Here is a 56,866-nt window from a genome sequence, read left to right on the forward strand (position 1 = left end):
GATGGTGCGCTGGAGGGCGAGGAGCGTCTGCGGGGACAGCGCGCCGCCGACACCGGCAGTGGGGGTGGCCGTGCCGTCGCGCGACCCGTCACGACGGGCGCTCGCCTCTGCCCTCGTCGCGGTCGACGGCTTCGGTGCGTCCTTGGCGTGCATGGAAATCCCCCTGAAGGGCGCGGTACGGGTACGTTCCTCCCTGTCTAGGCGGCGGGACCGACGGGCGCAACGCTCTCCGGGGCAGCGTCCGATGGGCGAACGGGCAACGCCGACGCGACGCCGGCCACGGACCGGTCGGCCCCTGCGGGCACGCGGGCGGCCACCGTGTCGACGGCCGGCGTCGCGTCCCGGCCGGTTAGGCGCCGACCTCGGCGAGGAAGCCCGACCAGGCGGCGGGGGAGACGGTGAAGACGGGACCGGTGCCGCCCTGCTTGGAGTCCCGGACGTGCACGGCGGCGGGGTGGGCGGCCACCTCGACGCAGTTGCCGCCCTCATCGCCGCTGTAGCTCGACTTGCGCCAGTCGTAGGCGACTTCGAGGCAGTTGCCGCCCTCGCTGCCGCTGTAGCTGGACTTGAACCACGAAAGTGCTGCTGCGCTCATGTCTCTCCTGCCAGACGATCCAGCAGACCCATCGTGTCTTCGGGCGTCAGGGCCTGTGATCGCAGCATTCCATATTTGGCCTGGAGGATGCCGACCTCGTCGGGATCGTCGATGAGGAAGCTCACCCGCTGGCCTTCGATGTAGGCGACGTGTTCGTGGGCGGGGGTTTCGATGAGCACCATAGGCCCGTCAAGTCCGGCGTGCTTCATACGCGTCTTCGGGATGATCTGAAGTCCGAGGAAAGGGAGTTCGGCCATCTCGCGCAGATGGAGGATCTGGCCGCGCAGCACCTCGCGCCCGCCGATGGCCCGCTCCAGGAGCGACTCGTCCAGCAAGAAGGACATCATCGGCGGCCACGGCTTCTGCTCGAAGACTCGCTGGCGGTCCAGCCGGTCGAGCATCCGGTCCTCCGCCTCCTGCGCGGTGATCGGCGGATACAGGCAGTCGAAGACCGCGCGGGCGTACTCAGGTGTCTGGAGCAGCCCCGGGACCACACCGTTCTCGTACGAGCTCAGGCTCAGCGCCTGCGCCTCCAGCTCGATGAACTCCTGCACGAACGCCGGATACCGCTCCTTCTTCGGTGCCTTCCCGACGGCCACCGCCAACGCGCCGCCGGTGTTCAGAATGCCGTCCAGCTCACCCGCGAGCCCCAGCCGCAGCGCCCGCCGCCCCTGCTCGATCGAGCCCAGCGTCTCCAGCCCCACGCACGCCTGCGTGGCCAACTGCGGCTGGGTCAGGCCCGCCCGCTTCCGGTAAAGCGCCACCAAGGCGCCGACCACTTCCCATGAGGGGACCTTCTTCCTGGAGTTCGTGGTGCCTGCCATGAGCCGTGCCTTCCCCACGCCGTGCGTACGCGACGCATTCCGGACCCGTACAAAGAATTTGTACGGCTTCCGCCCCTGGGGCGCGTGGGGCGCGAGGCGCCACCGTGATCGCCATGAACGACCAGATCCCCCTGTTCCGCGAGGTCTTCTACCGCCGCGAACGCCGTTCCGTCCCCCTCGCCCGTGACTTCACCCGCAAGGCCCTGGCCGACTGGGGCCTGGACGCCCGCGCGGACGACGTACTGGTGTGCGTCAGCGAGCTCGCCACCAACGCCCTCCGCCACGGCGTCCCGCCCGGCCGCGGCTACCGGCTCCACCTCTTCCTGGAGCGCCCCGGCCCGCTCCGGATCGAGGTCCACGACAGCGGCGACGGCACCCCGGCCGTCCGTACCCCCGAGGGCGAGTCCGGGCGCGGGCTGCTGCTCGTCGAGGCGCTCGCGGACCGCTGGGGGGTGGGGGAGCGGAACCCCGGCAAGATCGTCTGGTGCGAGTTCGGGTGAGCGCCGCCGGATGTGGATACGATCGACAAAAGATCTTCACAGCGAACTCACGGGGGAAGCATGTCCACTGCCCGCAGAGCCCTGGCACTCGTGGCCACGGGTTGTCTGTCACTGATAGGCCTGCAGGCCGGTCCGCTCGCGTCGGAGGCCGCCGCGGCCACCGACAGCGGCCAGTTCCAGGGGGTCAACTGGGCCGACCCGCGGGACAACTACGCGAGCGACGAGCTGGTCCTGTCGGGTCTGTCGAAGACCGACGACTTCCCGACCACCTACGCCAAGTCCGCGGCGATCGTCGGCCAGTTCCAGAGCAAGTTCGGGGTCAACACGGTCCGGCTGCCCGTCAACCCGGCCACCGTCAACGGCCCGTACTGGCAGTCGTACACGGGGGCCATCGACGCCGCCGTGCACAAGGGCGCCAAGGTCCTGCTCGGCTACTGGGAGGCCCCGGAGACGAAGGACGGGCGGATCGACAACCAGGCGTCGTACGACGCCATGTGGTCGACGATCATCGCCAAGTACGGCGACTCCCGTCAGGTCTACTTCGAGCCGATGAACGAGCCGTTCGGCTACTCGGCCGCGCAGTGGACCGACGTGGCCGCGCGCTGGCTGACCGACCACGGCCAGAACATCGCGCGCGAGCGCGTCTTCGTCGGCGGCTCCGGCTACAGCGAGGACGTGCGCCCGGTCTGCGCCGACTCCCGCCTCGCCGGCACCCACCTCTCGCTGCACCACTACGGCTTCTGGCACGGCGACTGGACCGACCGCGCCCAGTGGGCGGCCGACCTGCGCACCAAGGTCGGCGGCTGCGCCTCCCGTACGGTCCTGACCGAGTTCGGCTCCAACCTGGCGAGCGGCCTCGACTACAACGGCCCGGTCAACGGCTCGAACGAGATCGCGTACCTCCAGGGCGACACCGACACCCTGCGCGAGCTCGGCATGGGCTCGGTCTACTGGCCCGGTCTGCGCAACGGCGACTGGTACAGCCTCACCGAGCTCCAGGGCACCGGTACGGACCTCACCCTGCGCACCACCAACCAGTCCGCCGCCGACCGGCTCGCCTGGGCCTGGTTCGGCACCGGCCGCCCGTCCGTCCAGAACGGCGTGCTGCGCGGCGTCGGTTCCGGCCACTGCCTGGACGTGCCCGGCGCCTCGAAGGAGGCCGGCAGCTCGCTGATCGTCTGGTGGTGCACCGCCGGCTCGCCCAACCAGCAGTGGGCGTACACCCCCGAGAAGGAGCTGCGCGTCTACGGGAACATGTGCCTGGACGCGGACCACGGCACCCGCGCACTGATCATCTGGTACTGCAACGGCGGCGACAACCAGAAGTGGAACCTCAACGCCGACGGCACGGTGACCAACCAGATGAACGGCTTCAACCTGGACGTCTCGGGTGAGGCCACCGCCCCCGGCAGCTCGGTCGCGCTGTGGTACGGCAACGGCGCGCCGAACCAGCGGTGGCAGCGCTCCTGACACCTGCTCAGCGCACGAACGCGGGCTTCTCCGCGGGCCTCAGCCCGCGGCGGAGCCCGCGTCTCATGAGGCGGCCCGCCGGGCGCTCGATCCAGCGGTGGATGCCGTAGGAGAGCAGCAGCACGGAGCCGGTGGTGACGGCCAGGGTGCCCCAGTGGCCGAGGGCCGGGACATGGTGGGTGAGGCCCTTGGCGAAGGGGATGCCGATGCTCACGTGCAGCAGGTAGAACGGGTACGTGAGCGCGCCGGCGGTGATCAGCCGGCGGTGCCGCACGTGCCGCAGCGGGCCGAGCGTGGCCAGCATCAGCACGCCGAGGAACGCGGTGAGGAGCAGGGCGCTCAGCGTCCAGGAGACCGTGTTCTCGGTGCCGGACGTGGCGAGGTGCCAGTTCACCCGGATCTGGAGCACGCTGAGCTGGTAGGCCCAGGCGAGGCCCATCACGGTCCACAGCATCGCGTTCTGCCCGAAGCGGCACATCAGGTAGAGCACGATCCCGGCGACGAAGAGGCCCGCGTAGGTGCTCAGGACGAACTGGTCGAGCAGGGTGAGCCGCTGGGAGTGGGTGACGAAGGCGGCGACCAGCCACACGGTGCAGAAGCCCAGCATCCGCTGGTACGTGGCGCCGAACCGCAGCACGAGGACCATGAGCAGGTAGAAGCGGGCCTCCACGTCGAGGGTCCAGGCGACGCCGTTGAGCAGGTCGGAGTGGAGCGGTCCCGGGAACATCGTCAGGTTCGCCACGAGCGCCCGGGGGTGGAGCGCGGTCCCCGGGTCCTCGGTCGGCAGGGGGATCAGCGCGACCCGTACGGCGATCAGCAGCAGCACGAACCAGTACGCCGGGAACAGGCGGGAGATCCGCGAGACGGCGAACTCGCCCGGGGTGCGGCCCCAGGCGCTCATGCAGATGACGAACCCGCTGATGAGGAAGAACATCTCGACGCCGAGCCAGCCGTACATGGCGGCCCGGTGCACGAGGTACGCGAAGACCTTCGGCGACTCGCCCCAGGTGCCCAGCTTCGGCGTGCCGAGGAAGTGGAAGGCGGCGACGGTGAGCGCCGCGACCAGGCGCAGCCCGTCGACCACGGCGAGCCGCGGCCGCCCGGCCGGGGCCGGGGCGGGCGGCTCGGCGGGGTGCGCGGAGCCGGGTGCCACCGGGGCCTGTTCGTCCGGGATCGCGGGTCGTTCCGTCATTCGAGTGGCGTTCATGTGTTCCTCACCGATCGGTTGCCCCCGTACGACCCGTGACCCCGCTCGATGGTTGTCCGCGTGCCGTGAGTGGCCGAAAATCGCTTGGACTCGCGAGCTGTTCCGTTGGACGTTCACCCCCGTGTCCTCGTCGGGTCTTCTCTCCGTCATCCGGTCTCACTACCGTCCTCGCCGTACCACCCAATGGCTCGACGAGGAACCATTGGGCGTCAGGTCCTCGACTCGGAGGTCGGTCTTGTCCACGGAGATGAACCGGGAGCTGTCCCGCAGGAGGCTTCTCGCGCTGGGTGGCGGTGCTCTCGGCGTCGCCGCCGCGGGATCGCTGCTGCCGCCGTCGTTGCAGGCCGCGATGGCTGCCGAGCCTCCGGCCGGGGGGCTTTCGGCGGTGCGGCACGTGGTGATCCTGATGCAGGAGAACCGTTCCTTCGATCACTACTTCGGCACCCTGCGCGGCGTCCGCGGATTCGGCGACCGCAATGCCATTGAACTGCCCTCCGGCAGGCCCGTCTTCGAGCAGCCCGCCACGGCCGGACGGACCGTGCTGCCGTTCCCCGTCCGGGGCGCCGCCGAGACGCAGAAGAAGGACCTCCAGTACATCGGCGACCTCGACCACTCCTGGGGCGGCGGCGGGAAGGCCTGGCACGGGGGGTGGATGGACGGTTGGGTTTCGGCCAAGACCGCGGCCACCATGGCGTACTACGACCGGCGGGACATCCCGCTGCACTACGAGCTCGCCGACACCTTCACCGTCTGCGACGCCTACCACTCCTCGATCCACACCTCCACCAGCCCCAACCGCAACCACCTCTGGTCCGGCTGGACCGGCCACGAGGCCGACGGCAGCCGCGCCGTCACCAACGCGGCCTACGCGGAGGGCACCCACCCCGGCTACGGCTGGTCCACCTACGCCGAGCGGCTCGAAGCCGCCGGGCGCAGCTGGAAGACGTACACCGAGTGGGAGAACTTCACCGACAACAACATCGAGTTCTTCACCAGCTTCAAGAAGATCGCCCGCAAGGCGCTCGCGGGCACCGGCGGCCACACCTTCATGGAGTCCTTCTACGCCGCCGTCCGCGACACCGACGACCTCGCCGAGCGGGCCAGGCTGCTCGGACTCCTGGAGGAGGGCGTGGCGACCCTCACCGACGCCGAGCGCTCCCTCTTCGAGCGCGGCCTGCGCCGGGTCGAGTCCGGCACCCTCGCCGACGCCTTCCGCGCCGACGTCGCCGCCGGGACGCTCCCCGAGGTCTCCTACCTGGTGCCCTCCGCGGTCGACTCCGAGCACCCCGGCGCCTCCTCGCCGGTCGCCTCGGCCTCCCTCGTCTACAAGGTCCTCGACGCGCTCGGCGCGCACCCCGAGGTCTGGCGCCACACCGTGGTGCTGATCAACTACGACGAGAACGACGGCTTCTTCGACCACGTGCCGCCGCCCGTCCCCGCCGCCGACGACCCCGCCGGCGACGCCGAGCGCTGGAAGGGCCAGCCCACCGGCCTCGGCATCCGGGTCCCGCTGCTGGTGGTCTCCCCGTGGTCGGTCGGCGGCTTCGTCTGCTCCGAGACCTTCGACCACACCTCCGTGATCCGCTTCCTGGAACAGCTGACCGGGGTGCGGGAGCCCAACATCACCCCCTGGCGCCGGACCGTCACCGGCGACCTCACCTCCGCCTTCGACTTCAAGCGCACCCGCAGGCAGCCGCCCGTCGAGCAGCCCGGGCCCGTCCCGCCCTTCACCGGCCGCTGGCGCCCCCAGCCGCCGGCGGTGCAGGCCATGCCCGTCCAGGAGCCCGGCACCCGCCCGGCCCGCCCGCTGCCGTACCAGCCGGACGCCTCGGCCACGGTGCGCGAGGGCACCGTCACCGTCGCGCTGCGCAACACCGGCCGGGCGAGCGCGCACTTCGCGCTCTACCCGTACGCGGGCGAGTTCGCCGTCCCGCAGCACCGGGACGTCCAGGGCACCGCGCAGTGGGCGGTCCCGCTCACCGGGGAGCGGTACCGCTTCACGGTCACCGGCCCCAACGGCTTCCGCCGCGAGTTCGAGGGCCCCGCCGCCGGGCGCGCCCAGCTCGCCTCGCGCGTCGACCACCACGACCGCGACCTGCACCTCACCGTCCGCAACGACTCCGCCGCCCCGGTCTCCTTCACCGTCCGGCCGCTCGGGTACGTGGACGCCGAGGACCTCCGCGGCCACGGCCGCTGGACCCGCACCGTCACCGTCAAGCCCGGCCGGACCCGTACCGTCGTGCACTCCGCCGCCGACGCCGAGGGCTGGTACGACGTCGAGGTGACCGGCCCCGACGGCTTCCGACGGCGCCTGATGGGCCACATCGAGAACGGACGGCCCAGCGTCTCGGGGTAGCTCGTCCCACCGGGGTCGGGACCTGCGTCCCGACCCCTCGGGGGCACCTGTGAGGATCGCCACGAAACGGTCAAACGATCACTTTTGGCTGTAACAGTGGGGCCAGTACCGATCCACCCAGGGAGCGCGTCCGTTGGCAGCCATCGCACGGTGGTGCATCAAGCACCGCCTCGTCGCCGTTCTCCTCTGGCTCCTCGCCCTCGGCGGGACGGTGACCGGAGCGGCGATCGCCGGCAACGCCTACTCCAACGACTACGAGGTCCCCGGCACCGAGTCCGGCCGGGCCACCGCCCTGCTCGAACAGGGCTTCCACGGCGCCGGCGGCGACACCGACACCATCGTCTGGCACACCGACCGCGGCAGCGTCCGCGCCGCCGGCGTCGAGCAGCGGATGACCGCCATGCTCGACCGGGTCGCCGAGCTCCCCGGCATCGCCTCCGTCGCCTCCCCGTACGGCCCCGCCCAGGGACAGATCAGCGAGGACGGGCGCACCGCCTACGCCACCGTCACCTTCGACGCGCAGGCCGACGACATCCCCAAGAGCGAGGCCAAGGCCCTCGTCGACACCGCCAGGGCCGCCGCCACCGACGACGTCCGGGTCGCGCTCGGCGGCAGCGCCGTCGCCCTCACCGAGGCCCCCGGCGGACACATCGCCGAGGCCGTCGGCGTGCTCGTCGCCGCCGTCGTCCTCTTCGTCGCCTTCGGCTCGCTCGCCGCCTCCGTGCTTCCCATCGCGACCGCCCTGGTCAGCGTGGGCACCGCCTACTCCGGCATCGTGCTCCTCGGGCACGTCATGACGGTCGCCGACTTCGCCCCGATGCTCGGCATGCTCATCGGCCTCGGCGTCGGCATCGACTACGCGCTGTTCATCGTCACCCGGCACCGCAAGGGCCTCAAACGCGGCCTGCCCGTGCCCGAGGCCGCACGGATCGCCGTCGCCACCACCGGCCGCGCCGTCGTCTTCGCGGGCGCCACCGTCTGCATCGCCCTGCTCGGCATGCTCATCCTGCGGCTCAGCTTCCTCAACGGCGTCGCCATCGCCGCCTCCCTGACCGTGGTGCTCACGGTCGCCGCCTCCGTCACCCTGCTGCCCGCGCTGCTCTCCCTCATCGGGATGCGCGCCCTCAGCCGCAGGGAACGCCGCCGGCTCGCCGAACACGGCCCCCAGCCCGAGCTGCCCACCGGCTTCGCCGCCCGCTGGTCCTCCTTCGTCGAACGCCACCCCAAGCTGCTCGGCGCCGTCGCCGCCGTCGTCATGCTGGTGCTCGCGCTGCCGACCTTCTCGCTCCACCTCGGCACCTCCGACCAGGGCAACAACCCCGCCACCGCCACCACCCGGCAGGCCTACGACCTCCTCGCCGAAGGCTTCGGGCCCGGCGTCAACGGGCCGCTGACCCTCGTCGCCTCGCTCGACGGCGCCGACGCCAAGGTGGCCATGAACGAGCTGCCCGCCACGCTCGCGCACACCAAGGGCGTCGCCTCGGTCTCCCCGGTCACGTACAACGGCAGCGGCGACACCGCCGTCCTCACCGTCGTGCCCGAGTCCTCGCCCCAGTCGAAGGCCACCAGCGAACTCGTCGACCGGCTCCGCGACGACGTCCTGCCGAGCGCCTCCGACGGCACCTCGCTCCAGGTCCACGTCGGCGGCGTCACCGCCTCGTACGACGACTTCGCCGACATCATCGTCGGCAAGCTGCCGCTCTTCGTCGGCGTCGTCATCGCCCTCGGCTGCGTCCTGCTGCTGCTCGCCTTCCGGTCGATCGGCATCCCGCTCAAGGCCGCCGCGATGAACGTCGCCGCCGTCGCCTCCGCCTTCGGCATCGTCGTCGCGATCTTCCAGTGGGGCTGGGGCACCGAACTCCTCGGCCTCGGCAGCGCCGGACCGATCGAGCCCTTCCTCCCCGTGATCATGGTCTCCGTCCTCTTCGGGCTCTCCATGGACTACCAGGTCTTCCTGGTCAGCCGGATGTACGAGGAGTGGCTGGAGACCGGCGACAACCGCCGGGCGGTCCGGGTCGGCCTCGCCGAGACCAGCCGCGTGATCAACTCCGCGGCGGTCATCATGATCTCCGTCTTCCTCGCCTTCGTGCTCTCCGGCGACCGCGTGATCGCCATGTTCGGCATCGCGCTCGCCGCCGCCGTCGCCCTCGACGCCTTCGTCCTGCGCACCCTCCTCGTCCCCGCCCTCATGCACATGCTCGGCGGCGCGAACTGGTGGCTGCCCCGCTGGCTGGACCGCCGGCTGCCCCGGATCAGCATCGAGCCCCCGGAGTGCCGGGCGGCGGCGGACGCGCGGGACGGCGACGCCGGCCGTGCGAAGATCCCCTCGCAACGAGTGACCGTTCCGCAGGCCGGGGAGAAGGACGATGTTCGCGATATCGCTGGGTGACGACGGTGCGGAGCTGACCCCGCTGGAGCCGTGGCAGGCCGAGGAGTTCTTCGCCCACATGGAGCGGGGCCGGGAGTTCATCGGCGCCCACGTCGGCCTGGCCGACGCCGTGGGCGACCTCGACGCGGCCCGCACCTTCCTCCAGGCATACGCCGACAAGACCGCCCGCGACACCGGCCGGCTCTACGGCATCCGCGTCGACGGCGCGCTGGTCGGCGGCGTCATGTTCCGGATCTTCGACACCGAGAGCGGAACGGCCGAGGCCGGCTGCTGGGTCGAGCCCGGGTACGCGGGCCGGGGCCTGGTCACCCGCGCCTGCCGGGCCATCGTCGACTGGGCGATCGAGCGGCGCGGCATCCACCGCGTCGAGTGGCACGTCTCCTCCGAGAACAGCCCCAGCATCGCCGTGGCCCGCCGCCTCGGCATGAGCCGCGACGGCGTCATGCGCGAGAGCTACCCCTACCGCGGCAAGCGCGCCGACATGGAGGTGTGGTCCGTCCTGGCCCACGAATGGCGGGCGGCCAAGGCCGCCTAGGGGCCGCGGGACCCGTGCCCAGGCGGTGCCCCCGGGATCCCTAAGGACCCTGAGGCGCCGCCTAAGGACCCCCGTACACCGAACATGCGGCACTCGCCCGATGTGGCAGCACCCCCTGGCCGACGAAAGTAGAGGCATCGCAAGGAGCGATACCGAAACCGAGAAGCCAGGGAGCACGCCATGTTCACGTACGAACTCCACACCCTCCGCCACGCCGAGCTCCTCCGCGAGGCCGCCGCCGAGCGCCTGGCCCACGAGGCCGCCCGCGCCGGCAAGGGCCGCCGCTGGACCCGGAAGCAGGAACCCGAGGGGCAGGTGAGCGCCGCCGCCCAGCACCGCTTCGCCCGGGCCGCGTGACCCCCTTATGGGTGCGATCACGGATGTCTGTGCGATGCTCGGCGCCGTGGAGACCAAGTCAGTGAGCCCCGTGTTCGTCGGCCGGGCCGGCGAACTCACCGCCCTCACCGAGGCGCTCTCCCGCGCGACAGCGGGAGAGCCCCAGGCCCTGCTCGTCGGGGGTGAGGCCGGGGTCGGAAAGACCCGCCTCATCGAGGAGTTCACCGCCGTCGCCCGCACCCAGGGCGCCGTCGTCGCCGTCGGCGGCTGCGTCGAGATCGGCGCCGACGGACTGCCCTTCGCCCCCTTCTCCACCGCCCTGCGCGCGCTGCACCGGCGCCTCCCCGAGGAGCTGGCCGCCGCCGCCGACGGGCACGAGGGCGAACTCGCCCGCCTCCTCCCGGAGTTCGGCGACGTCACCCACCACGAGCCGGCCGCCGAGGACTCCACCGCCCGCCTCTTCGAGCTGACCGTACGGCTCCTGGAACGCATCGCCGCCGACCGCACCGTCGTCCTCGTCCTGGAGGACCTGCACTGGGCCGACGCCTCCACCCGGCACCTGCTCGCCTACCTCTTCCGCACCCTGCACCGCGGCCGCATCGTGGTCGTCGCCACCTACCGCGCCGACGACATCCACCGCCGCCACCCGCTGCGCCCCCTCCTCGCCGAACTGGACCGGCTGCGCTCCGTCCGCCGCATCGAACTGGCCCGCTTCACCCGCACGGAGGTGCACCGCCAGCTCACCGGCATCCTCGCCGCCGAGCCCAGCCCCGTCGTCCTCGACGAGGTCTTCGAACGCTCCGACGGCAACGCCTTCTTCGTCGAGGAGCTCATCGCCTCCCACGAGTGCGGCACCGCCCTCGGCTCCCTCAGCGAGTCCCTCCGCGACCTCCTCCTGGTCCGCGTCGAGGCCCTGCCCGACGACGCCCAGCGCGTCGTCCGCGTCGTCGCCGAGGGCGGCTCCACCGTCGAGTTCGACCTGCTCGCCGCCGTCGCCCGGCTCGCCGAGGACGAGCTCATCGAGGCCCTGCGCGCCGCCGTCGGCGCCAACATCCTGCACGCCGCGCCCGACGGCGACGGCTACCGCTTCCGGCACTCCCTCGTCCGCGAGGCAGTCAGCGACGACCTGCTCCCCGGCGAGCGCTCCCGGCTCAACCGGCGCTACGCCGAAGCCCTGGAGGAGGCCCCCGGCCTCGTCCGCGCCGACGCCCGGGCCAACCGCCTCGCCACGTACTGGTACCACGCCCACGACGCCGCCCGCGCCCTGCCGGCCGTCCTGCGCGCCTCCGTCGAGACCCGCAAGCGCTACGCCTACGCCGAGCAACTGCGGCTCCTCGAACGCGCCATGGAGCTCTGGGACGACGCCCCCGCCGACATCCGCCGCGGCCTGCGCCCCATGGACTACGCCGAGGCGTACCCCTCCTGCGGCTGCGACCCCGACACCCCGCTGAGCTACCTCGACCTGCTCGCCGAGGCCGCCGTCGCCGCCCGCCTCTGCGGCGAACGCGAACGGGCCCTGAAGATCGGCAAGATGGCCCACCGGCTGCTCGACAACGCCGAGGACGACGACCCCCTGCGCGCCGCCTGGTTCTGGGTCGAGCGCGCCCGGCTCCAGTCCAACCTGGCCCGCGGCGACGGCTGGGACGAGATCGCCCGCGCCCAGGAACTCGTCCGCGGCCTGCCGCCGTCCGCCGTCCACGCCGTGGTGCTCGCCTTCGCCGCCGGCTGGGGCATGCTCCGCAACCCGGGCGCCGACGCGCTCGCCGCCGCCGAACGGGCCGTCGAGTACGCCCGCCTGGTCAAGGCCGAGGGGACCGAGCTCGCCGCCCGGCTCACCCTCGGCACCATCATGGTCTCCGCCGGCGACATCGAGGACGGGCTCGCCGAGATGCGCGAGGTCGGCGAACGGACCCTGAAGCTCGGCCAGTTCCACGAGGCATCCCGCGCCGCCGTCAACATCTCCTCCGCCCTGGAGGGACTCGGCCGCTCCCGCGAGGCCGTCGACGTCGCCACCACCGGGATCGCCATGGCCCGCTCCCACGGCCTGGTCGACAGCGCCGGCTGGGTCCGCGCCAACCTCGCCGAGTCCCTCCTCGCGCTCGGCGAGTGGGACCGCGTCCAGGAGGAGTGCGAACTGCTGCTGCGCACCGGGGCCGCCTCCAAGCCGGGCGGCACCGCCCTGCTCCAGCTCGCCCACCTCGCCGTCGGGCGCGGCGAACCGGCCGTGGCCGCCGCCCGCCTCGCCGAGGCCGCCGCCCGCTACGGCACCCGCGACCCGATCCCGCAGTACACGCTGCCCATGAAGCACGTGGCGACCACCGTCGCCGCCGCCGAGGGCCGCCTCGCCGACGTCCGCGCGGAGCTCGCCGCGCTGGCCGGGGCCGGCTTCCCGGCCGGCACCCACCGCTACGGCTGGCCGCTGGTCCTCGCCGCCGTCACGGCCGAGGCCGACGCCCGCGGACTGCCGGCCGCCGCCGAGGGCCGGGCCGCCGCCCTGGACGCGATCCGCCGCTGCGTCCGCTCGCTGGCCGCCCAGGCTCCCGTCTGGCAGGCCTACGGGCTCCAGGTCTCCGCCGAGCTGGCCCGCGCCGAGGGCCGGGACACCGCCGAGCGCTGGGCCGAGGTCGTCGCCGCCTTCACGGAGCTGGACCGCCCGCACGAGCTGGCCCGGGCCCGGTACCGGCTCGCCGACGCGCTGCTCGCCGAGGGCGGCCGGCGCGAGGAGGCCGCCGCCCTGATGCGCGAGGCCCACGCCACCGCCGTACGCCTCGGGGCGCATCCGCTGCGCGAGGACGTCGAGCTGCTCGCCGCCCGCGCCCGCCTCCCGCTGCACGCCCCCGAGGGGGCCGGCGGCCCGGCGCAGCCGGAGGAGGAGGCCGCGGACGCCTTCGGGCTCACACCGCGCGAGCAGGACGTGCTGCGACTGGTCGCCGAGGGGCGGACCAACCGGCAGATCGCCGAGGAGCTGTTCATCTCACCGAAGACGGCGAGCGTCCACGTCTCCAACATCCTCGGCAAACTGGGCGTCGCGGGCCGCGGCGAGGCCGCCGCGCTCGCCCACCGCCTGCGCCTCCTGGAGCCGACCGGCTAGGAGACCGCGCCCCGGCCGCCGGCCTCGCGGTCGTCGGTCTCGCGGCCGCCGGTCTCCCGGTCGCCCGTCTCCCGGTCCTCCGCCGAGGGGGACGCGGGCTCCCCGGCGGCGCCGGGCAGGCGCATCACGACCTTGCCGGAGGTGAGGTCTATCGGACCCCTGTGGGGATCCCCGTCGCCCATGTCCTCCCTGGTCAGGGCGAGCCGCTGCCGTTCGTCGTCGGTGTGCTTGCGGCCCGGCGCGAACAGCTCTTCCATCAGGTTGAACATCCGCCTCGCCTTCCTACCCGACCTCCAGCCGGAGGATCTTGTCGTCACCGGGCCCGGGAGTGCCCCGGGTGTCGGTCTCACTGGTCACGAGCCAGAGCCGGGTGCCGCCCGCGGTCGCCAGGACCGTGCGCAGCCGCCCGTACTCACCCGTCAGGAACGCCTCCGGCTCCCCGGAACGTTCCGCTCCGGAGAGCGGGATGCGCCACAGTCTCTCGCCCCGCAGTCCGGCCATCCAGACCGCCCCCCGCGCGTACGCGATCCCGCTGGGCGAGGCGTCCGCGGTCCGCCACTGGGCGACCGGGTCCGTGTACCCGGCCCGGCCCGCGCGGCCCTCCACCACGGGCCAGCCGTAGTTGCGGCCCGGCTCGACCAGGTTCAGCTCGTCCCAGGTGTCCTGCCCGAACTCGGACGCCCACAGCCGCCCCGCCGGGTCCCAGGCCAGGCCCTGTACGTTCCGGTGCCCGTACGAGTAGACGACGGAGCCCGGGAAGGGGTTGCCCGGCGCCGGGCGGCCCTCCGGGGTCATCCGCAGGATCTTCCCGCCGAGCGAGCCCCGGTCCTGGGCGAGCCCGGTCCGCCCGGTCTCGCCGGTCCCGGCGTACAGCATCCCGTCCGGCCCGAACCCGATCCGCCCACCGTTGTGGATCACCCCCTTGGGGATGCCGGTGAGCACCGGCTCGGGCGCGCCGAGCCGGTCGCCCGGCCCGCCCCCGTACCGCATGCGGACGATCCGGTTGTCCGTCGCCGAGGTCAGGTACGCGTACACCCACCCGTCCCGCACGGCGAGACCGAGCAGCCCGCCCTCACCGCCCGGCACCACCCCGGGCACCACGCCCAGCGGGGTCTTCCGGCCGGTCCGGGCGTCGACCCGGGTGACGGTCCGCTCGTCGCGCGAGGAGACGAGCAGGTCACCACCGGGCAGCTCGGCGAGCCCCCACGGCGACCGCAGGCCCTCGGCGAGCACCCCCGCGACGCGCGGCGCCCCCGGGGCGGCGGGCGCCGACGAGGACGCGGCGGGCGGGGCGACGGAGGAGGGCGGCGCGGCCGTCCGCCCCGCGTCCCCGCCCGACCCCGAGCACCCGGCGGCCAGCAACAGCACGACGGCCCCCGCCGCGCCCCCCCACGACGCCCCGACCTCGATCTCGTCCCATGCTCCCGGTCCCTTCCGGCGACGGCTCCCCACTTGATACACCTCGGGGGCCCGCCGCGGACCGGGACAGCGCCGGGTGTGTCAGTCCCACGACCGCGGGCCGCCGGCGGCGCCGGGCGCGGGGCCCGATGGGCCCCGGTTTCCGGCCGCACCCCGCCCGGGTCAGCCCGCGCCCCCGCGCCGTCGGCTGTGCCGGTGGTCTCGCCGGCGCCGGACGGGTGCCCGATGGGGCCCGGTTTCCGGCCGCACCCGGCCCGGGTCAGCCCGCGACCCCCGGGCCGTCGGCCGTGCCGGTGCTCTCGCCGGCGCCGGACGGGTGCCCGATGGGCCCCGGTTTCCGGCCGCACCCCGCCCGGGTCAGCCCGCGCCCCCGCGCCGTCGGCTGTGCCGGTGGTCTCGCCGGCGCCGGACGCGGGGCCCGACGGGCCCTGGCTTCCGGCCGCAGGCCGCCCCGTGTCAGTCCCACGACCCCCGCGCCGCCGGCAGCGCGGCGATCTCCGCCAGGTCGGCCTCGTCCAGGACCAGCTCCGCCGCCCGCGCGTTCTCCACGGCCCAGCGTTCGTGCTTGGTGCCCGGGACCGGCACCACGTGCCGGCCACGGCCCAGGACCCAGGCCAGGGCCACCTGGGCCGGGGTGACGGCGGCGCCGTGCCGGGCGGCGACCCGGCGGAGTCCGGCGATCAGTGGCTGGTTGGCGGCCATCATCTCGGCGGTGAAGCGGGGGTGCCGGGCCCGCAGGTCGTCCTCCTCGAAGCCGCCGCCCGGCGTCAGCGTGCCGGTCAGGTAGCCGCTGCCCAGCGGCATCGCGGCGAGGAAGCCCATGCCCCGCGCCACGCACCAGGGCAGCAGCCGCTCCAGGGCCTCCGGGGCCCACACCGAGAGTTCGGCCTCGACCGTCGCGACGGGGAAGACCTGCTGGATCCGCTCCAGCTGCCGGATCGTTCCCTCATAGCCGCCGGACGCCCGGCCCCGCCGGGTCGCCCGCGCGCCCACCGCGCACAGGCCGAGCGCCCGCACCTTGCCCGCCCGTACCAGCTCGGCCATGGCGCCCCAGGTCTCCTCGACCGGCACCTCCGGGTCGGCCCGCTGGAGCTGGTACAGGTCGATGACATCGGTCTGGAGCCGCCGCAGCGAGGCGTCACAGGCCCTGCGCACGTACCCGGGACGCCCGTTGGCCACCACGTGCTGGTCGCCGCCGACGAGCAGCCCGACCTTCGTCGACACGAAGACGTCCGCCCGGCGCTCCTTCAACACCCGCCCCAACAGGAGCTCGTTGGTGAACGGCCCGTACATGTCGGCGGTGTCGAGCAGACTGGTCCCGGCGTCCAGCGCCGCGTGCACCGTCCGCAGCGAGTGGTCACCCCGCCGCTGCGAAGCGCTGTACGCCCAGTGCATCGGCATGCATCCGAGGCCCACCGCACCCACATCGAGCGCCGCCGCCCCGATCGTCCTGCGCTCCACCTGCCGGTACCCCTCCCTCTGCCACCCCCCAAAGTAACCAATCGCGCGCGGGATTCATCGCATAGCCTCCCGGTCATGACGTTCGATGACACCGCCGCTGACGTGTGGCTTCCGATTCCCGTGGACGAGATCGCGGGACTTCCCGCGCCGGGCGCGTCGGGCCCGAACTACCGTTTCTGGGACGGCGGGCCGGAATTCCCGGCCGATCCCGCGCACTGCGCCTTCTACGTCGTCCCGTACATGAAGGGCGAGGAGATCGCGGTGCGCCCGCTCGCCGGGATGACCTCGGTCCGCGCCGTGCAGACGCTCTCCGCCGGCATCGACCACGTGACCCCCGGCCTCGACCGGCTGCCCCCCGGCGTCCGGCTGTGCAACGCCAAGGGCGTCCACGAGGCCAGCACCGCCGAGCTCACCCTCGCCCTGATCCTGGCCTCGCTGCGCGGCATCCCCGGCTTCGTCCGCGGCCAGGACGCGGAGGAGTGGCGGGCCGGTTTCTACCCGGCGCTCGCCGACAAGTCGGTGCTGATCGTCGGATACGGTTCGATCGGCGCCGCCATCGAGGACCGCCTCGCCCCCTTCGAATGTGCGCGGGTCGTGCGCGTCGCGCGCTCCGCACGTGCCACCGAGCGCGGGCCTGTGCATCCGATGACCGAACTGCCCGCGCTGCTGCCCGAGGCCGACGTCGTCGTGCTCTCCACCCCCCTCACCCCGGCCACCCGGCACCTCGCCGACGCCGGCTTCCTCGCCCGGATGAAGGACGGAGCGCTGCTGGTCAACGTGGCCCGCGGCCCCGTGGTGGACACCGCCGCCCTCCTGAAGGAGGCCGAGAGCGGCCGGATCACCGCGGCGCTCGACGTCACCGACCCCGAGCCGCTGCCCGCCGGGCACCCGCTGTGGCACGCCCCCGGCATCCTGATCAGCCCCCATGTCGGCGGCTCCACCTCGGCGTTCATGCCGCGCGCGAAGCGCCTGCTGGCCGCGCAGCTCACCCGGTTCGCGGCCGGGGAGGAGCTCGCGAACCAGGTCCTGACCACCTGAGACGCGCGCCCCCGGAGCGCGCCGGACGCAAGCCCCCCAAGGTCGTCACGGAGAGTACTGCGACCCTGTCCCTGAGTGACATTCCTGGTGTATCGTCCCGGAGCGGGGGACTGCGTCGAGAACGGGCGGACGCTGGGGAGCGAAGTGACGGGTCATCAGATTCCGAGGGGGGTGACGGGTGGAGCACGGCCGAGCGAGCGACGATCCGACGCGGCGGGGCCGACGGTCCACCCGTGCCCCACAGCCGCCCTGCCGGACCAGCCGGGCCCCGGCCGGCCCGCCACGACCGGCCCCGGCGGGGACGCTCGCGCCGGGGACGGCCGGGCCGGCGCCGGCGCCTCCGGTACCCCCGACACCTCCGGCACCCCCGCCGTCCCCGTGCCCCGCACGGGCGGCGACCCGGCCCCGCCGCAAGGCGGCGACCGCGCGCCGGACACCGGTGAGGGACCCGGCCGGGTCCCCGCCTCCCCCTGCGCCGAGGACCCCGCGGCCTCCTGCGGCCACGCCGTGCCACGCCCCGACGAGCAGGCCGACGGCCTGTGCGCTCCCGGGGCCCACGGGCACCCCGGCGACAGCCCGGAGGACCCGGTGAGCGCCCCCGGGACGCTCGTCCGGCAGCGGCCCGTCGGCGGCGGGGCCGGCCTCCGGTCCGGAGCCGGCCGGCCCGGCCCGGGACCCGGCCGCCAGGGACCCGGCGCCGGGGGAGTGCTCACCCAGATCGGGCTCGGCCTGGTCTGCGGGGGATACGGGACCGGCGCCGCCCTCGGCTGGGGCTCCGAGGAACTCGCGCTCGTGATGGGCGACTTCGGCCTGAGCGCCGCCGCCCTCGCCGCCGCCGTCTCCTGCTTCCTCTACGCCCGCGGCCACCGCGGCAGCTTCCGCCCCGCCTGGCTCCTCTTCGCCTTCTCGTCCTTCATGGCCTCCGTCGGCAACGGCGTCTGGGGCTGGTACGAGGTCGTGCTCGACCGCGAGGTGCCCACCCCCTCGCTGGCCGACCTCAGCTTCCTGCTCTTCGCGCCGCCCGCCATCGTCGGCCTGCTCGTCCTCGCCAAGAAACCCGTGACCCGGGCCGGCTGGGTCTGCCTCGCGCTCGACGCCTGGCTCATCGGCGGATCCCTGCTCACCCTCTCCTGGAGCCTCGCCCTCGCGCACACCGCGCGCGTCGAGGCCGCCGAGGGCGAGAGCGTCGCCCGCGCCGCGCTCTCCCTCGCCTACCCGCTCCTGGACATCGTCCTCGTCAGCATGGTGCTGGCCCTCCACTTCCGCCGCTCCCACATCAACCGCTCGGCGATCAACACCGCCATCGCGGCCCTCGCGCTCACCGTGCTGTGCGACGCCCTGTTCACCTCGCCGCTGCTGCGCGAGCACTACAGCTCCGGCCAGATCCTCGACGCCGGCTGGTTCGCCGGGTCCCTGCTGCTCGCCTACGCGCCCTGGGGCGCCCGCCGCACCATGGACCCGCCCGCCGCCCGCGCCCGGCATCCGCACAGCCGCCCCCTCGCCGGGTCGCTCGCCGCCCTCACGCCGTACCTCGCGGCGGCGGTCTGCACGCTCGGCATCCTGTACAACGTCGTCGAGGGACGCAGAGTGGACCGCGTGGTCGTCCTCACCGGCTGCACGGTCGTGCTCGCCCTGGTCCTGCGGCAGGGCATCATGCTGCTCGACAACATCGCCCTCACCCACGAACTGGCCCAGAAGGAGAACCACTTCAGGTCCCTCGTGCAGGGCTCCAGCGACGTCATCATGATCGCCGCGCCCACCGGGATACTGCGCTACGTCAGCCCCGCCGCCGCCGGGGTGTACGGCCGCGAGGCGGAGGAGCTGATCGGCTCCGAGCTCGCCTCCCTCATCCACCCCGAGGACCTCGGCGGCGTCGTCCACGAAGTGCGCCGCTTCCTCGCCGCACCGCCCTCCGAGGAGCCCACCACCCGGATCGAGTGCCGCTTCCGCTCCGGCCGCGGCGACTGGCTCAACGTCGAGTCCACCGTCAACCGGCACCAGGGCGGCCTGATCTTCAACAGCCGGGACGTCACCGACCGCGTCCGCCTCCAGGCCCAGCTCCGGCACAACGCCGAGCACGACCCGCTCACCGACCTGCCCAACCGGGCGCTGTTCACCGAACGGGTCCGCGGCGCCCTCAGCGGCCGACGCGCCTCCGACCCCGGCACCGCCGTGCTCTTCATCGACCTCGACGGCTTCAAGGGCGTCAACGACCGACTCGGCCACCAGGCCGGCGACGAGCTCCTCGTCCAGGCCGCCCGCCGCCTCCAGGACTCCGTACGGGCCGGGGACACCGCCGCCCGGCTCGGCGGCGACGAGTTCGCCGCGCTCATCCTCGGCGACGGCAACCGGGACCGCGCCGCCCGCGAGTGCCAGGTGCACGAGATCGCCGACCGGCTGCGCCTCACCCTCTCCCAGCCCTACCGCGTCGACGCCGCCAACGAGGTCCGGGTCGCCGCCTCCATCGGCGTCGCCTTCGCCGAGCCCGGCATCGGCGCCGGCGACCTGCTGCGCAACGCCGACCTCGCCATGTACCGGGCCAAGGCCGCCGGCAAGAACCGCGTCGAGCTCTACGCCCCGCAGATGCAGGCCGAGGTGGTCCGCCGCACCGAGCTCGCCGCCCGGCTGCGCACCGCCCTGCACGACGGCGAGTTCGCGCTGCTGCACCAGCCCGTCGTGGACCTGGCCACCGGCCGGATCACCGCCGTCGCCGCCCAGGCCCGCTGGCGCTCCGCCCAGGGCATCCTGTTCACCCCGGCCGAGTTCCTGCGCGTCTCCGACGGCAGCGAGCGCAGCGCCGAGCTCGGCCGCTGGCTCCTCGAAGAGGCCGTCGAGCAGGCCGCCGAACGGGCCGGCATCGGGCACCGCACCCCCGTCACCATCCGGCTCTCCGCGCGCCGGCTGCTCGACCGCTCGCTGCCGCTCGGCTCCATCGAGGCCCTGCTGACCCGGCACGGCCTGCCCTCCGGCTCCCTCGTCATCGAGCTGGCCGAGAGCGACCCCCGGGACCCCCGGGTCAACTTCGACGAGCTGGAACAGCGCCTCGCCGCCCTGCGCCGCCTCGGCGTGAAGATCGCCCTGGACGGATTCGGCAGCGGACACGCCGCCATCAACGCCCTGCGCCGCCTCCCCGTCGACATACTGAAGCTGGACCGTGGCCTGGTCGAAGGCGTGGTGGAATCGGCCAGGCTGCGCAAGATCACCAGCGGGCTGCTGCGGATCGCCGGCGACCTCGGCATGCAGTCCGTCGCCGACGGGGTGGACGTGCCCGAGCAGGTGCTCGCCCTGCGCTCGATGGGCTGCACCCATGGTCAGGGCATGGCCTTCGCGGGCCCGCTGGACGAGTACCGGCTGCGCAGGGCCCTGGTGCGGGACGAGTACCCGCTGCCCGGACCCGTCCCGGTGAGTGTCGGAAACCGCCCCTCGATCCGCTCACATACTGAGACGCCCGTCCCACCTACTTGACAGTGACTGTGCGTCGGGGAGAGGGTCAGTGCCATGCGCACCCGAATTCTCGTACTTGGAAAGCGCGTCGGCTGAGGCAGGGCCAGAGAAGGCCCGCCTGTAAACGCACCCGACGCGCTCCCCTCGCTTGCCTCCCGGCACGAGGGGTTTTTTGTTGCACCGACTCCCCCCGAAGTCGTAACGAACCCTCGCAAAACGCCTCGCACACCACCTCGCACCAACCCTCTGCTTCGAGAAGAGAATGCTGATGACCGAGCAGGCCACCGGGCACCATCCGCAGCCGCGGCCCCGTAACGGCGCGCAGCCCACCACCGTCGAGCACGTCACGGGTGCGCAGTCCCTCATCCGTTCTCTCGAGGAAGTGGGCGCCGACACCGTCTTCGGCATTCCGGGCGGAGCGATCCTCCCCGCGTACGACCCGATGATGGACTCGAAGCGGGTGCGACACGTCCTGGTGCGGCACGAGCAGGGCGCGGGTCACGCCGCCACCGGCTACGCGCAGGCCACCGGCCGGGTCGGCGTCTGCATGGCGACCTCGGGCCCGGGTGCCACCAACCTGGTCACGCCGATCGCCGACGCCCACATGGACTCCGTCCCGCTGGTCGCGATCACCGGCCAGGTCGCCTCCAAGGCGATCGGCACGGACGCCTTCCAGGAGGCGGACATCTGCGGCATCACGATGCCGATCACCAAGCACAACTTCCTGGTCACCAAGGCCGAGGACATCCCGCGGACGATCGCCGAGGCCTTCCACATCGCCTCCACCGGCCGCCCGGGCCCGGTCCTGGTCGACATCGCCAAGGACGCGCTCCAGGCGAAGACCACCTTCAGCTGGCCGCCCACCACGGACCTGCCCGGCTACCGCCCGGTGACCAAGCCGCACGCCAAGCAGATCCGCGAGGCCGCCAAGCTGATCACCGGCGCCAAGCGCCCCGTCCTCTACGTCGGCGGCGGCGTCCTGAAGGCCGGCGCCACCGCCGAGCTGAAGGTCCTCGCGGAGCTCACCGGCGCCCCGGTCACCACCACCCTGATGGCGCTGGGCGCGTTCCCCGACAGCCACCCGCTGCACGTGGGCATGCCGGGCATGCACGGTGCGGTCACCGCCGTCACCGCGCTGCAGAAGGCCGACCTGATCGTCGCCCTCGGCGCCCGCTTCGACGACCGCGTCACCGGCAAGCTGGACAGCTTCGCCCCGTACGCCAAGATCGTCCACGCCGACATCGACCCGGCCGAGATCGGCAAGAACCGCATCGCCGACGTCCCGATCGTCGGGGACGCCCGCGAGGTCATCGCCGACCTGGTCCAAGCCGTCCAGGCCGAGCACAGCGAGGGCCACCGCGGCGACTACACCGCCTGGTGGAGCGACCTCAACCGCTGGCGCGAGACCTACCCGCTCGGCTACGAGCTGCCGGAGGACGGCAGCCTCTCGCCGCAGCAGGTCATCCAGCGCATCGGCGAGCTCGCCCCCGCGGACACCATCTACGCGGCCGGCGTCGGCCAGCACCAGATGTGGGCCGCCCACTTCATCAACTACGAGCGCCCGGCCACCTGGCTGAACTCCGGCGGCGCCGGGACGATGGGCTACGCGGTCCCGGCCGCGATGGGCGCCAAGGCCGGCATGCCGGACCGTCCGGTCTGGGCGATCGACGGCGACGGCTGCTTCCAGATGACCAACCAGGAACTGGTCACCTGCGCGCTGAACAACATCCCGATCAAGGTCGCCATCATCAACAACGGCGCCCTCGGCATGGTCCGTCAGTGGCAGACCCTGTTCTACAACCAGCGCTACTCCAACACGGTCCTGCACTCCGGCCCGGACGACGTCAACCCGGGGGCGCGGGGCACCCGCATCCCGGACTTCGTCAAGCTGTCCGAGGCCATGGGCTGTGTCGCGCTGCGCTGCGAGGACCCTGCCGACCTGGACAAGGTCATCGAGCAGGCCAACGCCATCAACGACCGCCCGGTCGTGGTCGACTTCATCGTCCACGAGGACGCGCAGGTCTGGCCGATGGTCGCCGCCGGAACCTCCAACGACGAGGTCATGGCCGCCCGGGGCGTCCGCCCCGACTTCGGCGACGGCGAAGACGACTGACGAGCGAAGAGCCGAAGAGCCAAGGGAAGAGACCCACACCATGTCCACCAAGCACACGCTCTCCGTCCTGGTCGAGAACACGCCCGGCATCCTCGCCCGGATCGCCGCCCTGTTCTCCCGCCGCGGCTTCAACATCGACTCGCTCGCCGTCGGTGTCACCGAGCACCCCGACATCTCCCGCATCACCATCGTGGTCAATGTCGAGGACCTGCCCCTGGAGCAGGTGACCAAGCAGCTCAACAAGCTGGTCAACGTCCTGAAGATCGTCGAACTCGAGCCCAGCGCGGCGATCCAGCGCGAGCTCGTCCTGGTGAAGGTCCGCGCCGACAACGAGACCCGCTCCCAGATCGTCGAGATCGTCCAGCTCTTCCGCGCGAAGACGGTCGACGTCTCGCCGGAGGCGGTCACCATCGAGGCCACCGGTTCGAGTGACAAGCTGGAAGCGATGCTCAAGATGCTGGAGCAGTTCGGCATCAAGGAGCTCGTGCAGTCCGGCACCATCGCCATAGGGCGTGGCGCCCGGTCCATCACGGACCGGTCCCTGCGGGCCCTCGACCGCAGCGCGTGACACTCCCGAACGTCAACGGGCGCTGACCGCCGGTCCATCCGGCGGTCCGCCTGGCGAGACCCGAAATCCTTCCTCCCGCACCCCGCCGTACGGTGGGACGCAACACCAGCACCTCAAGGAGATACCCAGTGGCCGAGCTGTTCTACGACGCCGACGCCGACCTGTCCATCATCCAGGGCCGCAAGGTCGCCGTGATCGGGTACGGCAGCCAGGGCCACGCCCACGCGCTGTCGCTCCGTGACTCGGGTGTCGACGTGCGTGTCGGTCTGCACGAGGGCTCCAAGTCCAAGGCCAAGGCCGAGGAGCAGGGCCTGCGCGTCGTCACCCCGGCCGAGGCCGCGGCCGAGGCCGACGTCATCATGATCCTCATCCCGGACCCGATCCAGGCCCAGGTCTACGAGGAGTCCATCAAGGACAACCTGAAGGACGGCGACGCGCTGTTCTTCGCCCACGGCTTCAACGTCCGCTTCGGCTTCATCAAGCCCCCGGCCAACGTGGACGTCGCCCTGGTCGCCCCGAAGGGCCCGGGCCACCTGGTCCGCCGCCAGTACGAGGAGGGCCGCGGCGTCCCCGCGATCGCCGCGGTCGAGCAGGACGCGACGGGCAACGCCTTCGCGCTGGCGCTCTCCTACGCCAAGGCCATCGGCGGCACCCGCGCCGGCGTCATCAAGACGACCTTCACCGAGGAGACCGAGACCGACCTCTTCGGCGAGCAGGCCGTCCTCTGCGGTGGCGCCTCCGCGCTCGTCAAGGCGGGCTTCGAGACCCTGGTCGAGGCCGGCTACCAGCCGGAGATCGCCTACTTCGAGTGCCTCCACGAGCTGAAGCTGATCGTCGACCTCATGTACGAGGGCGGCCTGGAGAAGATGCGCTGGTCCGTCTCCGAGACCGCCGAGTGGGGCGACTACATCACCGGCCCGCGGATCATCACCGCGGACACCAAGGCCGAGATGAAGAAGGTCCTCACGGACATCCAGGACGGCACCTTCGCCAAGAACTGGATGGACGAGTACCACGGTGGCCTGAAGAAGTACAACGAGTACAAGACCCAGGACGAGCAGCACCTCCTGGAGACCACCGGCAAGGAGCTGCGGAAGCTCATGAGCTGGGTGAACGACGAGGAGGCGTAAGCCCCTCGGTGCGGGGCCGGACAGGGTGTCCGGCCCCGTGCCACATCGTTGGACACCCCGTCCAACCACGGACGGGTGATCCTTCCAACGAGGCGTATGAGCTGCGCCGACGCACCACTACACTGCTCAACAACATACGCGTCAGGCCCACAGCGTCGTGCGCTTTCACGCGGCAAGCCCCCTCCACGCCTGCGGCCGTCGGGACGGCCGTCCGCACTGGATCTGTGAGGACTCACGTGAGCTCGAAACCTGTCGTACTCATCGCTGAAGAGCTGTCGCCCGCCACCGTCGACGCGCTGGGCCCGGACTTCGAGATCCGGCACTGCAACGGCGCCGACCGCGCCGAGCTGATCCCCGCGATCGCCGACGTCGACGCCATCCTGATCCGTTCCGCGACCAAGGTCGACGCGGAGGCCATCGCCGCCGCGAAGAAGCTCCGGGTCGTCGCCCGCGCCGGTGTGGGCCTGGACAACGTGGACGTCTCCTCGGCCACCAAGGCCGGCGTGATGGTCGTGAACGCCCCGACCTCCAACATCGTCACCGCCGCCGAGCTCGCCTGCGGCCTCCTGGTCGCCACCGCGCGCAACATCCCGCAGGCCAACACCGCGCTGAAGAACGGCGAGTGGAAGCGCTCGAAGTACACGGGCGTCGAGCTGAGCGAGAAGACCCTCGGCGTCGTCGGCCTCGGCCGCATCGGCGTCCTGGTCGCCCAGCGCATGTCCGCGTTCGGCATGAAGATCGTCGCGTACGACCCCTACGTGCAGCCGGCCCGCGCCGCCCAGATGGGGGTGAAGCTGCTGGCCCTGGACGAGCTCCTGGAGGTCGCCGACTTCATCACCGTCCACCTGCCCAAGACCCCGGAGACGGCCGGTCTCATCGGTGACGAGGCGCTGCACAAGGTCAAGCCCTCGGTCCGGATCGTCAACGCCGCGCGCGGCGGGATCGTGGACGAGGCGGCGCTGTACTCGGCGCTGAAGGAGGGCCGGGTCGCCGGCGCGGGCCTCGACGTGTACGCGAAGGAGCCCTGCGTCGACTCGCCGCTCTTCGAGCTCGACGAGGTCGTCTGCACCCCGCACCTGGGCGCCTCCACCGACGAGGCCCAGGAGAAGGCCGGCATCGCGGTGGCCCGCTCGGTGCGCCTGGCGCTCGCCGGCGAGCTCGTCCCGGACGCGGTCAACGTGCAGGGCGGCGTCATCGCCGAGGACGTGAAGCCGGGTCTGCCGCTGGCCGAGAAGCTGGGCCGGATCTTCACGGCGCTGGCCGGCGAGGTCGCGGTGCGGCTGGACGTCGAGGTGTACGGCGAGATCACCCAGCACGATGTGAAGGTGCTCGAACTCTCCGCGCTCAAGGGCGTGTTCGAGGACGTGGTCGACGAGACCGTGTCCTACGTGAACGCCCCGCTGTTCGCGCAGGAGCGCGGTGTCGAGGTGCGTCTCACCACCAGCTCCGAGTCGCCCGACCACCGCAACGTGGTGACCGTGCGCGGCACGCTCTCGGACGGCCAGGAGGTCTCGGTCTCCGGCACGCTCGCGGGCCCCAAGCACCTGCAGAAGATCGTCGCGGTCGGCGACTACGACGTGGATTTGGCGCTCGCCGACCACATGGTGGTGCTGCGCTACGAGGACCGCCCGGGCGTCGTCGGCACGGTCGGCCGGATCCTCGGCGAGGCCGGTCTGAACATCGCGGGCATGCAGGTCTCCCGTACCGAGGAGGGCGGCGAGGCGCTCGTCGTGCTCACCGTCGACGACACGGTCCCGGCGGCCGTGATCGCCGAGATCTCCGAGGAGATCGGAGCCAACTCGGCCCGCTCGGTCGACCTGGTCTGACGCACGGGTCCGCTCGGACGCGTTCTCCGTACCCGGCCGATAGACGCTCGTCTTACACGGGCGTCTATCGGCCGGGTACAGTGCTGTCCATGGGACACAAGGAAGACCTCCTCGAAGGCGCCAAGCGCTGCCTCCTGGAGAAGGGCTACGCCCGCACGACCGCCCGTGACGTGGTGGCCGCCTCGGGCACCAACCTCGCCTCCATCGGCTACCACTACGGCTCCAAGGACGCCCTGCTCCAGCAGGCCTTCCTGGCCCTCACCGAGGAGTGGGGTCAGCGGGTCGGCGCGGCGGACCCCGAGGGCGCGGAGCAGCCGCCCGCCGACCCGTACGAGCGCTTCCGCGCCGTCTGGGAGCCGCTGATCGGCGCCGCCGAGGGCAGCCGCCCGGTCTGGAAGCTGCAGACCGAGGTCGTCACCCGGCTGGACGACGACGAGAAGCTGCGCGAGGCGATCAAGGAGCCGCAGCGCGAGGGCCGGCTCGGCATGGCCGAGGGCATGCTCGGCCTCGACCCCGCGGCGGACCCCGAGAAGGCCCGCGTCGCCGGGCTGCTGCTCCAGGCGCTCGCGACCGGCGTGATGATCCAGTGGGTGGTCGACCCGGAGACCGCGCCGACCGCGGACGACCTCACGGCCGGCCTGAAGGTGCTGATGGGGGAGCGGGACTGACGTCCCGTTCGTCCTGGAATCGTCACAGACCGCCCGGAGCCGTCGCCTCCGGAGTCGCGGTGCTGCTGTCATGGCGGGGACCACGCCCACCCGCACCGCCTCCAGGAGGCCCCGTGTCCCAGCGCCGTACCACCAGGTTCCTGATCGGTCTCTTCGCCGCCGGACTGCTCATCGGCGCGGCCGGCCAGCTCGCCAAGCTCACCTCCGACGCCCCCGCGGCCCGGACCGTCGCCATGAACAAGGCGGAGCTCGTCGGGGCCTAGTCCCCGCCCGGACACCCCGCCCCTACAGCCTGGCCGCCTTCAGCGCCATGTGCAGCAGCAGCCGGTCCTCGCCCGCGTCCAGGTCGAGGCCGGTGAGCTGCTCGACGCGGGAGAGGCGGTAGTAGAGGGTCTGCCGGTGGATGCCGAGAGCGGTCGCCGTGCGGCCCGCCTGGCCCGCGTGGTCGAGGAACACCTCGGCGGTGCGGGCCAGTTCGGCGTGGGCCGGGGCCAGCAGGGGACGGACCGCCGGGTCGGGTCCGGCCGGCGGGAGCGCGGTCAGCAGCCGGTACGGGCCGATCGCGGACCACTCCGCGAGCGGGCCGAGGCGCGGCTGGGCGGTCGCCGCGCGGGCGGCCGAGCCGGCCTCGCGCCAGGACACGTCGAGGTCCGCGAGCCCCCGGCGGGGCGCGCCGACCCCGGCGACGGCCGCGAGGCCCGCCGTACTCCGCAGCCGGTCGGCCGCGGTGACGGCGGGGGACAGGTTGTCGGCCGAGCGGAGCCGGACGAGCACGGCGAGCGCGCGCGGGGCGCCACCGGGGCCGGGGGCGCCGGCCGGGGCCGCCGCGGGCTGCCACGGCACCGTGCACAGGGCCGCCGTGCCCGGCACCGTACGCGGCGAGGGGGAGTCCTCCGCGGGCCAGGGCGCCAGGCAGACCAGGGCGTGCAGACCGTCGGCGTCCGGGCCGAGGGCGGTGCGCAGGGCGGCGAGCGCCATGTCGTACTGCCAGCCGCGCTCGGCCGACAGGGCGGCCCGCAGCTCCCGGGAGAGGTCCGCCCCGGCCCGCTCCTCGTCGGCGAGCAGGTCGCCGATCCGGGCGGCGACCTCCATGGCGGCGGTGAGCTGCGCGTGCGAGGGGCCGGGCTCGGCGTCCAGCAGCCAGACGTAGCCGAGGACGACACCCCGATGGCGTACCGGCAGACAGATCCGGTCCCGGAAGACGCCCGCGTCGGGGGCGGCCGGGATGCGGACCGGGCCGGTCGCCCGGGTGATGCCGAAGCCCTCGAACCAGGCCCGGACGGCGGGGGTGGACTTCCGGGTCAGGATCGACCGGGTGCGGACCGGGTCCATCGCCTCGTCGTCGTCGCTGTCGTGCGCGCCGAAGGCGATCAGCCCGAAATCCCGGTTCTCCAGGGTCGCGGGGGCGCCGAGCAGCGCCGAGATCTCGTCCACCAGCTCCTGGTAATCGCCCTTCACGGCGCCATTCTCCCACCGCCCGCGCCGTCCTTCAGACAGATGTCTGAGAGCGTGGCCACGGATGCGTGACAGCTGTAGATGGCGGACGATCGGAGCGGTCCTTAGGTTTCACGGTGGTTCTTCGTGCTGTTTCCGATCGCTTGCGAAAGATCGGGTAGAGCACCTTTCGTCACCCTGCCCTCTGGAGGTACCCGTGCTGGGTCCCGTGATCCTCGCCGCGTCGCGCAGCGACAAGATGCGCCGTTTCGTGTCGGCCGCCCCCGGGACCAAGCAGGTCGTGGCACGCTTCATCGCCGGTGAGTCCGTCAATGACGTCGTCCCGATCGTGCAGGACCTGGCGGCCCGCGGCCTGGAGGTCACCCTCGACGTGGTCGGTGAGGACATCACCACCGTCGAGCAGTCCCACGCCGCCCGCGACGCCTACCTGGAGCTCATCGGGCGCCTCAAGGAGCTGGGCCTGGGGGCCCGCGCCGAGATGTCCGTGAAGCTGTCGATGTTCGGCCAGTCGCTGGAGAACGGGCACGAGCTCGCCCTCGCGAACGTGCGCCCCGTCGTCACCGCCGCCGCCGAGATCGGCACCACGGTCACCCTGGACGCCGAGGACCACACCACCCTCGACTCGATGTTCGCCATCCACGAGGAGCTGCGGAAGGACTTCCCGCAGACCGGCTGCGTCATCCAGGCGTACCTCTTCCGCACCGAGGAGGACGCCCGCCGCCTCGCCGCCAACGGCTCGCGCGTGCGGATCGTGAAGGGCGCCTACAAGGAGCCCGCCGAGGTCGCCATCCAGGACAAGCCGGAGATCGACAAGGCCTACGTCCGGATCATGAAGATCCTGATGGAGGGCGAGGGCTACCCGATGATCGGGTCCCACGACCCCCGCCTGATCGCCGTCGGCCAGGAGCTCGCCCGCCGCGCCGGGCGCAAGCTGGACGAGTACGAGTTCCAGATGCTGTACGGCATCCGCAGCGAGGAGCAGAACCGGCTCGCGGCCGAGGGCCACCGGATGCGCGTCTACACCGCCTACGGCACCGACTGGTACGGCTACTTCATGCGCCGCCTCGCGGAGAAGCCGGCCAACCTGCTCTTCTTCGTCCGCTCCATCCTCACCAAGGGCTGAGCCCACACCCCTCAAGAAGGAGTCCCGCGACCCATGGACGCTGTCACCCAGGTCCCCGCTCCGGTCAACGAGCCGGTGCACGGCTACGCCCCCGGTTCCCCCGAGCGCGCCCGTCTGGAGGTCAAGCTCAAGGAGCTGGCCGACAACCCGCGCGAGCTGCCGATGACCATCGGTGGCGTCAAGCGCATGGGCGGCGGCGAGCGCGTCGACGTCGTGCAGCCGCACAACCACAAGGCCGTCATCGGCACCTTCGCCGGCGCCACCCAGCAGGACGCCCAGGACGCGATCGACGCCGCCCTGGCCGCCGCTCCGGCCTGGCGCGCGATGGCCTTCGACGACCGCGCGGCGATCATCCTGCGCGCCGCCGAGCTGCTCGCCGGCCCGTGGCGCGAGACGCTGGCCGCCTCCACCATGCTGGGTCAGTCCAAGACCGCCCAGCAGGCCGAGATCGACACCCCGTGCGAGCTCGTCGACTTCTGGCGCTTCAACGTGGCCTACGCCCGCCAGATCCTGGCCGAGCAGCCGCCGGCGAACTCGCCCGGCGTGTGGAACCGCCTGGACCACCGCCCCCTCGAGGGCTTCGTCTACGCGATCACGCCGTTCAACTTCACGGCCATCGCGGGCAACCTGCCCACCGCCCCCGCGCTGATGGGCAACGTGGTGGTCTGGAAGCCGTCCCCGACCCAGACGCACTCCGCCGTGCTCCTCATGGAGCTCCTGGAGGAGGCCGGTCTGCCGAAGGGCGTCATCAACCTGGTGACCGGCGACGGCATCGCCGTCTCCGAGGTGGCCCTGAACCACCGCGACCTGGCCGGCATCCACTTCACGGGTTCGACCAAGACCTTCCAGCACCTGTGGAAGACCGTCGGTACGAACATCGAGAAGTACCGCTCCTACCCCCGGATCGTCGGCGAGACCGGCGGCAAGGACTTCGTCGTCGCGCACCCGAGCGCCGACCGCGCCATCCTGAAGACCGCGCTGACCCGTGGCTCCTTCGAGTTCCAGGGCCAGAAGTGCTCCGCGTCCTCGCGTGCGTACGTCCCGGCCTCCATCTGGAACGACGGGTTCAAGGAGGAGTTCGCGGCCGAGGTCGACGGCATCACCATGGGTGACGTCACCGACCTGTCGAACTTCATCGGCGCCGTCATCGACGACCGCTCCTTCGCCAAGAACAAGGCCGCGATCGACCGCGCGAAGGCCGACGCCTCCTGCACGATCGTCGCCGGCGGCACGTACGACGACTCGGAGGGCTACTTCGTCCGCCCGACCGTCATCGAGTGCAGCGACCCGGAGAACGAGGTCTTCACGACCGAGTACTTCGGCCCGATCCTCGCCGTGTACGTCTACGACGACGCGAAGTACGACGAGATGCTGACCCAGATGGAGTCGGTCTCCGACTACGCGCTGACCGGCTCGGTCATCTCCGGCGACCGCGCCGCCGCCGCTTACACGATGGAGAAGCTCCGCTTCGCCGCGGGCAACTTCTACATCAACGACAAGTCGACCGGCGCCGTCGTCGGCCAGCAGCCCTTCGGCGGCGGCCGCGCCTCCGGCACCAACGACAAGGCCGGCGCCCCGCAGAACCTGATGCGCTGGACGCTGACCCGCGCCATCAAGGAGACCCTGGTCCCGCCGACCGAGTACGGCTACCCCCACATGGGCTGACGCCCCCGCCTCCCCGGAGGCCCCTGATCACCGCCCCCCTCCCCGGTCCCCCAACCGAGGACGGGGGCGGTTCTCATTGCGCCTTCGGTGGGTGACGTGTCAGGAAGTCGTCGACGCGGCGCGCTCTACGCCCGGACGGTGGGGAGGTTCCACCGGGACCCGTCGGGGGCGTACGAGGCGTATGCGCGGCCGTCTGCCTCGCGGGTGTACGTGAACGTGTCGTGCGACGGGCGGCCGGCCTTGCACCACCACAGCCACGCGGCCTCGACCTGACGCCAGAGGCCGGGGTCTCCGCCGTAGGTGATCGTCCAGGCGTGATCACCGGCGAGGGCGGCCCGGGCCCACGAGCCGTCGGGGCCGTGGATCTGGAGTGACGTGTTCCCCGCGTCGTCGAGGTGATAGACGAGTTCCGCCTCGGGCAGGCTGACCGAGAGGAGGAGGCGGAAGGCGTAGTGAGCGCGGATGTCGGCTGCGGAGACCGCCGAGGGCAGCGTCCCTGTTTCCGGGGCGCGCTCGGGGCCCTGTCGCGGCGGGTACTTCTTGGCCTCGGAGCGCGCGGCCATGAAGCGGCCGGCGGTCGTGGTGAATCGGCCGGCTGCGCGGCCTCGGTCGTCGACCTTGAGGCGGACCAGTCCGCCCTCGATGCCGAGGGCGATGTCGGCCACGATGATCGTGCCGGGCTCGCTCTGCTCGATCCATGCGGCGGGCACGACGGGTACGGAACAGGTGGCGATGATCCGGTCGAACGTGCCGCCCTCGGGGTAGCCGCGGGTTCCGTCCCCCGCGACGACCTGCGGGACGAATCCGGCGGAGGCGAGGTGCTCGCGCGCGTCGCGGATGGTGTCGGGGTCGATGTCGACGGAGTGCACGAGGTGCTCGCCGAGGCGTGCGCTCAGCAGGGCGGCGTTGTAGCCGGTGCCGGTGCCGACTTCGAGGACGCGGTGGCCGTCCTTCACCGTGAGGTCTTCGAGCATGCCGGCCATGAGGCTCGGCAGGGTGCTGGACGAGGTGGGGATGCCGGTCCACGCGGTGTCGTCGACCCGCTCGGCGGTGTCCGGGTCCAGGGCGGTGACGAGGGTCTGATCGCGGTAGACGGCTTCGAGGTCGTCGTCGGTGGCTGCGCCGCGGTGCTCGCGCCAGACGGTGATGCCGCGCTCGTTCTGGTCTTGCTGGAACCAGCGGGGCACGAACAAGTGCCGCGGCACGTCGCCGAAGACGTGCGTCCACTCGCGCGAGCGGATGGCTCCCGCTCTGATCAGCTCGGTGGTCAGGCTGGTCATGTGGGGGCGGGCCCGCTCGATGGTGGAAGCACTCATGAGACTCCTCGCAGTTCGTCGGCGATGGCGGTAGAGATGGGCAGGCCGGTGGCGTGTTCGATCCAGTCCCACTGACCGCAGGGATTCGCCTCCAGGAACGTCCACTGCCCGTCGGGGGAGACGACGAAGTCGAGGGCGGCGTAGGACAGGCCGACGGTGTCCATGAACCGTCGCACGCCTTCGGCGACATCGCCGGGGGTCGTGGTGGGGCGGTAGGTGAGGGATGCGTAGTCGCTGCGCCAGTCGGTGTGTGCGGCGGTGCTGCCGGCGTGCACCTCGGCGGCGAGCAGGCGCGGGCCCACGACGGTGAGGCGCACCTCGTACGCCTTGGCCACCCATGCCTGGAACAGGTGCGCCGTGGTCTCGATGCCGTGCAGGTCGTCGAGGTCGGCCTCGGTGACACGGCGGGTGTACACGGTCTTGAGCTGGTCCCCCTCGATGAACACGGGGCTCGCCACTGGCTTGCAGATCAGCTGCCCGCCGACGTCGCCCCAGAACGCCCGCACAGCGTCGGCGCTGTTGGTGATCAGCGTCGGCGGGATGGCCAAGCCGCAGGTGCGTGCGGTGGAGAGCTGCAACGGCTTGTACTCGGCACGGGACATGTGGGACGGGTGGTTGACCCAGCGGCAGTCGAGCGCGGTGATGACGCCGCCGAGGCCGGCGCGGGCTTGGGCGGCGGCGAACCGGCGCTCGGGTCCGGAGAGGCCGGCGGGGAAGTCGAAGGGGTTCGGGGCGCGGTAGTAGACGGCGGAGACGTCGGAGAGGTCCAGGGCGCGGTGGGCGGTGGCGAGTCCGCCGGCCCACCCTCGCCGGGCGTCGATGCGCCCGGCGAGGGTGAGTTCCTGCGGAAACGCGGCGGTGTCCATGCGGAACACCTCCGCCCCACCGTCCGTGAGTGCCTTGACGACGCGGTCCGTCGGGAGGTCGTCGCGAGCTGCGATCACGAGCACGGCGGGCATCGGCGGTCAGTCCTTCGGGCCCTCGTCGAGCGGCGGCGGGTTCTTCGCGTCCCCGTCGGGAACGGTGGGGACGTGGGTCTGCATGTAGGGGAGCGGGCCGTCGTACAGGCCCACGGACATCTGCGACTCCTCGTCGTAGACGACCGACGGCATCACGATGGCCTGCGTGGCGTCGGGGACGCGGGCGCCCCGGAGGACCCAGGGGCGGGCGCCTTCCTGGCTCGGGGGTTCGCTGCTCCGTAAGGTGCGCGATCCCAGCGGGAAGGCGGCTCGCGGGTCCGCAATGGCGGTGGTCATGAGTGGGTTCCTCCAGTGTCGGGGTGTCGGTCGCCTGGTGCGGCCGACGGATGGTGGTGCGGTTGACCGCCCTGCGACGCGGAGCGGATCACGCGCGCGGGACGGGGCTCGTAGGTTCGGCATCCGGCGGGTCGGCCCGGGGTCTGGTCCACTCCGGGGCGGCCCGTCTCCTATGCCCGGCCGCGGTAGAGGCCGGTCGCCCCCAGGTGCACGCGACCGGCCCGAGCGGCGCGGTGGAGGTACTCCTCGACGGCGTCCCGTCCGGCCCCCGGCGGGATGGGGTCGAGGCCGAGGGCGATCACGACCGGCCCCCCACGGCTGACGTGCGTCATCCAGGACCGGGCCGTGTGAGACAGACGCAGCACGGTCGTGGGATGTCCGTAGTGAAGGGCGGCGGCACCGGCCCGTACGATCAGCCGCTCCCCGCAGTTGCGCAGGGTCCGGGCCGCGGGCGCCAGGCAGAGCGTTTCCGCCATGCCCATGAGGCTCGCCTCGACGCTCTGCGGGGTCTCCCCGGCACGACGGGCCCCGGCGTGCGCTACGAGCAGCCACCCCAACGGGTCGGCGTCCTCGGGCGTGGTGAGCCACGTGGAGGTGAGCAGGGTCGCGACGAATCCAGGGCCGGGAATCGGACGGAAGGTTGGTTGGTCCTTGACGCCCCCACCGAGCCGTCCGAGGGGTCGGCCACTCACAGGGCCGCGTCCGTAGGGGGCAGCGGGAGCAAGGTGCGGCTCATGAACGGGGCTCGCTGTCTACCTCCGCGGTACTCCCTGACGGCCGTCGCCATGTCGCGGGCAGCCTGTGCCAGGTGGTGTGCGGAGGACCAGTTGCCGAGAGGCTGCTCGTGCATATGCCGCTCCCTACATCGATGGAGGGGCCTATGCGCATCTGCTGTACGCCCCTTCGGCTGCACGTCGATGATGGGCGGGTACGGCATCGAGCAGATAGGCCATCGAGTGGCCACCCATGGCCACGTCACGGCCACCGCCGAAGGCGACCCCGATGACACCCCACACTGGCGGCATGAGCCGCAATGACGCCCTCCGAGCCGCAAGGCTCCGCCACGGCTGGCGCACCATCGAGCAGGCCGCCGCGGGCCTCCAGACTCACGGGCAGAGGCTGCTCGACGACCTGCACTTCACCGTCTCCGCCCGCACGTGGCGCCGGTGGGAGGGCGAGCGGCCGGGCTGGCCGGCCGAGGAGACCTCCGTCGTCCTCCACGACGCGTTGGGCCGCTGGCCCGAGGACCTCGGGTTCACCACACCGCCGGGCTGGATCCGGCCGGAGCACCACGAAGAGGTTGATGTGAGACGCGCGTTCGTCACGGTCACCGCTGCCGCGCTCCTGCCGGGGCCGACGGTGCCGCAACACGTCGACCCGGCCCTTATCACGTACTTCCAGGAGCAGTTGGAAGGCCACTACCGCGCGGACATGTTCCTCGGCCCGCACGACCTCATCGGCACAGTGGCCGCCCAATACCAGCTCATCGACAAGCTCGTCCGCTCGTCCAAGGGGGAGACACGCCGCGGGTTGCTGCGTGTCGGCGCCGCGTACGCCGCGCTCGTCGGGTGGCTGTACCAGGACGCCGGCGATCTCGGCGCCGCCACATTCTGGCGCGGGGTCACGCAGGAGATAGCGGTACGGTCCCGCGATCCGCACCTGATCGGCTACTCGCTGGTGAATCAGGCTCAGGTCCGTACCGATCTAGGAGACGGGTATGGGGTGATCGACCTGTGCGAGGCCGCCCTCGACGACGCTCACCGAGTCGTGCCCAAGGTCAGGATCATGGCCATGCAACAGCAGGCCCACGGGGCAAGCCTCACCGGCGATCGAAGCGCCGTTGATCAACTCATCGACGGGGCCGACGGCCTGCTCGCCCGCGTGGATGACGATCTTCCATGGGGCAACGCGTGCCGCCGGACACCTGGATACCTGGAGGTTCAGCGGGCGACTTGCTACGGACGTCTGGGGCTTGGCGCAGAGGCCGGCGCCCTGTGGACCCAGGTTCTCGACCTGGTCCCGTCGACGGCGAGGCGGGACCGTGGTGTCTACATGGCGCGGCACGCTACGGCGGCAGCCGTGGCTCGGGAGCCGGAGCAGGCACTTGAAATCGCGCGGTCCGCGGCACAGATCGCTGTCGAGACCGGATCGGCCAGGATGCGCAGGGAGCTTGCCGCCCTGGATCGGGCCATGCGCCCGTGGCACGATGCCCCGGTTGGGCGGGACCTCGCCGAGGTGCTGGCGCCCGTGACCGAGAGGGGCTGACGTGACCGAGCACGTCCCGCTTACCGAGGAGCAGATCGCAGCGGCCCTCGCCGAGGCGCCGGGTTGGCGCCGCGAGGGAGACGAGATCACCCGGTCGTACTCGATCCGGTATCACGGGGGTGTGGCGATGATCGTCCACGTCGCGGACGTCGAGCGGCTCATCAGCCACCACGCCGACATCGACCTGAGGTGGGGGCGCATCCGGTTCGGGATCACGACGCACGACGCTGGGTACAAGCTCACACGAGCAGATTTTGATCTTGCTGAGCGCATCGATGCCATCGCCGCGGCGCACGACGCGCAGCCCTTGAACGACTGACCGCGGGCACGACGAAGGCGCCCCCTCCGCTGGGCGGAGGGCGAGCCGGCCAACCGAGGACGGGGGCGGTTCTCATTGCGCCTTCGGCACGTGCCGCTTCAGGAAGTCGTCGATCAGTGACGCGATCTGCGGGGCGTGGGTCTCCAGGGCGAAGTGGCCGGTGGGGAGGAGGTGGATCTCGGCGTCCGGGAGGTCGTGGCGGAAGGCTTCGGCGCCGGCCGGGAGGAAGACCTCGTCGCCCTCGCCCCAGACGGCCAGGAGGGGGACCCGGGAGGTGCGGAAGTACTCCTGGAAGGCCGGGTAGAGGGCGAAGTTCGTGCCGTAGTCGGCGATCAGGCCGAGCTGGATCGCGTCCTGGCCCTCGCGGGCCATGAGGGCGGCGTCGTGGTGCCAGGCGTCCGGGCTGAGGAGCTCGCGGAACTCGGCGGGGACGCCCGTCTCGTACTGCCAGCGGATGCCGTCGAGGGAGCGGATCGCGCGGACCGGGGCCTCGGTCTCGGGGGTGCGGTCGGCGATCAGGGCGAGGACCGGGGCCCAGGCGTCGGCGCCGAGGCCCTCCTCGTAGGCGTTGCCGTTCTGGCTGATGATCGCGGTGATCCGCTCGGGGTGCGCGAGGGCGAGGCGCAGGCCGATGGGGGAGCCGTAGTCCTGGATGTAGAGGGCGAAGCGGTCGAGGCCGAGGGTCTCGGTGAACGCGGAGGTCAGTGCCGCCAGTTCGGCGAAGGTGTACGGGAAGTCGGCGGCGTCCGGGGCGGCGCTGCGGCCGAAGCCCAGGTGGTCGGGGGCGATCAGGCGGTAGCGGTGGGCGAGCCGGGGGATCAGGTCGCGGAACATGTGCGAGCTGGTCGGGAAGCCGTGCAGCAGAAGCAGGACGGGGGCGTCGGCGGGGCCCGCCTCCCGGTAGAAGATCTCGTGGCCGCGGACGGTGACGGTGCGGTGGTGGACGGGGAGGGCGGGCAGGGCGGGGGACGCGGACATTTCTTCTAACCCCTCTTTTGCGCATGACTGGTTATGGGCAGAGTCAAGCCCGTGGTGGCTAACCTGTCAATGGCTTTTTAAGGGTTAGATGGGGGTGGGGTGTCCGGGCCGGCTCTCGGTCACTCCTCGGTGTTCTTCGCCGGTGTCGCGTTCTTCGCCGCCGCCTCGCCCCGCGCCGTCTCCAGCTTGGCCGTGTACACCGCCGACAGCGCCCCGCCCAGGGCGATCAGCATCGCGAGTCCCGGCAGCCCCAGCGACAGGTACGCGGCGCCCGTGGCCACGGCCCAGGCGGCCAGCAGGCCCTTGGCGCGGCGGCTCAGGAAGAGGCGCCGGGCGGGGGTGGCGGGCACCGTGCCCAGGGCGCCCGCGGGGCCGTCCGTCGCCGCCTTGGGGCGCTTGAAGTAGCCGTACACCAGCCACTCGCCGCACAGCTCCCAGCCCTCGGGGTCCAGCGCGTCGAGCACCTTCGCGCGGCGCCGGCCGCTGATCACCTCGCGCCGGTACTCCCAGGCGAGCGGCGCCCCGGGCGCCCGGCGGCAGACGAAGCGGCCCAGCGAGTCCAGGTGCTCGACCTCCCAGCCCTGGTCGCCGTGGACGGTCAGCATCCGCCGGTCGTTGAAGAGGTCCGCGGTCCAGGTCCAGCGCTCCGCCGCCTCGTCCGGCTCCCCGGGCGTCGGCGCGAGCCCGCCCAGGGAGGCCGCGAAGCGGGCGGCCGGGCCGAACTCCTCCTCCGGCGCGGTGCCGGACTCGGCGAGGTGGCCGCGCAGCTCGTCGGCCGTCCGGGTGATCTGCTCCTCGGGTACCCCGGCGGCGCGCAGCGCGCCGGACAGTTCGGCGAAGTAGCGGTCGGTGCGGGTGTCGGTGGGCCGGGTGCTCATCGTGTGGTTCCCCCTGGGTGCAACTGGGTGCCTACGGCCCGGTGGAACTGCGTCCAGGCCTCGCTCTCGGCCGCGAGATGGGTCCGCCCGGTCTCCGTGAGCCGGTAGTAGCGGCGTCCGGGTCCCCGTTCGGCGGCCCGGAACTCGGCCTCGACGAGGCCGGCCTCCTCCAGGCGGTTCAGCACGGGATACAGCGTCCCGCCCTTGATCTCGCCGAGTCCCGCCCCGGCGAGTGCCTTGGCGATCTCGTACCCGTAACTCTCACCGTCGGTCAGGCAGGAGAGGACGAGCAGGTCGAGGACTCCCTTGAGCCAGCTGGATCTGCGGTCTGCGGCCATGGGCGCATTCCATCACTACCTAGGTAGGAATACAATCTAGGTAGTGAGTCGAGTGCCGTCTCAGATAGTAGGAAGTCCGAGTAATTGTGGAGACAGTTCGGCCGAGCTGTCCTAGCTTTGTAGGAGCCGAACGTCCCGCTCCATCGAGCGCAGGGCGGTCGAGAGCGCCACGCCCCGAGCAGGCAACCCCTGCGGCGGCGCTCCCCGCCCCTTCCGGCGCCTTCGATCACCACCGATCTCGCATCACCGTGGATCTCGGATCAACGCTGATCTCAAGGAGTCGATCTCTCATGACCACTCAGACCACCCGCCGCGTCCGCCACTCCGCCGCCCGCCCCAGTGACGACGCCCGCAAGAACGCCGCCGCCGCCCTCCAGCGCGCCCTCGACCGCCGGGACAACGGCGGCGAGACCGGTCACTGACCCGTCCGGGGGGGAGTGCCGGCGCGCCCGCCGACCTGTGGCGCGACTCCCCCCGGCCCCGGAGGATCGTCCGCATCCTGGACATGGTGTGTCAGACGATGGGACGAAGAGTAGGGTGCCGACATGTCTCACAGCATCGATCTCGCAGTCATCCCCGGCGACGGCATCGGCCAGGAGGTCGTGGCCGAGGGCCTCAAGGTCCTCGCGGCCGTCCTCCCCCAGGATGTGAAGCTGGAGACCAAGGAGTACGACTTCGGCGCCAAGCGCTACCACGCCACCGGTGAGACCCTCACCGACGCCGACCTCGACGCCCTCAAGGGCCACGACGCGATCCTGCTCGGCGCGATCGGCGACCCGTCGGTCCCCTCCGGCGTCCTGGAGCGGGGCTTCCTGCTGAAGCTGCGCTTCGCCTTCGACCACCACGTCAACCTGCGTCCCTCGAAGCTGCTCCCCGGCGTCGCGACCCCGCTCGCCGGCCAGCCCGAGATCGACTTCGTCGTCGTCCGCGAGGGCACCGAGGGCCCGTACACGGGCAACGGCGGCACCATCCGCAAGGGCACCCCGCACGAGGTCGCCACCGAGGTCTCCGTCAACACCGCCTACGGTGTCGAGCGCGTGGTCCGGGACGCCTTCGCCCGCGCCCAGGCCCGCCCCCGCAAGAAGCTCACGCTGGTCCACAAGAACAACGTGCTGACCTTCGCGGGCCACCTGTGGACGAACATCTTCGCCAAGGTCGCGGCCGAGTACCCCGAGGTCACCACCGACTACCTGCACGTCGACGCCGCGACGATCTTCCTCGTCACCGACCCGGCCCGCTTCGACGTCATCGTCACCGACAACCTCTTCGGCGACATCATCACCGACCTCGCCGCCGCCGTCTCCGGCGGGATCGGCGTCGCCGCCTCCGGGAACATCAACCCGGGCGGCGAGTTCCCGTCCATGTTCGAGCCGGTCCACGGCTCCGCCCCGGACATCGCGGGCCAGGGCAAGGCCGACCCCACGGCCACCGTGCTCTCCGTCGCGCTGCTGCTGCGCCACCTCGGCTACGAGGCCGAGGCCGCCCGCATCGAGGTGGCGGTCGCCGCCGACCTCACCGAGCGCGGCGACACCTCCCGTACGACGGCCGAGATCGGCGACGCGCTCGCGGTACGCGTAGCGAGCTGACCCGCCGCTGAACGTTCCACACCAGCCGCCGGGTCGCACTCCGCACCCGGCGGCTGTACCTATGCGGTCGCAGGGTGCCACCATCGAACCCTGGACCGCGTCACCACACCGTTTCATGCAGCGGCCACCACGAGCGATAATCGAACGTGGGGCCGCGGCATGCGGGAAAGCTCGGACGTCCTAGCAGTACTGCCTAGCGGCGTGAGCGCGGTCCGACACACACAACCGGTGAAGGACAAGCACTCATGACGACGCCCACCATCGAGCTCAAGCCCTCCTCCAGCCCGCTGTCCGACGCGGAGCGCGAGGCGATCCTGGCCAACCCGGGATTCGGCCGCCACTTCACCGACCACATGGTCACCATCCGCTGGACGGAGGGCCGGGGCTGGCACGACGGGCAGCTGGTGCCCTACGGCCCGCTCTCGCTCGACCCGGCGACGAGCGTCCTCCACTACGCCCAGGAGATCTTCGAGGGCCTGAAGGCCTACCGCCGTCCCGACGGTTCGGTCGCCACCTTCCGCCCCGACGCCAACGGCCGCCGCTTCCAGTTCTCCGCGCACCGCCTCGGCATGCCGGAGCTCCCGGTCGAGACCTTCATCGAGGCCTGTGACGCCCTGGTCCGCCAGGACGCGGCGTGGGTGCCGGCGCACGGCGGCGAGGAGTCCCTCTACCTGCGTCCGTTCATGATCGCCACGGAGGTCGGCCTGGGTGTCCGCCCGGCCAACGAGTACCTCTTCGTCGTCATCGCCTCCCCGGCGGGCGCCTACTTCCCGGACGGCGTCAAGCCGGTCGCCATCTGGGCCTCCGAGGACCGAGTCCGCGCCGTCCCCGGCGGCGTCGGCGACGCCAAGACCGGCGGCAACTACGCCGCGTCCCTGCTCGCCCAGGCCGAGGCCGCCGAGAAGGGCTGCATCCAGGTCGCCTACCTCGACGCCGTCGAGCACAAGTGGGTCGAGGAACTGGGCGGCATGAACCTGTACTTCGTGTACGGGAACAAGATCGTCACCCCGACCCTCACCGGCTCCCTGCTCGCGGGCATCACCCGCGACTCGCTGCTCCAGGTCGCCCGCGACCTCGGTTACGAGTCGGAGGAGGCCCGCGTCTCCATCGACCAGTGGCAGGCGGACGCCGCGGCCGGCACCCTCACCGAGGTCTTCGCCTGCGGCACCGCCGCCGTCATCACCCCCGTCGGTACGGTCAAGTCCGCCCGCGGCGAGTGGCACCACTCGGGCGGCGAGCCCGGCGAGGTCACGATGAAGCTGCGCGAGGCCCTGCTCGCGATCCAGACCGGCAAGGCCGAGGACACCCACGGCTGGGTGCACGAGCTGGGCAAGTGACGGGCTAGCCCCTGTCGGCCAGGACGCCCGGGACGGTCTCCGTCCCGGGCGTCTTCGTCTCGGGTGTCTTCGTCCCGGGCTTCTCAGTCTCGGGCGTTTTCGTCGTCTCGGCCGTTTCCGTCCCGGGCGTGTCCGTCCCGGGCGTCTCCCGTGCCGGGGACGGCGTCAGGACGGCGTACAGCACACCGCCGACGATCCCCGAGAGGACGAAGCTGCAGTCGATCCCGCCGGTCAGGGCGAGCAGCGGCCCCTCGTAGAGCGGCGTCGACACCGCGGCCAGGCCGACCGCCGCGCCGAGCGCCCAGGAGGCGGTGGCGCGCGGGTGCCAGCCGGCCGTGTACCAGTAGACGCCGCCGCGCGAGCGCTTGTTGTAGACCTGGAGCGCCTCCGCGTCGTACCGGCCCCCGTGGCGCACGTGCCCGATCAGGGTGATCACCGCCCAGGGCGTGCCGATCGCGGTGAGCAGCAGCACGAACGAGGTCATCGCGGTCTGCGCGTCCGAGGCGAAGTGGCCCAGGAAGACGAAGGCGGTGGCGACCGCCGCCACGACCAGCGTGGCCCGGGCGCGGGTGGCCTTCGGCAGGATCGCGTCGAGGTCGAGGCCCATCGAGTAGAGCATCAGACCGGCGTTGCCGACCGAGCCGGCGGTCGCCGCGATCAGCAGCGGGACCAGGTACCAGGCGGGTGAGGCCGCGACCAGCGGCCCGGCGTACTCCACGCCGCCGCGGGCCGCCAGGGCCGTGTACGTGCCGAAGAGCTGAGGGATCAGCAGGCCCACGACGAGGCCCAGACAGGTGGCGCGCCAGACCTTCCTCGGGCTGTGCTTCGCGGGCGAGATGTAGCGGGTGTAGTCGCCGAGCAGGGTGATGAAGGCGACCGGCCCGCTGAGCCCGGCGGCGACCGCCGCGAACAGCCAGGTCGGCCAGAACGAACCCAGCAGGTACGGGGTGTCCGGCACCGCGGCGGTGGTGAAGTCCCCGGCGTACGCGAGGAGTCCGAGCCCGAGCAGCAGGGTCATGCCGACGGCGAGCGCCTGGCTCAGCTTCAGCAGCAGCCGGTAGCCGTAGACCGCGCCGACCACGGTGAGCGCGGCGAGCAGGGCGTACACGAGGGTGTGCGCCAGGCCGCCGGTCGGCAGGCCGACCAGGCGCTCCAGGGTGCCCACCATCACGTCGCCGCCGATCCACAGGGTCAGCGCCGTGTAGCCCAGCGAGAGCAGCAGGCCGACCACCGAGCCGACGAGCCGGCCGCGGACGCCGAAGAAGGCGCCGGAGGAGGTGGACAGGTTGGTGGCGGTGCGCAGCGAGATCAGCGCGAGCGGGGCGGTGACGGCCACGCCGACGAGCGTGCCGGTGACGACCGAGGTGACCGAGGCCCACAGGCCGAGCCCGAAGGAGACCGGCAGCCAGCCGAAGACGATCACGCCCAGGCAGAGGTTGGAGCCGAGCAGGATCGAGACGAGGTCGCGCGGGCCGCTGGTGCGTTCCGCTTCGGGGATGGTGTCGACTCCGCGCTGTTCTATCGCCATGGGGTCTCCTGGGGGAGGGGGCGGGGCAGGGACGCGTGGGGGGTGAATTTAGAGCGACGCTCAATGTGACCCACATGAACTGCGGACGTCAATGCTTGGAACCTTCGGTTTGAGCATTTAGAGTGTCGCTCAAACAGGAGGTGTTTGGCACGTGCGACTGACCCCCACGGAACGCGACCGGCTGCTGCTCTTCGGTGCCGCCGAGCTGGCCCGGGCCCGCCGGGCGCGGGGCCTGCGGCTCAATGTCCCCGAGGCGACCGCGCTCATCGCGGACACGGTCTGCGAGGCGGCCCGCGACGGCAAGCGACTCGCCGAGGCGATCGAGGCGGCCCGTTCCGTCCTCGGCCCCGAGGACGTCCTGCCGGGCGTCGCGGACGTCGTCACGGAGGTCCACGTCGAGGCCGTCTTCGACGACGGTTCCCGGCTCGCGGTGGTCTCCGCGCCCATCGGCGGCGGCTCCCTCGGGGAGCGGGCGCCCGGCGCGCTGCTGCCGGGGGCCGAGCACGCCGACCGCGAGCCCGAGCTGCGGCTCCGGGTCCGCAACACGGCGGCGGTGCCGGTGAGTGTGACCTCGCACTTCCATTTCTTCGAGGCGAATCCGCGGTTGGCGTTCGATCGTGGTGCGGCGTACGGGATGCGGTTGGCGATTCCGGCGGGTGCGTCGTTCCGTTTCGATCCGGGTGGTGAGGCCGAGGTGGGTCTGGTGCCGATCGGTGGTGCGCGGGTGGCGATCGGTTTCGCGGGTCTGGTGGACGGTCCGCTGGACGCCCCCGGGGCGAAGGAGGAGGCCCTGCGCAGGGCCGCCGCCTGCGGCTACCTCGGCGCGGGACCGGGAGCGGCCGGAGCGGCCAGCACGCCCGGCACGTCCGTCGACCCCGGAGCGTCCGCCGATCCGGGCACGCCGGGTGCGCCCGGCACGTCCGCAGACCCCGGCACGTCCGGCACCCCCGGCGACGCGTCCGACAAGGAGGAGAGCTGATGGATCCCTACGAGTACGCCTCCGTGCACGGACCCCGTGCCGGCGACCGGGTCGTCCTCGGCGACTCCGGCCTCGTCGTCCGGGTCGAGTCCGACTCCCAGAAGCGCGGCGACGAGTTCCTCGCCGGCTTCGGCAAGACCGCCCGCGACGGACTGCTCCTGAAGGCCGCCTCGGTCCGCGAGACCTGCGACGTCGTCATCAGCAACGTCCTCGTGATCGACGCCGTCCTCGGCATCCGCAAGGTGTCCATCGGCATCCGCGAGGGGCGCATCCACGCGATCGGCCGGGCCGGCAACCCCGACACCCTCGACGGCGTCGACGTCGTCGTCGGCACCGGGACCTCGATCGTCTCCGGCGAGGGCCTGATCGCCACCGCCGGCGCCGTCGACACCCACGTACACCTGTTGTCGCCGCGCATCATGGAGGCCTCGCTCGCGAGCGGCGTCACCACCATCATCGGCCAGGAGTTCGGCCCCGTCTGGGGCGTCGGCGTCAACTCGCCCTGGGCCCTGCGGCACGCCTTCAGCGCCTTCGACGCCTGGCCCGTCAACATCGGCTTCCTCGCCCGCGGCTCCTCCTCCGACCCCGCCCCGCTCGTGGAGGCGCTGGCCGAGGGCGGCGCGTCCGGGTTCAAGGTGCACGAGGACATGGGTGCCCACACCCGGGCCCTGGACACCGCGCTGCGGGTCGCCGAGGAGCACGACGTGCAGGTCGCCCTGCACAGCGACGGCCTCAACGAGTGCCTGTCCGTCGAGGACACCCTGAGCGTTCTGGAGGGGCGCACGATCCATGCCTTCCACATCGAGGGCTGCGGCGGCGGTCACGTCCCCAACGTCCTGAAGATGGCGGGCGTGCCGAACGTCATCGGCTCCTCCACCAACCCCACGCTGCCCTTCGGACGCGACGCCGTCGCCGAGCACTACGGCATGATCGTCTCCGTCCACGACCTGAAGACGGACCTGCCGGGCGACGCGGCCATGGCGCGGGACCGGATCAGGGCCGGGACCATGGGCGCGGAGGACGTCCTGCACGACCTCGGCGCCATCGGCATCACCTCCTCCGACGCCCAGGGCATGGGCCGCGCCGGCGAGACCGTCCGCCGCACCTTCGCCATGGCCGGCAAGATGAAGGCCGAGCTCGGCCCCCTCGAAGGCGACGGCGCGCACGACGACAACGCGCGCGTGCTCCGCTACATGGCCAAGCTGACCATCAACCCGGCGATCGCCCACGGCCTCGCCCACGAGATCGGCTCCATCGAGGTCGGCAAGATGGCCGACATCGTGCTGTGGCGGCCCGAGTACTTCGGCGCCAAGCCGCAGATGGTGCTGAAGTCCGGCTTCCCCGCGTGGGGCGTCACCGGCGACCCGAACGCCGCCACCGACACCTGCCAGCCGCTCGTCCTCGGCCCGCTCTTCGGCGCCCACGGAGCGGCCCCGGCCGACCTCTCGGTCGCGTTCGTCGCCCAGGCCGCCGTCGACCTCGGCTCCGACCGGATGCCGACCCGCCGCCGCCGCGTCGCCGTGCGCGGCACCCGCGGCATCGGCCCCGGGGACCTGCTGCTCAACTCCCGGATCGGTGACGTCCAGGTCGACGGCCACAGCGGCCTCGTCTCGCTGGACGGTTCGCCGATCCGCTCCGAGGCGGCCGACTCCGTCTCCCTCAACCGCCTCTACTTCCTCTGACCCGCTAGGACCGCAGCCCATGACGTACCGCATGCCCGCCGAGTGGACCCGCCACGAGCGCACCTGGATGGCCTGGCCCAGCCCCAACCCGACCTTCACCAACGCCGAGGAGCTCGCCGAGGCCCGTACCGCCTGGGCCTCCGTGGCCCGCGCCGTCCGCCGCTTCGAACCGGTCACCATGGTGGTCGGCCCCGGTGACGCCGAATCCGCCCGCGCCCTCCTCGGCGCGGACGTCGACCTCGTCGAGCGCGAGCTGGACGACGCCTGGATGCGCGACATCGGCCCGACCTTCGTCACCGACGGCACGCGGCTGGCCGCGGTCGACTGGGTGTTCAACGGCTGGGGCGGCCAGGACTGGGCGCGCTGGGAGCACGACTCCACGATCGCCCGCCATGTCGCCGCCGCGGCCGGCGTGCCCGTCCTGTCCTCCCCGCTCGTCAACGAGGGCGGCGCGATCCACGTCGACGGCGAGGGCACGGTCCTCCTCACCGACACCGTCCAGCTCGGTCCGGGCCGCAACCCCGAGTGGAGCCGCCTCCAGGTCGAGGAGGAGATCCACGCGAAGCTGGGCACCACCAAGGCGATCTGGCTCCCGCACGGCCTGGCCGGCGACTACGGCCTGTACGGCACCCAGGGCCACGTCGACATCGTCGCCGCCTTCGCCCGCCCCGGCACCGTCCTGGTCCACAGCCAGCGGGACCCGGCCCACCCGGACCACGCGCGCTCCCTGCTCTACGTCGACCTCCTGCGCGGCCAGACCGACGCCCAGGGCCGCCCCCTGGAGGTCATCGAGGTCCCGGCCCCGACCGTCCTGAAGGACGATGAGGGCGACTGGGTCGACTACTCGTACATCAACCACTACCTGTGCAACGACGGCGTCGTCCTCTGCGCCTTCGACGACCCGAACGACGAGGTCGCGGCGGAGATCTTCCGCGGCCTCTTCCCGGAGCGCGAGGTCGTGCTGGTGGACGCGCGGCAGATCTTCGCGGGCGGCGGCGGCATCCACTGCATCACCCAGCAGCAGCCCGCGGTCTGACCGCCCCGGCGCCCGGCCCGGCCCCGCGCGAAACCCGTGGTGCGGGGCCGGCCGGGCGCCCTAGGATGAGCGTCAAGGGCGGGGTCGTAGCACAGAGGTAGTGCGCCGCGACGACATCTCGGAGGACGCCGGTTCGAATCCGGTCGCCCCGCCCCCTTCGCTCCCCGGCCGCCCCGCCCCCTTCGCCTCCCGGCCGCTCCGCCCGCGGGCACGGAGCCCCCGGCCGGATCATGTAGAACGTACGAGTGAGTCAGAGCAACGACCCGACCCCCCACCCCCGCCGCCGCAACCAGGCCGCCCCGCCCCGCGAGGACGTGCTCGCCGCCGCGATGGACACCATCGCCGAGCGCGGGCTCGACGGGCTGACCATGGCCGGTCTCGGGCGCCAGGTCGGGATGAGCAGCGGGCACCTGCTCTACTACTTCCGCACCAAGGACGAGCTGCTGCTGCGGACCCTGGAGTGGAGCGAGGGGCGGCTCGGTGCCGAGCGCAGTGCGCTGCTGTCCGGGCCCGGGAGCGCGCGGGAGCGGCTCGACGGCTACGTGGACGTGTACGTGCCGGTGGGGCCGCGCGACCCGCACTGGACGCTGTGGCTGGAGGTCTGGAACCGGTCGCAGAACGCCGACGACGACGCCCGCGCCCGGCAGGCCGCCATCGAGGGCGCCTGGCACCGCGACCTGGTGGCGATCCTGGCCGAAGGCGTCTCGCGCGGCGAGTTCCGGGCGGTCGACCCCGACCGGTTCGGGACCCGCATGCGGGCCCTCCTGGACGGCTTCAGCGTCCATGTCGCGGTCGGCATCCCGGGTACAGGACGCGAGCAAGTCCTGGGCCACGTACGGGAGTTCATTGATCAAACCCTGATCGCGCGACCTCAAGGCACGTAAGTACTCCCGATCGTTGCGCGGTACGGCCTTGTTGCCGACGGGCTTCCTCCGGCACGGTTCCTGCCCATGGGACGAGAGCACTGGAAGAAGATCTGGGTCGGGTCCGCGGGCAACATGGTCGAGTGGTTCGACTGGTTCGTCTACGCCAGCTTCGCGACCTACTTCGCGGGGGCGTTCTTCCCCGAGGGCAACGACACCGCCAAGCTGATGAACACCGCCGGCATCTTCGCCGTCGGCTTCTTCATGCGCCCGGTCGGCGGCTGGCTCCTCGGCCGGGTCGCCGACCGCAAGGGCCGCAAGACCGCGCTGACCCTCACCGTGACGCTGATGTCCGCCTCGGCCGTCCTCATCGCCGTCGCCCCCACCTACGCCGTCGCCGGATACGGCGGTGCCGCCGTCCTCCTCGTCGCCCGCCTCCTCCAGGGGCTCTCCGTCGGCGGCGAGTACGCCGCCAGCGCCACCTACCTCACCGAGGCATCCGCCCCGGAACACCGCGGCTTCGCCTCCAGCTTCCAGTACGTGTCGATGACGGCCGGCCAGATCGTCGGCCTGGGACTCCAGATCGTCCTCCAGCGCACCCTGTCCACCGAGGCCCTGCACAGCTGGGGCTGGCGCATCCCCTTCATCGTCGGCGCCCTCGGCGCGGGCGTCGTCTTCTACCTGCGCCGCGCCATGCTGGAGACCGAGGTGTACGCGGAGTCCGCCGACTCCGGGGTCGCGCGCGGCGAACAGGGCACCCTCAAGGCGCTGTGGGCGCACCGGCGCGAGGCCTTCCTGGTCGTCGCGCTCACCATGGGCGGCACCGTCGCCTACTACACGTACACCACCTACCTGACGAAGTACCTCTCCAACTCCGCCGGGCTGCCCAAGCAGACCGCCACCCTGGTCTCCTTCTGCGCGCTGATCGTCTTCGCCTGCCTCCAGCCGCTCGCCGGCCGCCTCTCCGACCGGATCGGACGCCGCCCGCTGCTCATCACCTTCGCGGTCGGCTCCACCCTCCTGACCGTCCCGATCATGACGATGCTCCGGCACGCGGGCTCCTTCTGGCCGGCCCTCGGCCTCTCCCTCCTCGCGCTCCTCGTGGTCACCGGCTACACCTCCATCAACGCCTGCGTGAAGGCCGAGCTCTTCCCGACCGGCATCCGCGCCCTCGGCGTCGCCCTGCCGTACGCCGTCGCCAACGCCCTCTTCGGCGGCACGGCCGAGTACGTGGCGCTCTGGTTCAAGGAGGCCGGCATCGAGTCCGGCTTCTTCTGGTACGTGGCGGGCTGCGCGGCCGTCTCGCTGGTCGTCTACCTCACGATGCGCGAGACCCGCGACATCGACCTCGGCCGGGTCGGCGGCGCGCTGCCGGGACAGCGGGCCGACGGGCCGGAGAAGGCCGCCGCCCCGGCGTCCTGAGCCGACGGCTCGGGCGCGCGGCCCGGCGTGGCCCGGCGCGGCCCGGCGCGCGTCCCGACCTCGCGGCCCGGGCCGGCCCTCCCGGCCCGTTCGCGGACCGGCCGCCCGCATGCTGAGACCACGCCCCTCTCGGCCACCGGGCTGTGGCAGACTGCGGGCGTGCTTGCTACCACCATGATTATCGGCAGCAGCGCGCCGGTCCGCAGTGGCCGCTGACGCGTGGAACAACCCCCACGCAGGCGGACACCGTGCCCCAGACCCGCGCGCAGACCTCTCGCACCCGCGAGGGGTTTTTTCGTTTTCCGGCCCCACCACCGCCGAAAACGGACCGCGCGTGAGAATGGGGGCAAGTGGATCCAGACTTCCGGAGCCACATCCGACAGGAGCCATCACAGTCATGACCACGGAGAACGGCGAGAGCCCGCGCCTCGACGACAGCTTCCATGTCTTCGACACGACGCTGCGCGACGGCGCCCAGCGCGAAGGAATCAACCTCACCGTCGCGGACAAGCTGACGATCGCGCGGCACCTCGACGACTTCGGCGTCGGCTTCATCGAGGGCGGCTGGCCCGGCGCCAACCCGCGTGACACCGAGTTCTTCGCCCGCGCCCGGCAGGAGATCGCGTTCAAGAACGCGCAGCTCGTCGCCTTCGGCGCCACCCGGAGGGCCGGCGGCAAGGCCGCCGAGGACCCGCAGGTCAAGGCGCTGCTCGACTCCGGCGCCCCGGTGATCACCCTCGTCGCCAAGTCGCACGACCGGCACGTCGAGCTCGCCCTGCGCACCACCCTCGAAGAGAACCTGGAGATGGTCCGCGACACCGTCTCCCACCTGCGCGCCCAGGGCCGCCGGGTCTTCGTCGACTGCGAGCACTTCTTCGACGGCTACAAGGCCAACCCCGGCTACGCCAAGGACGTCGTCCGCACCGCGTACGAGGCCGGCGCCGATGTCGTCATCCTCTGCGACACCAACGGCGGCATGCTGCCCGCCCAGGTCCAGGCCGTCGTCGCCACCGTCCTCGCCGACACCGGCGCCCGGCTCGGCATCCACGCCCAGGACGACACCGGCTGCGCCGTCGCCAACACCCTCGCCGCCGTCGACGCGGGCGCCACCCACGTCCAGTGCACCGCCAACGGCTACGGCGAGCGGGTCGGCAACGCCAACCTCTTCCCCGTCGTCGCGGCCCTGGAGCTCAAGTACGGCAAGACCGTGCTGCCCGAGGGCTCCCTCCCCGAGATGACCCGGATCTCGCACGCCATCGCCGAGGTCGTCAACCTCACCCCCTCCACCCACCAGCCGTACGTGGGCGTCTCCGCCTTCGCGCACAAGGCGGGCCTGCACGCCTCCGCCATCAAGGTGGACCCCGACCTCTACCAGCACATCGACCCCGAGCTGGTCGGCAACACCATGCGGATGCTCGTCTCCGACATGGCAGGCCGCGCCTCCATCGAGCTCAAGGGCAAGGAGCTCGGCGTCGACCTGGGCGGCGACCGCGCGCTGGTCGCCCGGGTCGTCGAGCGGGTCAAGGAACGCGAGCTCAAGGGCTACACGTACGAGGCCGCCGACGCCTCCTTCGAGCTGCTGCTCCGCGAGGAGGTCGAGGGCCGCCCCCGCCGCTACTTCCGCACCGAGTCCTGGCGGGCCATCGTCGAGGACCGCCCGGACGGCACCCACGCCAACGAGGCCACCGTGAAGCTGTGGGCCAAGGGCGAGCGGATCGTCGCCACCGCCGAGGGCAACGGCCCCGTCAACGCCCTCGACCGCGCCATCCGGGTGGCCCTTGAGCGGATCTACCCGCCGCTGGCCACGTTCGGCCTCGTCGACTACAAGGTCCGCATCCTGGAGGGCCGCCACGGCACCGAGTCCACCACCCGGGTCCTGGTCACCACCAGCGACGGCAACAACGAGTGGGCGACCGTCGGCGTCGGCGGCAACGTCATCGCCGCCTCCTGGCACGCCCTGGAGGACGCCTTCACCTACGGGCTGCTCCGGGCGGGCATCGACCCCGCCGAATAGCCCCTCTATGTCCTGTTCGATGCTGTTCGGGTAGCGTCGAACCATGAGGACCAGGGCGATACCCGTTTGGTCGGCCCTCGCCGGGCTGGCACTTCTGCTGCTCCTGGTCCTGGCCCCCTCCGCGGGGGCCGGGACCACGGGCCTGTCCGACGCCGCCGCGGCCCTGAAACAGGGACCGGTGTACGTGGACCCGGGGGCCGCCGCCCAGCTGTCGAAGGCCGACGCGGACGCCCTCGCGAAGAAGATCAAGGACGCGGACAAGCCGCTGTTCGTGGCGGTGCTCCCGGCGAACGCCGCGTTCCCGCCGGAGAACCTGCTGCGCAACCTGCGCACCGAGACCGGCGTCACCGGGCTCTACGCCGTACGCCTCGGCGACGGCTTCAACGCGGCCGCCGACCGCTCCGTGATGTCCGGCGACGCCGTCCGCAACCTCGTCACCGACGTGCGGCAGCCCGGCATCTCCGCCGCGACCGAGCTCAACAACTTCGTCGACCAGGCCCTGCCCACGATGCGCGGCTCCGCCCCGGCCAGTTGGGGCGCCACCGGCTCGGGCTCCGGCGGCGGCGTCCCGGTCGGCGGGCTGATCGCCATCGGCGCGGTCGTCGTGGCCGGCGGCGCCGGTCTGTACACGGTGTCCCGCCGCAAGCGGCTCCGCAGGGAGGCCGAGGAGCGCGCCGCCCTCGACCGGCTGCGGGTCGTCGTCGACGAGGACATCACCGCCTTCGGCGAGGAGCTGGAGCGGCTCGACTTCCACCCGGCCGAGGCCGGCGCCGACGACGCCATGCGCGGCGACTACGAGCGCGCCCTCGACTCCTACGACCGGGCCAAGTCCCTGATGGGCGCGGTCACCCGCCCGCACGAGGTGCGCGGGGTCACCCAGGCCCTGGAGGACGGGCGCTACTCGCTCGCCGTGCTCGCCGCCCGCCGCGAGGGCCGGGCACTGCCCGAGCGCCGCGCGCCCTGCTTCTTCGACCCGCGCCACGGCCCCTCCACCGAGGACCGCACCTGGACCCCGGCCGGCGGCGCCGCCCGCGAGGTCCCGGTCTGCGCCGCCGACGCGGCCCGCCTGGACGACGGGCTCGACCCGCAGGCCCGCACGGTCGAGACCGACGGCGGGCGCCGCCCCTACTGGGAGGCGGGACCCGCGTACGGCCCCTGGGCGGGCGGATACTTCGGCGGCGGGATGCTGCCCGGCCTGCTCGTCGGCACCATGCTCGGCTCGATGCTCGCCACCCCGGCCTACGCCGCCGAGTACGGCGGCGCGGACTTCCAGGGCGGGGACTTCTCCGGGGCCGACTTCAGCTCCGGCGACTTCGGGTCGAGCGACTTCGGCGGCTTCGACGGGGGCGGTGGCTTCGACGGAGGTGGCGGCTTCGACGGGGGCGGCGGTTTCTGACCCCCGGGCCGCCGACCGCCGGGCCGCCGACCGCCGGGCCCGCCGGCCCGCCGGGCGAGGGGCCGTTCCCCCTTCCCCTCCCGGTCAGACCAGGGGCTTCACCGACATCAGCAGGTGCCGGTGGGTCCCGCCCTCGCCGTCCGTGATCAGCGCCCGCTGCCCGGGGCCGAGCAGCCGCAGACGCAGCTCCGTGGCCTCGAAGGAGCTCAGGGCGTCGAGCAGATAGCCCGGGTTGAAGGCGACCGTCAGCGACTCGGCGCCGGTGAGCGTGGCGGGGAGCCGCTGGGAGGCGATGTCGTCCTCGTACCCCGCCTGGAGGTGGACGCCGGTCGCGTCGAAGGTCAGCTGGACCGGGCTGTCGCCCTCGGCCACCACCGCCACCCGCTTCACCGCCTCGACCAGCGGGGCGCGGCCGGTGACGGCGACCGCGTGCTCGCCGAGCGCGAACAGCTTGTCGTGCCGGGGGAGCCGCCCGTCCAGGAGCCGGGTGGTGGTCCGCATGCCGCCGCTCTCGAAGCCGATCGAGCCCTGGTCGAGGGCGAGCCGGAGCGGCCCCGCGCCCGCGAGGGAGCGGGCGATCTCGGTGAGCCGGCGGGCCGGGACCACCACGTCGGCGGCCTCGGCGCCGGGCGCCTCCTCCGGCTGCCACTCCAGGGTGCGCACCGCGTACCGGTAGCGGTCCGTGGCGGCCAGGGTCATCGTGGTGCCGTCCAGGCCGAGCCGTATCCCCGTGAGCACCGGCAGCGCGTCGTCCCGCCCGGCCGCCACCGCCACGTGCCCGACCGCCGCCGCGAAGGCGTCCGCGTCCACCGTGCCGCGCAGGGCGGGCAGCGCCGGCGGGGCCGGGTGGTCGTCCAGCGGCAGCAGCGAGAGCCCGAACCGGGCGTCGCCGCCGGTCACCGAGAGCCGGGCGCCCTCGACCGCGCAGCCCGCCGTCCCGGCCGGCAGCACCTTGCAGATGTCGAGCAGGCGGCGGCCCAGGACCAGGGCGCGCCCGTCCCGCAGGGTGTCGGCGTCCACCTCGATCCGGGCGGACGCCTCGTAGTCCAGGCCGGAGACGCGCAGCCGGCCGTCCGCGGCCTCCAGGAGCAGACCGCCGAGGACGGGCACGGGGGAGCGGGCGGGCAGCACCCGGGCCGCCCACGCCACGGCTTCGGTCAACAGGCCGCTGTCGATACGGAATTCCATGCCGCGACGCTAGCGCCCGGCACTGACAACGCCGGAAATCCCTCCCGCTCCTTGATCGGTCTGCGGTAGGAAGGCGGTGCGGCGCGGTCCGTCGCGCCATGACGAGGGGAACGCGATGAGCGAGGTCCACGGCGGGGTCCACGGCACGGTGGCACCCGGGTTCGAATCCGTACGGGAGGAGTTCGCCGGCGTCCTCGCCGACGAGACGCGGGACGGCGGCGGCCAGCTCGCGGTCTACCACCGCGGCCGGCGGGTCGTCGACCTGTGGGGCGGCGACGGGGTCGACGGCGACTCGCTGCTCGCCCTGTACTCCTCCAGCAAGGGCGCCACCGCGCTGGTCGTCGCCCTGCTCGTGCAGGACGGCGCGCTCGACCTCGACCGCGAAGTGGCCTCCTGGTGGCCGGAGTTCGCCGCCGAGGGCAAGGGCGGCGTCACCCTGCGGGAGCTCCTGGCGCACCGGGCCGGCGCGATCGGCGTCGAGGGCGGCTTCACGCTGGACGAGCTCGCCGACGACCGGGTGGTCGCCGCCAGGCTCGCCGCCCACCGCCCGTACTGGGAGCCCGGCACCGGCCACGGCTACCACGCCCACACCTTCGGCGCGCTGGCCGGCGAGGTGGTGCTGCGGGCCACCGGCCGCACGGTCCGGGAGTACTACGAGGAGCGGGTCCGCGTCCCGTACGGGGTGGACTACCACCTCGGGCTGCCCGAGGAGCTCGAAGGGCGCTTCCGCACAATCCTGCCGATGCTGCCCACACCGGACGAGCAGGCGTTCCTCGACGCGCACCCGATCGACCCCGGCAGCCTGATGGGCGTCGCCTTCGGCCTGCACGCCGATCCGCCGGTCGACGAGGTCGCGTACGGCAACTCCCGGGCCGTGCGGGCCGGGGCGCCGCTCTCCGGCGGCGGCGTCGGCAGCGCGCGCGGGCTCGCCCGGATGTACGCGGCGGTGGCCGGCGAGCTCGACGGGCGGGCGCCGCTCCTGAAGCCCGACACCCTCGACGTGTTCTCGCGCGTCCACTCCAGCGGCACGGACCTGGTCACCGGGAGCTCCAACGCCTTCGGCCTCGGCTTCGTCCCGCTCGCCACCCGTCACCCGGAGCTCGGCGCGACCGCGGTCGGTCACAGCGGCGCACCCGGCTCCCAGGCGTTCGCCGACCCGGGCCGGGCCCTCGCGTACAGCTACACCCGCCGCCGCTTCGCCGTCATGGGCGGCCCCGGCGCCCCCGAGAACGTGCGCCTGATCGCGGCGGTGGCCGCGGCGGCCGACCGGCAGGACGCCCAGGTCGTGTCCGGATAGTCCCGCCCAGCCCCCGGGAACGCCGAGCGCCCGCCTTCCGCAGCAGCGGAGAGGCGGGCGCGCTCGTTGTCCGGGCCGGACGGCGTGGGACGGGCCGGACGGCAGTGCGGGGGTGGAGCCCCCGGGATCAGGCGGCGTTCTTGATGGCGGAGATGTCGAAGTTCAGCTTGACCTTGTCGCTGACCATGACGCCGCCGGTCTCCAGGGCCGCGTTCCAGGTCAGGCCCCAGTCGGAGCGCAGGATCTCGGCGTTGCCCTCGAAGCCGACCCGCTCGTTGCCGTAGACGTCGGTCGCGGTGCCGTTGAACTCCAGGTCGATGGCGAGCGGCTTGGTGACGTCCTTGATGGTCAGCTCGCCGGTGACGCGGTACTTGTCGCCGCCCAGCTGCTGGGCCTGGGTGGAGCGGAAGCTCATCAGCGGGAACTGCTCGGCGTCGAAGAAGTCGCCGCTGCGCAGGTGCCCGTCACGGTCGGCGATGCCGGTGTCGATGGAGGCGATCTTGACGTCGATGACGGCGGTGGAGGAGGCCGGGTCCGAGCCGTTCAGCTTCAGCGCGCCCTCGTGCTCCGCGAAGGTGCCGCGGACGTTGGTGACCATGGCGTGACGGACGGTGAAGCCGATGCTGCTGTGGGCCGGGTCGATCGTGTAGTCGCCGGTCAGGGCGGCGAGGGCCGGGTCCACCGGGAGGGTGGCGGTGGCGGTGGCGACGGCGGTCTCGTTCTTGCGGCTGAAGATGCCCATGACGTGCTCCTTGATCAGATTCACCGGCGGGGGAGGGGCCGGTTCCCGTGTTGTTGAACCTTCAACGAGAACGACGATAGACCTATTCCGTTCAACTTTCAACTTCTACGGAAGATGTTCACCCGCACGGCCCCGACGCCCTCTGGCGGACGCGCGTAGAACTACGGCACCATCTCCCTGCGCGCCCAGCGCCACCGCACCACCTGCACAGCCGTCCCCAACCGTCACGGTCATCAGCAGGAGGCACCCCTATGCAGCCCGTCCCGCAGCCCGTCGCGCAGCTCCGTACGCCGTCCCGTAGGACGTACGGCTCCGTCCGCTCCGTCCTCACCGCCCTCGCGCTGGTCCTCGGCGCCCTCTTCGCCCCCGGCTTCGGCGCCCTGTCCACCGCGGGCGACGCCCACGCCGCCGTCACGGTCACCAAGATCAGCCACGCGACGGCGACCTCGATGTTCCGCTCCTCGGGGATCACCTGGTCCTCGTCCGGCGGCTGCTCGGACCGCAACAACGCCACCTGCACGTCCTTCGAGCAGCTCAACCAGGCCACCGCCCAGGGCGCCCAGACCCTGAAGAGCGCCAGCGGCTGCGCCCTCAACATCACCGGCGGCACCGAGACCGGCCACGCGAGCGGCACCTACTCGCACTGGAACGGCTACAAGCTGGACTTCGCCAAGGGCACCTGTGTCACCAACTACGTCAAGAACACGTTCACCTACATCGGCCTGCGCGGCGACGGCGCCCCGCAGTGGAAGTCCGGCGCCGGCAACGTCTACGCCGACGAGGGCAACCACTGGGACGTGACCTTCTACAACTGCGGCGGCTGCTGAGGCACCGGCTCCACTTGGACTAACCGGAGGGGTTGTTGGACTGGCGGGGCCGTCGGCGGACGATCTCGTTGACGCTGCTCCGCCACCCGGGCCAACTGGTGCGCATGTCGCACCCACACCCGCCCTCCGCCGCGCGGCGGCTGCGCACGATCTGTGCGCTGGCCGCCGCCACCTCCGCCGTCCTCGCCCTGGCCGGACCGGCCCGCGCCGGCACCGGAGGCCCTCCGGCTAGCTCCGCCGACGCCACCGCCACCGGCGCGCTCATCGGGTCCGCGCGGCTCTCCGTCGCCGTCGCCGAGGACTTCCCGCGCGTCCTCTCGTACACGGACCGGGCCACCGGCGCCCGGCTGCTCGGCAGCACCGCGCCCGTCACCCAGATCGTCCTCAACGGCACCGCCCACACGGT

Annotated in this window: 50 protein-coding genes and 1 tRNA gene (2 of these 51 cut by a window edge); 33 read left to right on the top strand and 18 right to left on the bottom strand. The window is 72.4% G+C overall.

What is annotated here, in order from left to right; all coding sequences use genetic code 11:
- The 3 genes from AB0Q96_RS29055 to AB0Q96_RS29065 all read right to left on the bottom strand — a co-directional run.
- Positions 1 to 153: the start of a DUF4157 domain-containing protein gene (locus AB0Q96_RS29055; RefSeq protein WP_365330558.1), read on the bottom strand. Its footprint begins 2,169 nt before the window's first position; the window shows 153 of its 2,322 coding nt (coding positions 1-153); it begins with the start codon at positions 151 to 153; its stop codon lies beyond the left edge, outside the window.
- Between the two features lie 196 nt (positions 154 to 349).
- The gene (locus tag AB0Q96_RS29060; protein WP_365330560.1) at positions 350 to 595 is read right to left on the bottom strand and encodes a DUF397 domain-containing protein; all 246 of its coding nucleotides are present in this window, start codon (positions 593 to 595) and stop codon (positions 350 to 352) included.
- Positions 592 to 1,419: a Scr1 family TA system antitoxin-like transcriptional regulator gene (locus tag AB0Q96_RS29065; RefSeq protein ID WP_365330562.1), complete on the bottom strand. Its 828-nt coding sequence runs from the start codon at positions 1,417 to 1,419 to the stop codon at positions 592 to 594. The genes AB0Q96_RS29060 and AB0Q96_RS29065 overlap by 4 nt, the downstream gene beginning before the upstream one ends.
- A 113-nt stretch (positions 1,420 to 1,532) precedes the next feature.
- Between AB0Q96_RS29065 and AB0Q96_RS29070 the strand changes: the two genes are divergently transcribed.
- Together AB0Q96_RS29070 and AB0Q96_RS29075 are read left to right on the top strand one after the other, a co-directional pair.
- Complete coding sequence (locus AB0Q96_RS29070) at positions 1,533 to 1,919, top strand: ATP-binding protein (protein ID WP_365330564.1); 387 nt, start codon at positions 1,533 to 1,535, stop codon at positions 1,917 to 1,919.
- Between the two features lie 60 nt (positions 1,920 to 1,979).
- Positions 1,980 to 3,389 carry a ricin-type beta-trefoil lectin domain protein gene (locus tag AB0Q96_RS29075; protein WP_365330566.1) on the top strand — a complete coding sequence of 470 codons (1,410 nt, stop codon included), beginning with the start codon at positions 1,980 to 1,982 and terminating at the stop codon, positions 3,387 to 3,389.
- 7 nt (positions 3,390 to 3,396) lie between these two features.
- Here AB0Q96_RS29075 and AB0Q96_RS29080 read toward each other — a convergent pair whose 3' ends face one another.
- Positions 3,397 to 4,596: an acyltransferase gene (locus tag AB0Q96_RS29080; RefSeq protein WP_365330568.1), complete on the bottom strand. Its 1,200-nt coding sequence runs from the start codon at positions 4,594 to 4,596 to the stop codon at positions 3,397 to 3,399.
- A 247-nt stretch (positions 4,597 to 4,843) separates the two neighbouring features.
- On the opposite strand from AB0Q96_RS29080, the gene AB0Q96_RS29085 reads away from it, so the two are divergent.
- From AB0Q96_RS29085 to AB0Q96_RS29105, 5 genes are all read left to right on the top strand, one after another.
- A complete protein-coding gene (locus AB0Q96_RS29085; protein WP_365330692.1) occupies positions 4,844 to 6,952 on the top strand; it encodes a phosphocholine-specific phospholipase C in 2,109 nt (702 codons plus the stop codon).
- A gap of 133 nt (positions 6,953 to 7,085) precedes the next feature.
- Positions 7,086 to 9,341: an MMPL family transporter gene (locus AB0Q96_RS29090; protein WP_365330570.1), complete on the top strand. Its 2,256-nt coding sequence runs from the start codon at positions 7,086 to 7,088 to the stop codon at positions 9,339 to 9,341.
- Positions 9,319 to 9,876: a GNAT family protein gene (locus AB0Q96_RS29095; RefSeq protein ID WP_365330572.1), complete on the top strand. Its 558-nt coding sequence runs from the start codon at positions 9,319 to 9,321 to the stop codon at positions 9,874 to 9,876. The genes AB0Q96_RS29090 and AB0Q96_RS29095 overlap by 23 nt, the downstream gene beginning before the upstream one ends.
- 180 nt (positions 9,877 to 10,056) lie before the next feature.
- Positions 10,057 to 10,233: a hypothetical protein gene (locus AB0Q96_RS29100; RefSeq protein ID WP_365330574.1), complete on the top strand. Its 177-nt coding sequence runs from the start codon at positions 10,057 to 10,059 to the stop codon at positions 10,231 to 10,233.
- 7 nt (positions 10,234 to 10,240) lie between these two features.
- Complete coding sequence (locus AB0Q96_RS29105; protein ID WP_365330576.1) at positions 10,241 to 13,303, top strand: BREX system ATP-binding domain-containing protein; 3,063 nt, start codon at positions 10,241 to 10,243, stop codon at positions 13,301 to 13,303.
- Here AB0Q96_RS29105 and AB0Q96_RS29110 read toward each other — a convergent pair.
- The 3 genes from AB0Q96_RS29110 to AB0Q96_RS29120 form a co-directional block, all read right to left on the bottom strand.
- Positions 13,300 to 13,572, bottom strand: coding sequence for a DUF6191 domain-containing protein (locus AB0Q96_RS29110; protein WP_365330578.1), 273 nt, complete (start codon positions 13,570 to 13,572; stop codon positions 13,300 to 13,302). The genes AB0Q96_RS29105 and AB0Q96_RS29110 overlap by 4 nt on opposite strands.
- A 13-nt stretch (positions 13,573 to 13,585) precedes the next feature.
- Positions 13,586 to 14,665: a PQQ-dependent sugar dehydrogenase gene (locus AB0Q96_RS29115; protein WP_365330694.1), complete on the bottom strand. Its 1,080-nt coding sequence runs from the start codon at positions 14,663 to 14,665 to the stop codon at positions 13,586 to 13,588.
- A 513-nt stretch (positions 14,666 to 15,178) separates the two neighbouring features.
- Positions 15,179 to 16,183, bottom strand: coding sequence for an aldo/keto reductase (locus tag AB0Q96_RS29120; protein ID WP_365330580.1), 1,005 nt, complete (start codon positions 16,181 to 16,183; stop codon positions 15,179 to 15,181).
- A gap of 75 nt (positions 16,184 to 16,258) precedes the next feature.
- Here AB0Q96_RS29120 and AB0Q96_RS29125 point away from each other — a divergent pair, with 75 nt between their 5' ends.
- From AB0Q96_RS29125 to AB0Q96_RS29160, 8 genes are all read left to right on the top strand, one after another.
- Positions 16,259 to 17,221 (top strand): 2-hydroxyacid dehydrogenase, encoded by a 963-nt coding sequence (locus tag AB0Q96_RS29125; RefSeq protein WP_365330582.1) that lies wholly within the window; start codon positions 16,259 to 16,261, stop codon positions 17,219 to 17,221.
- 705 nt (positions 17,222 to 17,926) lie between these two features.
- Positions 17,927 to 20,686, top strand: a complete 2,760-nt coding sequence (locus AB0Q96_RS29130) for an EAL domain-containing protein (RefSeq protein WP_365330696.1) — start codon at positions 17,927 to 17,929, stop codon at positions 20,684 to 20,686.
- Positions 20,687 to 20,927: 241 nt separating this feature from the next.
- A complete protein-coding gene (locus AB0Q96_RS29135) occupies positions 20,928 to 22,778 on the top strand; it encodes an acetolactate synthase large subunit (protein ID WP_365330584.1) in 1,851 nt (616 codons plus the stop codon).
- Positions 22,779 to 22,818: 40 nt separating this feature from the next.
- Positions 22,819 to 23,346: an acetolactate synthase small subunit gene (gene ilvN, locus AB0Q96_RS29140; protein WP_046905405.1), complete on the top strand. Its 528-nt coding sequence runs from the start codon at positions 22,819 to 22,821 to the stop codon at positions 23,344 to 23,346.
- A gap of 128 nt (positions 23,347 to 23,474) precedes the next feature.
- Positions 23,475 to 24,476, top strand: coding sequence for a ketol-acid reductoisomerase (gene ilvC, locus AB0Q96_RS29145; protein ID WP_365330586.1), 1,002 nt, complete (start codon positions 23,475 to 23,477; stop codon positions 24,474 to 24,476).
- Between the two features lie 236 nt (positions 24,477 to 24,712).
- A complete protein-coding gene (serA, locus tag AB0Q96_RS29150) occupies positions 24,713 to 26,302 on the top strand; it encodes a phosphoglycerate dehydrogenase (protein WP_365330588.1) in 1,590 nt (529 codons plus the stop codon).
- Between the two features lie 89 nt (positions 26,303 to 26,391).
- Positions 26,392 to 26,970 carry a TetR/AcrR family transcriptional regulator gene (locus AB0Q96_RS29155; RefSeq protein ID WP_365330590.1) on the top strand — a complete coding sequence of 193 codons (579 nt, stop codon included), beginning with the start codon at positions 26,392 to 26,394 and terminating at the stop codon, positions 26,968 to 26,970.
- A 113-nt stretch (positions 26,971 to 27,083) separates the two neighbouring features.
- Positions 27,084 to 27,233 carry a hypothetical protein gene (locus AB0Q96_RS29160; protein WP_365330592.1) on the top strand — a complete coding sequence of 50 codons (150 nt, stop codon included), beginning with the start codon at positions 27,084 to 27,086 and terminating at the stop codon, positions 27,231 to 27,233.
- A 22-nt stretch (positions 27,234 to 27,255) separates the two neighbouring features.
- Here the strand turns inward: AB0Q96_RS29160 and AB0Q96_RS29165 are convergent, their stop codons facing one another.
- Positions 27,256 to 28,428: a helix-turn-helix domain-containing protein gene (locus tag AB0Q96_RS29165; protein WP_365330594.1), complete on the bottom strand. Its 1,173-nt coding sequence runs from the start codon at positions 28,426 to 28,428 to the stop codon at positions 27,256 to 27,258.
- Positions 28,429 to 28,621: 193 nt separating this feature from the next.
- Here AB0Q96_RS29165 and AB0Q96_RS29170 point away from each other — a divergent pair, with 193 nt between their 5' ends.
- Together AB0Q96_RS29170 and pruA are read left to right on the top strand one after the other, a co-directional pair.
- A complete protein-coding gene (locus AB0Q96_RS29170) occupies positions 28,622 to 29,548 on the top strand; it encodes a proline dehydrogenase family protein (protein ID WP_365330596.1) in 927 nt (308 codons plus the stop codon).
- A 33-nt stretch (positions 29,549 to 29,581) separates the two neighbouring features.
- Positions 29,582 to 31,213, top strand: coding sequence for an L-glutamate gamma-semialdehyde dehydrogenase (gene pruA / locus AB0Q96_RS29175; RefSeq protein WP_365330598.1), 1,632 nt, complete (start codon positions 29,582 to 29,584; stop codon positions 31,211 to 31,213).
- Between the two features lie 125 nt (positions 31,214 to 31,338).
- Here pruA and AB0Q96_RS29180 read toward each other — a convergent pair whose 3' ends face one another.
- From AB0Q96_RS29180 to AB0Q96_RS29195, 4 genes are all read right to left on the bottom strand, one after another.
- A complete protein-coding gene (locus tag AB0Q96_RS29180; RefSeq protein ID WP_365330600.1) occupies positions 31,339 to 32,529 on the bottom strand; it encodes a methyltransferase domain-containing protein in 1,191 nt (396 codons plus the stop codon).
- Positions 32,526 to 33,488, bottom strand: a complete 963-nt coding sequence (gene tgmB / locus AB0Q96_RS29185; protein ID WP_365330602.1) for an ATP-grasp ribosomal peptide maturase — start codon at positions 33,486 to 33,488, stop codon at positions 32,526 to 32,528. Before tgmB ends, AB0Q96_RS29180 begins: the two co-directional genes overlap by 4 nt.
- A 6-nt stretch (positions 33,489 to 33,494) precedes the next feature.
- Positions 33,495 to 33,785 (bottom strand): putative ATP-grasp-modified RiPP, encoded by a 291-nt coding sequence (tgmA, locus tag AB0Q96_RS29190; RefSeq protein WP_365330604.1) that lies wholly within the window; start codon positions 33,783 to 33,785, stop codon positions 33,495 to 33,497.
- A 170-nt stretch (positions 33,786 to 33,955) separates the two neighbouring features.
- Positions 33,956 to 34,477, bottom strand: coding sequence for a hypothetical protein (locus AB0Q96_RS29195; RefSeq protein WP_365330606.1), 522 nt, complete (start codon positions 34,475 to 34,477; stop codon positions 33,956 to 33,958).
- 331 nt (positions 34,478 to 34,808) lie between these two features.
- On the opposite strand from AB0Q96_RS29195, the gene AB0Q96_RS29200 reads away from it, so the two are divergent.
- Together AB0Q96_RS29200 and AB0Q96_RS29205 are read left to right on the top strand one after the other, a co-directional pair.
- Positions 34,809 to 36,050 (top strand): Twin-arginine translocation pathway signal, encoded by a 1,242-nt coding sequence (locus tag AB0Q96_RS29200; protein ID WP_365330607.1) that lies wholly within the window; start codon positions 34,809 to 34,811, stop codon positions 36,048 to 36,050.
- Between the two features lies 1 nt (position 36,051).
- Positions 36,052 to 36,369, top strand: a complete 318-nt coding sequence (locus tag AB0Q96_RS29205; RefSeq protein ID WP_365330609.1) for a 4a-hydroxytetrahydrobiopterin dehydratase — start codon at positions 36,052 to 36,054, stop codon at positions 36,367 to 36,369.
- A gap of 72 nt (positions 36,370 to 36,441) precedes the next feature.
- Here AB0Q96_RS29205 and AB0Q96_RS29210 read toward each other — a convergent pair whose 3' ends face one another.
- From AB0Q96_RS29210 to AB0Q96_RS29220, 3 genes are all read right to left on the bottom strand, one after another.
- Positions 36,442 to 37,347, bottom strand: a complete 906-nt coding sequence (locus AB0Q96_RS29210; protein ID WP_365330611.1) for an alpha/beta fold hydrolase — start codon at positions 37,345 to 37,347, stop codon at positions 36,442 to 36,444.
- 119 nt (positions 37,348 to 37,466) lie between these two features.
- Positions 37,467 to 38,225 (bottom strand): hypothetical protein, encoded by a 759-nt coding sequence (locus AB0Q96_RS29215; protein ID WP_365330613.1) that lies wholly within the window; start codon positions 38,223 to 38,225, stop codon positions 37,467 to 37,469.
- Entirely contained in the window at positions 38,222 to 38,563 is a 342-nt protein-coding gene (locus AB0Q96_RS29220; RefSeq protein WP_365330615.1) for a helix-turn-helix transcriptional regulator, read from the bottom strand. The genes AB0Q96_RS29215 and AB0Q96_RS29220 overlap by 4 nt, the downstream gene beginning before the upstream one ends.
- A 290-nt stretch (positions 38,564 to 38,853) precedes the next feature.
- On the opposite strand from AB0Q96_RS29220, the gene AB0Q96_RS29225 reads away from it, so the two are divergent.
- From AB0Q96_RS29225 to AB0Q96_RS29235, 3 genes are all read left to right on the top strand, one after another.
- On the top strand, positions 38,854 to 38,985 hold the full coding sequence (locus AB0Q96_RS29225) for a hypothetical protein (RefSeq protein ID WP_365330617.1): 132 nt from the start codon (positions 38,854 to 38,856) through the stop codon (positions 38,983 to 38,985).
- Between the two features lie 123 nt (positions 38,986 to 39,108).
- Positions 39,109 to 40,149, top strand: coding sequence for a 3-isopropylmalate dehydrogenase (locus AB0Q96_RS29230; protein ID WP_365330619.1), 1,041 nt, complete (start codon positions 39,109 to 39,111; stop codon positions 40,147 to 40,149).
- A gap of 245 nt (positions 40,150 to 40,394) precedes the next feature.
- The gene (locus tag AB0Q96_RS29235; RefSeq protein WP_365330620.1) at positions 40,395 to 41,486 is read left to right on the top strand and encodes a branched-chain amino acid aminotransferase; all 1,092 of its coding nucleotides are present in this window, start codon (positions 40,395 to 40,397) and stop codon (positions 41,484 to 41,486) included.
- A 4-nt stretch (positions 41,487 to 41,490) separates the two neighbouring features.
- Here the strand turns inward: AB0Q96_RS29235 and AB0Q96_RS29240 are convergent, their stop codons facing one another.
- Positions 41,491 to 43,014, bottom strand: coding sequence for a cytosine permease (locus tag AB0Q96_RS29240; protein WP_365330622.1), 1,524 nt, complete (start codon positions 43,012 to 43,014; stop codon positions 41,491 to 41,493).
- 151 nt (positions 43,015 to 43,165) lie between these two features.
- Between AB0Q96_RS29240 and ureA the strand changes: the two genes are divergently transcribed.
- The 8 genes from ureA to AB0Q96_RS29280 all read left to right on the top strand — a co-directional run bounded on the left by ureA (position 43,166) and on the right by AB0Q96_RS29280 (position 52,406).
- Positions 43,166 to 43,993, top strand: coding sequence for an urease subunit gamma (gene ureA, locus AB0Q96_RS29245; protein ID WP_365330624.1), 828 nt, complete (start codon positions 43,166 to 43,168; stop codon positions 43,991 to 43,993).
- Positions 43,993 to 45,675 carry an urease subunit alpha gene (locus tag AB0Q96_RS29250; RefSeq protein WP_365330626.1) on the top strand — a complete coding sequence of 561 codons (1,683 nt, stop codon included), beginning with the start codon at positions 43,993 to 43,995 and terminating at the stop codon, positions 45,673 to 45,675. The genes ureA and AB0Q96_RS29250 overlap by 1 nt, the downstream gene beginning before the upstream one ends.
- Positions 45,676 to 45,694: 19 nt before the next feature.
- A complete protein-coding gene (locus tag AB0Q96_RS29255) occupies positions 45,695 to 46,711 on the top strand; it encodes an agmatine deiminase family protein (protein ID WP_365330628.1) in 1,017 nt (338 codons plus the stop codon).
- A 78-nt stretch (positions 46,712 to 46,789) separates the two neighbouring features.
- Positions 46,790 to 46,864: transfer RNA gene (locus tag AB0Q96_RS29260), tRNA-Ser, on the top strand.
- A 176-nt stretch (positions 46,865 to 47,040) separates the two neighbouring features.
- Positions 47,041 to 47,595, top strand: coding sequence for a TetR/AcrR family transcriptional regulator (locus AB0Q96_RS29265; protein ID WP_365330698.1), 555 nt, complete (start codon positions 47,041 to 47,043; stop codon positions 47,593 to 47,595).
- Positions 47,596 to 47,661: 66 nt separating this feature from the next.
- Complete coding sequence (locus AB0Q96_RS29270) at positions 47,662 to 48,996, top strand: MFS transporter (protein ID WP_365330630.1); 1,335 nt, start codon at positions 47,662 to 47,664, stop codon at positions 48,994 to 48,996.
- Between the two features lie 397 nt (positions 48,997 to 49,393).
- Complete coding sequence (gene cimA, locus AB0Q96_RS29275; protein WP_365330632.1) at positions 49,394 to 51,010, top strand: citramalate synthase; 1,617 nt, start codon at positions 49,394 to 49,396, stop codon at positions 51,008 to 51,010.
- Positions 51,011 to 51,053: 43 nt separating this feature from the next.
- Positions 51,054 to 52,406, top strand: a complete 1,353-nt coding sequence (locus AB0Q96_RS29280; RefSeq protein WP_365330634.1) for a hypothetical protein — start codon at positions 51,054 to 51,056, stop codon at positions 52,404 to 52,406.
- Between the two features lie 84 nt (positions 52,407 to 52,490).
- Here AB0Q96_RS29280 and dnaN read toward each other — a convergent pair whose 3' ends face one another.
- Positions 52,491 to 53,594, bottom strand: a complete 1,104-nt coding sequence (gene dnaN, locus AB0Q96_RS29285) for a DNA polymerase III subunit beta (protein WP_365330636.1) — start codon at positions 53,592 to 53,594, stop codon at positions 52,491 to 52,493.
- A 115-nt stretch (positions 53,595 to 53,709) separates the two neighbouring features.
- Here dnaN and AB0Q96_RS29290 point away from each other — a divergent pair, with 115 nt between their 5' ends.
- The gene (locus AB0Q96_RS29290; RefSeq protein WP_365330638.1) at positions 53,710 to 54,891 is read left to right on the top strand and encodes a serine hydrolase domain-containing protein; all 1,182 of its coding nucleotides are present in this window, start codon (positions 53,710 to 53,712) and stop codon (positions 54,889 to 54,891) included.
- Between the two features lie 127 nt (positions 54,892 to 55,018).
- Here AB0Q96_RS29290 and AB0Q96_RS29295 read toward each other — a convergent pair whose 3' ends face one another.
- Positions 55,019 to 55,633, bottom strand: coding sequence for a YceI family protein (locus AB0Q96_RS29295; RefSeq protein ID WP_365330640.1), 615 nt, complete (start codon positions 55,631 to 55,633; stop codon positions 55,019 to 55,021).
- Positions 55,634 to 55,884: 251 nt separating this feature from the next.
- On the opposite strand from AB0Q96_RS29295, the gene AB0Q96_RS29300 reads away from it, so the two are divergent.
- Complete coding sequence (locus AB0Q96_RS29300; protein WP_365330642.1) at positions 55,885 to 56,460, top strand: hypothetical protein; 576 nt, start codon at positions 55,885 to 55,887, stop codon at positions 56,458 to 56,460.
- A 104-nt stretch (positions 56,461 to 56,564) separates the two neighbouring features.
- Positions 56,565 to 56,866 carry the 5' portion of an endo-alpha-N-acetylgalactosaminidase family protein gene (locus tag AB0Q96_RS29305; RefSeq protein WP_365330644.1) on the top strand. 3,562 nt of this gene lie beyond the right edge of the window, so the window shows 302 of its 3,864 coding nt (coding positions 1-302); it begins with the start codon at positions 56,565 to 56,567; its stop codon lies beyond the right edge, outside the window.

The sequence above is a fragment of the Streptomyces sp. NPDC093111 genome (assembly GCF_040683955.1).
In the GTDB taxonomy this organism is placed as follows: domain Bacteria; phylum Actinomycetota; class Actinomycetes; order Streptomycetales; family Streptomycetaceae; genus Streptomyces.

Coding starts and splice junctions, on each gene's coding strand:
- AB0Q96_RS29290 (WP_365330638.1), top strand. CDS start 53,710: ATGAGCGAGGTCCACGGCGGGGTCCACGGCACGGTGGCACCCGGGTTC.
- AB0Q96_RS29065 (WP_365330562.1), bottom strand. CDS start 1,419: ATGGCAGGCACCACGAACTCCAGGAAGAAGGTCCCCTCATGGGAAGTG.
- AB0Q96_RS29125 (WP_365330582.1), top strand. CDS start 16,259: ATGACGTTCGATGACACCGCCGCTGACGTGTGGCTTCCGATTCCCGTG.
- AB0Q96_RS29230 (WP_365330619.1), top strand. CDS start 39,109: ATGTCTCACAGCATCGATCTCGCAGTCATCCCCGGCGACGGCATCGGC.
- AB0Q96_RS29255 (WP_365330628.1), top strand. CDS start 45,695: ATGACGTACCGCATGCCCGCCGAGTGGACCCGCCACGAGCGCACCTGG.
- AB0Q96_RS29075 (WP_365330566.1), top strand. CDS start 1,980: ATGTCCACTGCCCGCAGAGCCCTGGCACTCGTGGCCACGGGTTGTCTG.
- AB0Q96_RS29280 (WP_365330634.1), top strand. CDS start 51,054: ATGAGGACCAGGGCGATACCCGTTTGGTCGGCCCTCGCCGGGCTGGCA.
- AB0Q96_RS29080 (WP_365330568.1), bottom strand. CDS start 4,596: ATGAACGCCACTCGAATGACGGAACGACCCGCGATCCCGGACGAACAG.
- AB0Q96_RS29110 (WP_365330578.1), bottom strand. CDS start 13,572: ATGTTCAACCTGATGGAAGAGCTGTTCGCGCCGGGCCGCAAGCACACC.
- AB0Q96_RS29200 (WP_365330607.1), top strand. CDS start 34,809: ATGAGCCGCAATGACGCCCTCCGAGCCGCAAGGCTCCGCCACGGCTGG.
- AB0Q96_RS29240 (WP_365330622.1), bottom strand. CDS start 43,014: ATGGCGATAGAACAGCGCGGAGTCGACACCATCCCCGAAGCGGAACGC.
- AB0Q96_RS29100 (WP_365330574.1), top strand. CDS start 10,057: ATGTTCACGTACGAACTCCACACCCTCCGCCACGCCGAGCTCCTCCGC.
- tgmA (WP_365330604.1), bottom strand. CDS start 33,785: ATGACCACCGCCATTGCGGACCCGCGAGCCGCCTTCCCGCTGGGATCG.
- AB0Q96_RS29070 (WP_365330564.1), top strand. CDS start 1,533: ATGAACGACCAGATCCCCCTGTTCCGCGAGGTCTTCTACCGCCGCGAA.
- AB0Q96_RS29105 (WP_365330576.1), top strand. CDS start 10,241: ATGGGTGCGATCACGGATGTCTGTGCGATGCTCGGCGCCGTGGAGACC.
- AB0Q96_RS29180 (WP_365330600.1), bottom strand. CDS start 32,529: ATGAGTGCTTCCACCATCGAGCGGGCCCGCCCCCACATGACCAGCCTG.
- AB0Q96_RS29085 (WP_365330692.1), top strand. CDS start 4,844: ATGAACCGGGAGCTGTCCCGCAGGAGGCTTCTCGCGCTGGGTGGCGGT.
- ilvN (WP_046905405.1), top strand. CDS start 22,819: ATGTCCACCAAGCACACGCTCTCCGTCCTGGTCGAGAACACGCCCGGC.
- AB0Q96_RS29300 (WP_365330642.1), top strand. CDS start 55,885: ATGCAGCCCGTCCCGCAGCCCGTCGCGCAGCTCCGTACGCCGTCCCGT.
- AB0Q96_RS29210 (WP_365330611.1), bottom strand. CDS start 37,347: ATGTCCGCGTCCCCCGCCCTGCCCGCCCTCCCCGTCCACCACCGCACC.
- AB0Q96_RS29265 (WP_365330698.1), top strand. CDS start 47,041: ATGGACACCATCGCCGAGCGCGGGCTCGACGGGCTGACCATGGCCGGT.
- AB0Q96_RS29270 (WP_365330630.1), top strand. CDS start 47,662: ATGGGACGAGAGCACTGGAAGAAGATCTGGGTCGGGTCCGCGGGCAAC.
- cimA (WP_365330632.1), top strand. CDS start 49,394: ATGACCACGGAGAACGGCGAGAGCCCGCGCCTCGACGACAGCTTCCAT.
- AB0Q96_RS29220 (WP_365330615.1), bottom strand. CDS start 38,563: ATGGCCGCAGACCGCAGATCCAGCTGGCTCAAGGGAGTCCTCGACCTG.
- dnaN (WP_365330636.1), bottom strand. CDS start 53,594: ATGGAATTCCGTATCGACAGCGGCCTGTTGACCGAAGCCGTGGCGTGG.
- AB0Q96_RS29135 (WP_365330584.1), top strand. CDS start 20,928: ATGCTGATGACCGAGCAGGCCACCGGGCACCATCCGCAGCCGCGGCCC.
- AB0Q96_RS29250 (WP_365330626.1), top strand. CDS start 43,993: ATGGATCCCTACGAGTACGCCTCCGTGCACGGACCCCGTGCCGGCGAC.
- pruA (WP_365330598.1), top strand. CDS start 29,582: ATGGACGCTGTCACCCAGGTCCCCGCTCCGGTCAACGAGCCGGTGCAC.
- AB0Q96_RS29060 (WP_365330560.1), bottom strand. CDS start 595: ATGAGCGCAGCAGCACTTTCGTGGTTCAAGTCCAGCTACAGCGGCAGC.
- tgmB (WP_365330602.1), bottom strand. CDS start 33,488: ATGCCCGCCGTGCTCGTGATCGCAGCTCGCGACGACCTCCCGACGGAC.
- AB0Q96_RS29095 (WP_365330572.1), top strand. CDS start 9,319: ATGTTCGCGATATCGCTGGGTGACGACGGTGCGGAGCTGACCCCGCTG.
- AB0Q96_RS29225 (WP_365330617.1), top strand. CDS start 38,854: ATGACCACTCAGACCACCCGCCGCGTCCGCCACTCCGCCGCCCGCCCC.
- AB0Q96_RS29155 (WP_365330590.1), top strand. CDS start 26,392: ATGGGACACAAGGAAGACCTCCTCGAAGGCGCCAAGCGCTGCCTCCTG.
- AB0Q96_RS29235 (WP_365330620.1), top strand. CDS start 40,395: ATGACGACGCCCACCATCGAGCTCAAGCCCTCCTCCAGCCCGCTGTCC.
- AB0Q96_RS29295 (WP_365330640.1), bottom strand. CDS start 55,633: ATGGGCATCTTCAGCCGCAAGAACGAGACCGCCGTCGCCACCGCCACC.
- AB0Q96_RS29215 (WP_365330613.1), bottom strand. CDS start 38,225: ATGAGCACCCGGCCCACCGACACCCGCACCGACCGCTACTTCGCCGAA.